Genomic DNA, 57293 nt, shown 5'->3' with positions numbered 1-57293 from the left:
CCTGGCGGGAGTCAGCAGCTTCGGCATCGGCGGCACCAATGCCCATGTGATTGTCGGCGCGGCGCCCGTGGCCGAGCCGGCGGCGGCGCCCGGCATCCCGTGCCTGCTGCTCAGCGCCCGGAGTCGCAGCGCACTGCTGCGCAACATGGCGACGATCAAGGCGTACCTGGACCAGTTCCCACATCGCCTTGAGGCGGTGTTGCGCTACCTGCAATCGGGGCGCCGCCAGCACCGTTGGCGCTACGGCGTGGAGTGTCGAGCGGGGGAACCGTGGGTGGCGGACGAAACGTCGATCCGCGAAGTGCCGCTGTCGACCCGGCGCTGGCCGGCCCATGGCGCGACGCCCGGGGAGATCCTGCAAGCCTGGTACGACGGCGCCCGGATCGACTGGCCGAAACGTTCGGCGCCACCGCCCTGGGACCTCGGGCCATCGGCGTTCGATCTGGAGACCTGCCGGTTCCAACTGTCGACGCCGGACCCGGCCCCGATCCCTGAAACCCCGCCGGAGCCAGCCCGCAAGCCCTTGCCGGAGTGGTTCCACCAGCGCCAGTGGCTGCGGGTGCGCCGCTTGAGCACCACGCCGGCCGATGTGCGCCGCGAGACCCTGGTGGTCTGTGCCAACGAGGCCCTGGACAACACCTTGCTCGATGCACTGGGCGGCGTTTATCGGCGAGTGGTCCAAGTGCGTGCCGGCAATGGCTCGCGGCGCCTGGGGCCGGACCGTTTTGAACTGGACCCGAGTGATCCGCAGGCGCTGCTGCCGCTGCTGGCGGATGTCGTCGAGCCGCAAGTGGCCGAACTGGATTGGCTGCACGCCTTGCCGTTGTCGGTCGGCGGCGCGGTGAACGAACAGAGCCTGGCGGCGGCCCAGTGGGCCTGCCTGGACACCCTGGCGGCCTTGATGCAGGCCTGGGGCGACTCACGCCCGACAAGATTGCGCCTGTGGCTGCTGTCCTGGCAGGCCTGCGCGGTCGAAGGCGAGGTACAGCGACCGGAACTCGGCGCCCTGGCCGGGGCCTGCGAAGTGCTGCCGCAGGAATATCCGCTGCGCTGCCACTGGCTGGACCTGCCCTCGGCACACTGGGCGAGCCAGGCCGACCGGCTGGCGGCGCTGCTCAGCGATCCGGCGGCATTGCCCCGGCGCCTGGCGATTCGCGGCGACTACCTGTGGCAACCGCGGCTGATCGCCAGCCCGGCACCGTCGGCGCCGGAAACTTCGGCCTTGCTGCCCTTGACCGGGACCTTCCTGGTCCTTGGCGGGAGCGGTGGAATCGGCAGCAGCCTCTGCGAACACCTGCTGCAAGCGCCAGGGCGGCGGATGGTGCTGATCTCGCGCCGGGGCGAACTGCCGGCGAACCTGCTGGCCTACCGTGAGCGTATCGACAACCTGCAGGCCGATATCGCCGATCTGGCCCGCTGGCCGGCGGTACTCGAACAGCTCGCCGAGCGTCATGGCGAACTGGCCGGGGTCATTCATGCGGCGGGCGTCGGTGCCGGCGGCCTGGTCCGCCATCGCGATGCGCGGCAGATGGATTCGGCCATGGCCGCCAAGACCCTGGGCATGCTGGCGGTGGAAGCGCTGATCGCGAGGCTGGCTCCGGGCTTTGTCCTGTACTGCTCGTCGATGTCGGCGGTGTTCGGCGGTGCGGGGCATCTGGACTATGCCGCCGCCAGTGGCGTGCTGGATGGCTTTGCCCATTACCGTGCGCAGGCGGGAGGTTGCGTACGCCTGGGCCTCAACTGGGATATCTGGCGCGACCGCGGCATGGCCACGGCCGTCACCTCCAACGACGAAGCCCATCAACGTCACCTGGCGCTCGGCCTGTCGGTCGAAGAGGGCGCCCGGGTGTTCGACCTGGCCCTGGCGATGCAACTGCCGCAGTGCCTGGTGTCGACCACCTCGATCGTGGCGTCGCGGGCCTTTTACCCGCGTCGCCACGGCGCTGGCGCGACCGTGGCCAAGAGTGCCGCCGCCGGCGTCGACCCGGCCGGGCACCTGCGCGCTTGCCTGTGCCAATGGCTCGGCCTGGAAACCTTGCCCGACGATGCCTCGCTGTACGAACTGGGCGCGGACTCGCTGACCTTGCTCGACCTGATCGACGAGGTGCAGTCGGGACTGGGCGTCGGCCTGCAACTGTCGCAGTTCAGCCACAAGGTCAGCCTGCGGGAAGTCCTGGCGCTGATCGATGCCGCCGGGGCTGGGGCTGGGGCCAGCGTCAGCGACTGGGCCGGCGCGGTGCAACTGGATATCTGGAGTCCCGGTGCCGGCCGGGAATGGCTGTGCCTGGTGCATCCGGTCGGGGGCGACGTGCAGGCCTATCGCGAACTGGTGGCGGCATTGCCCGAGACCCTGGGGGTCTGCGTGATCGCCGACCCGGCGTTGCAGCATCTGGGGCTGCCGCCGATCAGTCTCGCGCAACGGGCCGCCTGCTACCTGGAGTCCTTGCAGGCGCGTTTCCCGCGCCAGTCCTTTGGCTGGCGGCTGGCCGGCTGGTCCTTCGGTGCGTGGGTCGCCCAGGCCATGTGCGCGGCGGCGGGGCAGATGGGCCTGGCGCCACCCCGGCTGTATCTGATCGACCCGCCGGCACCGGACGCGGGCGTCGAACTGGCGCGAATGGATGAGCGGCAGATCGAGGCGGTGTTCCAGCGCGAATTCGCCCAACGCTGGCCCGAGGCGGACGCACGGGGGTTGTCCGAGGAAATGCAGGGTTACCTGCAACGGCTGACCACCTGCTGCAAACACAACATGAGCAGCATGGCGACGTTCACGCCGCCGGCCTTGGCGGACACCCCGGCCCGGCTATTTATCGCCAGCCAGGCCAATCCCTACGGCGTCGGCCGGGGCTGGCAGGCCGACGAGTTGCAGCGGGCCTGGCAAGGGTTGCTGCCTCATTTGCTGGAATGGCGGGTGCTGGACACCGATCACTACGGCATCGTCGGCGGACGCTGGGCCCGGCTGATTGCCGAGGCCATCGGCAGCGACGGGCAAGGAGAACGGCATGCACCTTGAAGCACAACCCGACTGGCTGCGGGCGCTGGTCCCGGTGCTGCTCGCCGGACAACCCGCGGACTGGGTGCAACGCTGGTGCAACGACTTGCAGGCGGCGCTGACCCATCTTGGCGGCCCGGTACCGTTTGCGTGGGTCCATGCCTGGCAGGCCGAAGTGGTACTGCCACGGTTGCCTGAAGGCATCGAGAATAGCGATCACGCGAGCGTGGTGGCCCTGCAGCAATTGCATCGGCGCGCCGCCCTCGGAGTCAACGGTCGTCGCGGGGAATGGCTGGCGGCGCTCAAGCCGCTGCTGCCGGCCCTGTATCGACGGGCTTTTCCCTATGCCACGGGTTATGCCCGGGCCCATGCGATGGCCCTGGAGTACGCCACGGCGCCGGCCAACACCGCCATGATCGCCGAGCATTTCGGCGATGCCCGGGGCTACGCCGACTACTACGCCGAACTCAGCACCGAAGCCAACGCGGCGGCTTTCGCCGATGCCAACAGCCGGGCCTACGCCCACTTGGCCGCGGGCATCTTCGCCGATGACGATGCCGCCGGTTATGCCGGGATCTGCGTCGGCGCCACCCGTGTCTGGGCCCTGGCCTGTGCCGGCAGTGGCGAGCAGGACGGCGAGTGCCGGCGGCGGATGTTGCGGGACCTGGCAGAAGGTTTGATAAATTCTTAAAAAAGGTGAGGGAACATGGATCAGTGGGCATTGAAGGCAGTCGAGAAAATCGCCGGCGAACCTCGGGCGCCGTACCAGCACATCACGGTTGATCGCCTGACGCCGATCATCGGTGCGCATATCGGCGGGGTGGATCTGTCCCGGGAGCTGACGCCCGGGCAACTGGCGGAGATTCGCCGGGCCTTTCTGGAGAACCATGTGCTGGTGTTTCGCGACCAGCACCTGAGCGTCGAGCAGCACAAGGCCTTTGGCCGGTTGTTCGGGGAATTGCGGGCCTTGCCGCTGGAAGATATCGATGGCGACGACCCGGAACTGGTGGTGATCCGCGCCACCGCGCAGTCGCGCTTCGTCGCCGGGGAAGCCTGGCATACCGACGGCACCGCCGACCTGGCGCCGTCGCTGGGCTCGATGCTGTATATCAAGGAAACCCCGGCGATCGGCACCGGTGGCGATACCCTGTTCGCCAATATGCACCTGGCCCTGGAAATGCTGTCACCGGTCATGCAGGATTTCCTCCAGGGCCTGACGGCGGTCCATGACGGTGCGATTCCCTGGAAGGGCTACCAGGCGCCCGCCGACCTGCCCAAAAGCGAGCATCCGGTGGTGGTGCGGCATCCGCAGACCGGGCGCAAGACCCTGTTCGTCAATTCCGGGTTCACCTCGCATATCACCCAGTTGTCCGAAGCTGAAAGCCAGGCGCTGCTGAAGCTGCTGTTCGACCTGGTGGCACGGGAGCCGATCCTGACCTGCCGGGTACGCTGGGAGCCCAATACCCTGGTGTTCTGGGACAACCGCTGCACCCAGCACCACGCGGTCTGGGATTATTTCCCGCACTCGCGTTATGGCGAGCGGGTGACCATTCTTGGCGAGCAGCCCCAGGCGTGAGGCTCTCTACGAAAACTACCTGCGCGACGATCATGCTGCGTTAAAAACAGGCTCGCACGAACAAAGTGAGAACGTCCGAAGGACGGCCCGAAGGGCGAGCGAAGCGAGTAATGCTCATGTAGGTCCCTACACTCCGCTTGCTCGCCTGTTTTTGCCTTGCCTGATCGCCGCTCGGCGAGTTTTCGTACGGAGCCTAGAGGCGTTCGAGCAGCGCGTCGACGATCAGCCCGCCAAAGGCGAGGTTGCCATGCAGGGGGTCGTCGATTTCGCAGTAGCGCGGGTGTTGCCAGCCGTCCTCGCCGGTCGCGATGCTGCGCACGTCGATCAGCTCGATGCCCAGCGCCTGGAGCCGGCGAATCAACACCGCCTGCGCCGCCGGGAACACCCGCGCATCGGAAAACTCCGGGACGCGCTGTGGCGGCAGGACGACCAGCACCCTGAGCCCCAGGGCCAGAGCCCGTTCGTAGAACGCCAGGGCATGGCGACTCATGGCGTCGATGATCGACTCGAACAACGCCCCGGACAGAAAGCCCGGATCGAATTCGCCGTGTTCATCCTGGTAGCAGTGCCAGTTCGGGCGACTGGCGAGGAAATGCACGCTCATGCCCAGGGTGCTCACCAGCGGCACCGACAGTTGGCCCAGGTGCGCAACACCCGCCAGTGCCAGGGCCTGGCGATAGCGCTGGTCCATCTCCGGATCGCGAAACCCCAGGTCATCCGCCGAGGCCACGAAGAAGTCGACATTGAAATCCCGCCCGGCCCCCAGCGGTCCGCCGCTGAACGGCAGTGCGCGGGCCTGCGCGGCCTTGCCGATCGGACCGCTGTTGGAGTCACCCAGCAGCAGGAACCTGGGGCTGGGCGTAGTAGTCGAGTACGGCGTCTTCACAAACAAGGTCCTCGCTGGGCAGGTGGGCAATGGCCGTGCCGGGCGCCGCGGCAGACGCCGGTTTCGGCTCGAGCGCGGCAAAAAACTGCTGCATGACGAAGGCCACGCCCTCGGGCGTGACCTCGCGCTGGTTGTCCTGGTAGAAGGCGGCCTTGAACGGCGTGCCGGTGATGATCTCGTAGGACGGGAAATAGTCGACATCGCGCTGCTCTTCACAGAGCTGGCCGGCGACGGCGCGCAGCACCGACTTGGAATAGGTGGTGGCGCTCAGCACATGCTGGCCGGTGGCCGTGGCAGTCAGCGGCACCGGCGAGACCGTCAGCAGCAGACGGATACCCGGATTCACCGAGCGCAGCAGTTCAAGCGCCGTGGTCATTTCGCGGTAGCTGTCGAGAAAGCCGAAATTGCGCAAGGCATGGGCTTGCGGATCGAAGGTGCCGTGCAAGGTGCCGGGGCAGAGCGGGTAGACCAGCGAAGTGTGCCGGTCGACCCAGGCCTCGGTCAGGCCCAGGGTGAAGACAAACACTTTGGCCCGTCGGATCGCCGCCTTGATGGCCGCCAGTGTGGTCCGGCGGGCGTCCCGCAAGGCTTCCAGGCTCGCATAGCCGGCGGGCTCGACGGCGGGGCGCATGGGGTCGAAGAAGCGCCCGTCGCGGCTCCAGACCTGCTCGGGCATCGCCCGGTCCAGCAAGGCCCACTCCAGCCATTGGCGCAACATCGCCGGGGTATAGAGGTTGCCGGTGCGCAGGGAAAACACGCCATAGTGGCGGGCCTTGCACTCGGCCTCCGACAGGCCGGCCGGCGCCGGTTCGCTATCGATCCAGTTCATGGCGCGGGCGACCATTGCCCGGCCGATATGCTGGGCGAAGCAGGAGCCGGCGGTGACGATGGCGTCGTCGCGCTCGATGGCGAATTCCGGCAGCCACAGCTCGCTCATCGACAAGGCCGTCCGTTGCGCGACGGCGCTGCGCCAGAACGAACGTGGCGCCAGCAGTTGGTAAGGATTCATCCCTGGATCACTCCGAGTTCGACCTGACAAAGGGTGAAGACCCGCGCGTCCTGCACGGCATAGGCCACGCGCAAGGGCAGGTCGCGAGGCAGCACGCCGTGCAGCGTGTCGCGGCTGGCGAACAGCAGGTGGCCGGGCCCCGCGGCGACACAGGCCACCTCATGGAAATCGATAAATCGCCGGACCCTGGGATACAGCGCCTTGTAGATCGCTTCCTTGGCGGAAAACATCAGGGTAAAGGCCCCGGCCGCGTCGAGGAGAGATTCGAGCACGGCCATTTCCTCGCGACTGGCAATCTGTCGCTGGACATCCTCGGGTTCCGGCTCGCCCGCCAGGTGCTCGACATCGATGCCGGGCAGGTAGCCCGACTGGCTGTCGCCGACGATCGCCAGGGCATAACCGCCGGCATGGGACAGACTGCCGACCAGCCCTGACGGCCAGATCGGCGCACGGTCGGCGCCGCTGGGAATATCGCTGTAGCGGCCGTGCAGGGCGTGCTCCGCGCGGCGTGCGCAGTAACGCCCGGCCAGATATTCCGCCTGGCGGACGGGCACCGCACTGGCCAGGGCCGGCGGCAGCTCGAGGCGACCGAACCGGCCGGCGTCGTAGGCCAACACGGCGCCCTGGCCGTGTTCGAAGCGGCAGGCGTGCAGTTGCGCGCCCGCGATCACCGGTAGCGGCGGCGCGGCGACATCGATGCACACCAGGCTCATGTCGCGGGCTCCGGCACCGCGACCGGCTGGCCCGCCGCCAGCGCCCGATAACCCAGCAGGCCGATGGGCAGGCAGGCCAGGGCCAGCGCGGAAAACAGCACGACGCCGCCAAAGTGGTTGATCACCAGCGCGCCGAGCAGTGGGGCCAGCGCCGAACCGAGGCCGGCCAGCATGGAGATGCCAATAAAGCTGCCGCGCATGCCCGGTGGCGCGAGGCGGTCGATCAGGGTGGCGAACAGCGGCATCACGATGATCTCGGCCAGGGTCGCGAAACCGATGGCCAACACCCAGCCGTACCACAGGCCTGCGCTGTTGAGGGCGATGATGGCGTGGCCGACCATCAGGCAGGCGAGGGCGAGGACATAGGCGCGCTTGTCCGCCAGGTCGATCAGCCAGCCCATCAGGAACAGGTGGAACACCAGCACCACCGAGGCGTTGGTCACGCTCATCATGGCGATCAGGCCGTTGATGTCCTCGACCTTGAGTTCCAGCAGATAGAAGGTCAGCGATTCATCGATCTGGGCATAGACCAGCACCAGGAAGAAGTTGGCGACGATGATCGTCAGGAACAGCCGGCTGTCGAGGATCGCCCGCAGGACCTGCCGCAAGGGCGGCGACGCCGATTCGGCAGCGGCCAGGTGCGGCGACTGCAGCCGGTAGCGCGCGGCGCCGGCGATGGTCAGCGCCAGCAGGCCGTAGGCACAGGCCGCGATGGGAAACACCGCGTCGCTCTCGCGATTGGCGAACCACATGCCGATCAGCGGCCCGCTGGCGGCCGCGCAATTGACCACGTAATAACGGATATGGAAGAGAAAGGTGCGCTCGTCGTCGCTGGCCACGGTGTCGCTCAGCAGCACTCGCAGCAGCGGTTCGAGAATGCTGTGGGCCACCGCCATGCCGATGATCGCGGCAAAGTAGCTGGTCTGTCCGGGCAGCAGTCCCATCAGCAGGAAGCAGGCGGCGCCGAGAACGCAGCCGAAGACCATCAGGTTGCGGGCGTTGAAGGTATCGCCGAGAAAACCGGCCAGGGGCGACAGGGCGATGGAGACCAGGGCACCCAGGGCCAGTTGTGCGCCGATATCGGTGATCGGCGTACCGAAGCGCTTGTTCATCGCCACGACGATAAAGGGCCAGATCATGAACGAAGCGATGCGCGATACGCCGATGCCGAGCAGCAGCCAGCGGGTCGGAACGGGGAGAGCCCACAAGGCCTTCCATGGGGCGGGTCGCTGGCGCAGATCCATCTGGCTCATATCGAAGCTTGCTCATCCATGAACAGGTACCCGACACCGGGGAATCGGGTCGGGTGGGGCCTGCTCATTGAAGAGGGCTACGAGTCGATATGCAAGCCTTGCGGGCGTTGCCGACGACTTTATTTATGCCCGGGACGAGAACGGCCGTCCTGGCCGTTCGCTCAGTGTGGAGCGCGAGGGATGGTCTTGAGCAGATCGGCGGGGCTGATATGGCCGACCACCGCGCTGCCCGGTTGCGGCAGGTCGAGGATATGCCCCTTGATCTTGCCGACCACATGCATTTCGCAAGGCTTGCAGTCGAACTTCAACGTCAGCACTTCGTCCCCGTGGATCAACTGCATCGGCGCGACCTTGGTGCGCACGCCGGTGACGCCCTTGGCCTGTTTCGGACACAGGTTGAAGGAGAAACGCAGGCAGTGCTTGGTGATCATCACCGGTACTTCGCCGGTTTCCTCGTGGGCCTCGAAGGCGGCGTCGATCAGCTTGACGCCGTGACGGTGGTAGAAGTCGCGGGCCTTCTGGTTGTAGACGTTGGCCAGGAACGACAGGTGCGATTCCGGGTACACCGGCGGCGGACTGGTCTCGGCCTTGCGCCCGCCACGGGGGTGAGCGGCGATCCGCGCGGTGGTCAGGGCTTCGATCACTTCGCGGCGCAAGGTCTTGAGCTGCGAGTTGGGAATGAAGAACGCCTGGGGTGCATCCAGTTCGATGGCCGTGGCGTGGTACTGGGTGGTGCCCAGTTGGCCGAGCAGGTCGTGCAGTTGCTCCAGGGCCTGTTCCGGCTTGTTGGCCACGCCGAACGGACCGTCCAGGGCGACGCTGGCGCTGATGCCTTCCTCGCTGGTGGCGGTCAGCTCCAGGCGGTCCTCGCGCAGGCGGGCCAGCCAGGAAAGACCGACGCGACGCTCGGCGGAGTTCTTCAGCAGGGCCTGCTGCCAGTTGTGGTCGAGGTTGCGGTTCAACGGATGGTTCGGCCGCAGGCTGTGCAGGCCGGCCGGCATTTCGTTGGGTTCGACGCGGTAGCGATAGCGTTTCTCGCCATCCTCTTCGAATTCGCCCCTGGGTTCGGCGATATTGGCGCGGAAACCCACCACTTCGCGCTTGACCAGCACGTTGAGGCCGTCACCGTTGGACAGCGGCTCGAAGGTCACCACCTGCAGGTCACGCTTGCCGGCTTTCTCCACCACGCCGACCGGCAGGCCTGTGAAAGTCGGGGTGTCGAAGGCGCCGATATCGATCTTGCGGTCGCTGACGAAGTAGTCGGTGCTGCCGCGGTGGAAGGTCTTTTCCGGATCCGGCAGGAAGAAATGCGCGGTACGTCCGCTGGAAGCACGGGCCAGGTCCGGGCGGTCATCGAGGATTTCGTCGAGGCGCTGGCGGTAGTAGGCGGTGATGTTCTTCACATAGCCCATGTCCTTGTAGCGGCCCTCGATCTTGAACGAGCGCACGCCGGCATCGACCAGGGCGCGCAGGTTGGCGCTCTGGTTGTTGTCCTTCATCGACAGCAGGTGTTTTTCAAAGGCGACCACGCGACCCTGGTCGTCCTTGAGGGTATAGGGCAGGCGGCAGGCCTGGGAGCAGTCGCCACGGTTGGCGCTGCGGCCATTCTGCGCATGGGAGATATTGCACTGGCCGGAAAACGCCACGCACAACGCGCCGTGGATGAAGAACTCGATGGCCGCGTCGGTCTCGTCGGCAATCGCGCGGATCTCCTGCAGGTTCAGCTCGCGGGCCAGCACCAGTTGGGAAAAGCCGGCCTGGTCGAGAAATTTGGCCCGGGCCAGGGTGCGGATATCGGTCTGGGTGCTGGCATGCAGCTCGATAGGCGGGATATCCAGCTCCATCACCCCCAGGTCCTGGACGATCAGCGCATCGACGCCGGCATCGTGGAGCTGGTGGATCAGCTTGCGGGCCGGCTCCAGCTCGTTGTCGTGCAGGATGGTGTTGATGGTGGTGAAGACCCGGGCGTGGTAACGCCGGGCGAACTCCACCAACTGGGCGATATCGCTCACTTCGTTGCAGGCGTTGTGGCGGGCGCCGAAGCTCGGGCCGCCGATATACACGGCATCGGCGCCGTGCAGGATGGCCTCGCGGGCAATCGCCACATCGCGGGCAGGGCTGAGCAATTCCAGGTGATGCTTGGGTAGGGACATGTTTTTTTAGTCAGGCTTCACGGTCAAGGCGGGCATTGTAGCGGCGAAACGGCCTGGCGGCACTTATTGCTGCCGGGTGGCGGCTGGGAGTAAGCGGACTTGTGGGAGCGGGGGTGTCGGGGCGCCGCGAAGCCGCGAGGCTTTTTGGCGCCCTCAAGGGCCTCTTCGCGGGCAAGCCCGCTCCCACAGAAGACCCTTTCATACACAAGCCTGCTCACACACAGGCCCATTTTCATGCAGACCCGCTCCCACCCATTTGGGTCCAGGTTGTTTCTAGGCCTTTGCGGCCATCGCGGTGACTTCCACTTTCATGCCCTCGACGCCGAGCGCCGCCACGCCAACGGCGGCGCGCACCGGCCAGGGCTTGGCGAAAAAGCGTTTGTAGACCTCGTTGAAAGCCGGTCGGTCAGCGATATCGGTGAGGTAGATGGTCAGGTGCAGGACCCGATCCAGCGAACTGCCGGCCTTTTCCAGTGCGACCTTGAGCGCCTGCAGGGTGCATTCGCTCTGCCGGCTGATATCGCCCAGCTCCAGGCTGCCATCGGCGCGGGTGGGGATCTGGGTGGAGACCAGCAGGCCGCCGAAACCGGCGACGTCGGAGGAGATGGAGTCCGCGTCGGGATCGGGAATGAAGGTGATGTCTTGGTTTGCCATGGGGATCTCTTGTTCGACGGAGTATTCAGCAAGGCCGGCAGTATAAGCCCACGGCGAAATATCGCATCCCCGACGAGCGGCTTTGCACACTGGAAAATAGCGACTTGCATAATGCAAGTCGCTATGAAATATTATGAGTGTAATTTTTATCGCCCGCAGCGGAGGCGATCATGAAAAGAGCCAGCTTTCACCCGATGCCTTGTCCTGTTGCCCGAGCCCTGGAGCAGTTGGGGGATGGCTGGAGCCTGTTGATCCTGCGCGACGCCTTTTATGGGCTGCGCCGTTTCGATGATTTCCTCAACAGCCTGGGCATTGCCACCAACACCCTGACCCGGCGTCTGAACGACCTGGTACTCGGCGGCCTGCTGGAACGGCGCCCTTACCAGGACAAGCCGCCACGTTACGAATACCACCTCACCGAGGCCGGTCGCGATCTGCGGCCGGTGATCCTGACCCTCATGGCCTGGGGGGCGAAGCATGCCAAAGGTTCGCGCAGGGTCTACCTGGCCGATGAGGCCACCGGCCAACCGGTGGACCTGGCACTGATGGATGCCAATACCGGCAAGCGCATCACCCGCGAAGGTCACCGGGTCCATGTCACCGCGGACGCCGACGAGCTGAGCCAGTGGCGCGTGCGAACCGGCCAGGCCCAACCGCTGGACGACACCCTGGTCAGTCCGTTCCCCAATTAATCTGTTTGCAGAGGTCACTCACCATGGACGCTCAAGTCCGCGTTGCACCCGGCCAAGTTACACCCGCTCAAGAAGCGGCCGCCGTCGCTCCAGCCGCCCCGGCCAGCAGGAAAAAGCTCGTGCGCCTGGCCGTGCTCGCCCTGGCCGTCGCCGGCGCGGCGGCCTACGGCAGTCACTGGTGGTTGGCCGGGCGGTTTATCGAAGACACCGACGATGCTTATATCGGTGCCGAGGTCACGGTGATCAGCGCCAAGGTGCCGGGCTATATCACCGAGGTGGCGGTGGTCGACAACCAGTTCGTCAAGGCCGGCGACCTGCTGGCGCGGATCGATGTCCGTGACTATCGCACCGCGCTGGCCAAGGCCGAGGGTGCCGTGGCCGCACAACGGGCGAGCCTGGCCAACCTGGCGGCCACCGAGCAATTGCAGCAGGCGCTGATCAGCCAGGCCGGCTCGCAGATCGATGCCAGCGAGGCCGAAGCCCAGCGGGCCCATGACGATCATGCGCGCTACCAGACCCTGGTGCGCAGCCAGGCGGTTTCCGTCGAAAGCGCCCAGCGCGCCGACGCCACCTGGAAGACCGCCCAGGCCGAACGGTCCCACGCCCAGGCGGGGCTGCTGGCGGCCCGTCGGCAACTGGCGGTGATCGATACCCAGCGGCAACAGGCCCAGGCCATGCTCGAACAGGCCCAGGCCGAACTTGACCAGGCGCGATTGAACCTGGGCTACACCGAGTTGCGCGCCCCAGTGGACGGTTATGTCGGCAACCGCCGGGCCAAGGTCGGGGCTTATGCCGCCGCCGGCAGCCAGCTGATCTCGGTGGTCCCGGCCCATGGCCTGTGGGTCGACGCCAACTTCAAGGAAGACCAGTTGGCCCGCATGCAGGTCGGCCAGGCGGTCAGCGTCAAGGCCGATATCCTGCCGGGCCGGGAATTCCACGGCCATATCGACAGCCTGGCGCCGGCCACCGGCGCACAATTCAGCGTGCTGCCGCCGGAGAACGCCACCGGCAACTTCACCAAGATCGTCCAGCGCGTGCCGGTGCGGATTCGTCTGGATGGCGAGGATGCCGACTTCGGCGCCTTGCGCCCCGGCCTGTCGGTCATGACCGAAGTGAACACCCTCGACAAGCCCGAGCCGATGGCCGCCGTTGCCCAGGCCGGCCGGCCATGAGCAGCGAGCTGCCGACGCTGACCACCCGGCAGAAGGTCGCGGCCTTCGCCTGCATGTGTGTCGGCATGTTCATCGCGCTGATCGACATCCAGATCGTTTCCGCCTCGTTGAAGGACATCGGCGGCGGCCTTTCGGCCGGCGCGGACGACACCGCCTGGGTGCAGACGGCCTACCTGATCGCGGAGATCATCGTCATCCCGCTGTCGGGCTGGCTGTCGCGGGTCATGAGCACCCGCTGGCTGTTCGCCGCGTCCGCCGCGGGCTTCACCCTGACCAGCCTGTTGTGTGCCATGGCCTGGAATATCCAGAGCATGATCGCCTTTCGGGCATTGCAGGGTTTCCTGGGCGGTTCGATGATTCCGCTGGTGTTCACCACAGCCTTTATCTACTTCGGCGGCAAGCAGCGGATCGTCGCCGCCTCGACCATCGGCGCGATCGCGTCGCTGGCCCCGACCCTCGGCCCGGCGGTGGGCGGCCTGATCACCGATATATCCTCCTGGCACTGGCTGTTCTACATCAACCTGGTGCCCGGCCTGTTCGTCACCCTGGCCGTGCCGATGCTGGTCAAGGTCGACAAGCCGAATCCGGCGCTGCTCAAGGGCGCCGACTACATCGGCATCGTGCTGATGGCGGTGTTCCTCGGCTGCCTGGAATACACCCTGGAGGAGGGACCGCGCTGGAACTGGTTCAGTGACAGCACCATCACCACCACCGCCTGGGTGGCCGCGGTGAGCGGGGCGCTGTTCATCTGGCGCTGCCTGGAGATCGAGGAACCGATTGTCGACCTGCGCGCCCTGGGTGACCGCAACTTCGCCCTGGGTTGCCTGTTCTCGTTCATTACCGGCATCGGCATCTTCGCCACCATCTACCTGACGCCGCTGTTTCTCGGCCGGGTGCGCGGCTACGGCGCGTTCGACATCGGCCTGGCGGTGTTTTCCACGGGCATCTTCCAGTTGCTGGCAATTCCGGTGTACGCCTTCCTGGCCAACCGTATCGACTTGCGCTGGATCCTGATGATCGGCCTGGCCCTGTTCGGCCTGTCGATGTGGAACTTCGCGCCGATCACCCATGACTGGGGCGCCAAGGAGCTGTTGCTGCCGCAGGCGATACGCGGGTTTGCCCAACAGCTGACGGTGGCACCTACCGTGACCCTGACCCTGGGCGCCCTGGCGCCGGCCCGGCTGAAACTCGCCTCGGGGCTGTTCAACCTGATGCGCAACCTGGGCGGGGCCATTGGTATCGCGGCCTGTGCCACGGTGCTCAACGACCGCACCAACCTGCATTTCCTGCGCCTGGCGGAACACCTGAACATTCGCAATGAAAGCATGAACCTCTGGCTCGAACAGTTGAGCGACAACGCCCAGGTGCTGGGCCAGAACAGCCTCGATGCCAGCCAGATCGCCTTGCGCCAACTGTGGGCGCTGACCTGGCGCGAAGCGCAGACGCTGACCTACGCCGATGCCTTCCTGGTGATCATGGTCTGCTTTGTCTTCGCGACGGCGCTGGTGCCGCTGATGCGCAAGGTCCAGCCGCCGAAACAGCCATCGGCGGACGCCCATTGAGCCTGGAGGAGGGCGACGGGCCGGCTCAGTCGCCCTTGCGGCAGGTCACATGGATAAACGGCAGGCTGCCAGCGCCTGCCGGCTCGTCGATTTCGCCGAACCCTGCCAGCCCATAGGCACCGAACTCGCGCTCGACCGACGCGGCGTCGTAGAAAAACATCGGCAGTCCGGGCGCTCTTTCGTAGCAGTCCTCTGCCAACAGCCGGCCCTGGCCGTACATCGGCGCCTTCTTCGAGATCACGGTGAAAATCATCTGTCCGCCCGCTGCCAGTTGTCGGTAGCAGTCCCGCAGCAGCTTGGCGCGCCCGGCGGCATCGAGCAGATAGATCAATCCGTAACAGAAGATGCCGTCGTACTGCCGACTGTCGTACGGCATGTCGGTGACCGAGCCCTGGTGAATGGGAATCTGCAGGCCCAGTTGCGAGCGGGCGAGGGCGATGGCCGTATCGGAGATCTCGATGCCGGTGACGGACATGCCCCGGTCAAGAAACACCCCGGCGTTCCGGCCATAGCCGATGCCGGGGATCAACACATCCCTGACGCCGGCGCGCACGAAGCTGTCCCTGGCGAGGAGGGCCGAGGCGGTCGGCTCGAAGCCCCACATCAGCTGGTTTTCGGTAAAGGCGTTTTCCCAGAATTCGGTCATGGCGGTTCGGCTACTTGGCTGGCATTTGACGTAACTTAAATTATTACGTGAGTTTGCGAGCGTCAATCATCTTGCGCTGAGCGGGCCGGCTCTGATGTCGATCAGCCAGGGAACCGGAATCCTGAAAACGCCACGTAACCTGTAGGGGCAGGGTTTGCCAAGCCCACTCACCCCATAGGTCACCAGGCTCAAGATCGGGGTTAAACAAAGGGCATTTTGCCATGATTAAAAAATTTCAAAATATGTCGACTGGACGGTTGATTTAACTCGTACAGACGAGTAGGTTTATTACGAAATGTTGCCTACAAAGCTCTTCAAAACAAGATCCCGCAAAGGATAAAGAGCATGAGCCCTGATGAACTATCCGTACGTCTGCGCCTGAACCGAAAAGACCCGACTGTCGAACGATGTTGTCACATCCGCTGAGTTGAGTTTCTCCCTGTATTAACGCCAATGCCCGAGGCGGGCAGGTATCTGCCTGCGATAAATTTCTGGAGAAAGCCGATGGCATTTAGATGTCATTGAGTGAACAACTTGATGCGTCTCCACGTCCGTACCTGATTTGAAGCTAGCCATTCTGAGTGCGTGAGAATCAACATATCAATATTGGTTGAGGGATCTGCCATGCCTGCTGGAGCCATATTTATATCATTTGATGCTGTTGCGGTATCCGGTATTACAGTCGAAGCCTTGAAACTCGCCAAAACCCTGCTGCGTAACGAAGTGACTTCCTATCTTGATCTTGGTTATGACATCAAGATCGACAAAGGCAACTTCAATAAGCCATACGATTATGAAAAAGGCATCTACCAGGATATCTTCACCCTGGTTCGTGTCGACGCCATCGATAGCGTTCCCCATTACACGGTCGATTTCATAGAACACTCCCACGCCGTGCTGATCGGACAAAAGACCGCGGCTTCCCCGGAGGAAAAACAACGCCTGCTGAGCGCCATTCGCGAGTCGTCACAGGTGCTGGCCCGACGGATTGTCGAGCTCTGGGAGAAGCTGGATATCCGTTATGTGATCGTTGAAAACGCCACCCTCCCGGAAAACATCATCTACACCCAGGCCCTGTACCTGGCCATCGAGGCCTATGGCGACAAGCACGACATGGGCAGTTTTGTCATCTGGCGCGATCATGACCTGATGTGGAGCAGCGAAAAGACCGTGATGAAATACGGTCCGGAGCCTTATCCTCACGCCATCAAGCCGGTGCAGTCGCGCTATATCAGCTACGTCACCCTCAACAACCACCTCAAGCGCAAGCTCGAGGCATGGTGTGACCATGAGGTCGAAGTCCAGGTGCGCAAGAACACCTACGACTTCAGCGGCCAGGGCCGCTACACCAACATCAAGGAGAGCCTGGATATCCGCGACAGCGATATCCTGATTGCCCGCACCACCCGCATCATTCCGCAAAAGCGCCAGGACCGGGACATCTACCTGGTTTACCGGCTGAACCAGTTGTTTGCGCAAAACGGCAGCCGCCGGAAAGTCTATCTCGCGGTGGCGGGCGATCCCGACGAGCACCCCGACTACTTTGCAGCCTTGAATGCAATGGTTCAGGAGTTGCAAATCGAGCCGTTTATCAAGTTTGTCGGTTCGTTGTCCCATGACTATATGCCGTCGAATGACAACACCACGACCATTGAAGACCTGTATTACTCCTGTGACCTGGTTTCCTTTCTCACTTCCTGGGGTTACGACAGTTACGGAAATCCGGTAGGGGAAGCGATCAGCAGCCAGCGCTGCTATATCGCCAGCAACTATGAATATTATCAGGAGGTGTACGGCCAGCATGGATTTGAAGCGCCGATCATGGCGATCTCGGAAGATCGCGATGATTTGCCCGATGACGACTTCATCAATGACGTCTACCGACTGTTAAACAACAAGGCACTGATGGAACAAGTGGCTCGAAAAAACTTTTCCATTGGCCAACGGGTGCTCTCCAACAATGTAATGGGCATGCTTGACTTGAGTTCTTCCGGAGGAATTATGCGTGATGCCGTTTTTGTTTCGGTGGTACTGCCGCTGTATAACGAAAGTGACCGTATCGACAGTGTGCTGGACTCCCTGTTCAATCAGAAAACACAGGGTGAGCTGATTACCCATTCCACCTACGAGCTGATTATTGTCGATAACAATTCGACAGATGACTCCGTGGAAAAGATCAATCGTTTCAAGGCCGACAATCCGTCCCTGGATATCCACGTTATCCAGGAACGCATCCAGGGCGTTTCGTCCGCCAGGAAGCGCGGCATGGATTACGCCTCCGTACGCTCGAAACAACGCGATATCCGCCTGGGTGTCGAAAGCAGGCACTACATCGCTTCCGCCGATGCCGACTGCACCGTCGACCCGTATTGGCTGCACGCCCTGATTACCCGGATGCTGGAGGAAAACGGCGACCTGGGCACCTGCAATTACTATTACAACGAAGCCTCCTTCGACAAACGCCCGAACCTGCTCAACGAAATCCAGAAGACCCTGCGCTGTCGCGAGGTGTCGTTTTCACTGTTTGGCGGTTTCCCGGACGGCAAGGGCTTTGCCGTCGAGCGCACGCTCTACGACAGGGTCGGCGGCATCGAGATTTTCTACCAGCTGGACAATGACCGCTTTGTCGAGCACCTCTCCGACGACTGGGATTTCGGCATCCGGGTGATCGCCTGGGGTGGCAAGCCGGTCTACGCCCACGAATCGCGGATCGAGATCAACAGCCGGCGGGTGGATACCATCCTCGACGAAGTGATCACCGGCAACGCCTACGGCCAGGACGGGATCATCATCATGAAGGATGTGCGTCCGGACGTGGAGGAACAGATCCCGACGCTGCGCGACACCACGCCCGAGCAGTCACGGCAGGCCTGGGAGTACTCGATCAAGGACTACGTGCCCAAGAACATCGTGCTGCCGGCACTGCTCAACCCGCAGATCCTCATGGAAAATCCGGCGGTCCGCGAGTTCTTCGGCGGTCCGGTGGCGGATCGCATGTACCAGCGCATCCATGAGATCAAGCATCAGTCGCGGGTGATCGACTTCAAGCCGATCCACGCCTACAAGACCCCGTCCTATCGCCTGTATTTCGAATTCCGCGAGGAAATCTTCAGTGCCCTGCGGCGCGCCGTTGGCGAGGACATCGGCTTCCCGCCGCCCTTGCCGAAGTGCTTCGACACGGTCAAGCCCGAGGATTTCGAGCGCTTTGTCTACTACTTCGCCGAGGACCGCGAGTCCGGTGCCGCCCACAACTACTTTGCCAATGGAGGGGTATTCTGATGAACAACGAAGCCTTGGGTTCACTCAACGATATCGACCCGAACTATCCGGTACCACGGGTCTACGACTTCCTCGCGCGCCCGGACAACAGCGCCTTCCTGGACTATGTGTTCAACGATCCGTTCGGCTGCCATGTGTTTCCCGGCGATATCGCCGATTATCCGCTGCCGTCCTTTTTCGCCGACATGGACCGTGAAATCGCCGAGGCCAGGCAGATCCACCTGTGGGCCTATATTCCCACCTGTCGCTACCGCTGCCACTTCTGCCAGTACCCGACGGTGATCCTCAATCCCAAGGCCGCCTCGTCCCAGGTGGTGTTCCGCGAACTGGTGGACTACAACATCAAGGAAGCCACGATGTGGCTGCAGAAAGTCCCCAGCCTGGCCCAGGCCGAGGTCGGCGAATTCAATATCTTCGGCGGCACGCCGTCGCTGCTGCCGGAGCCGGAACTGCGCCGCCTGATGGCGTTCTATCACAGCCACTTCAATTTCTCGGCGGCCACCATGCGCTTCGAAGGGGAGCCGGGCACCCTCAACAAACCCTACTTGCACCTGTTGAAGGAACTGGGTTTCACCAAGATCAGCTTCGGCACCCAGTCCTTCAATGACCGCATCATCTCGGCCTGCGGGCGCATGCATTCGGCCGACGAGTGCGAGGAAACCATCCATCACGCCCGGGAAATCGGCCTCGACTGGGTCAGCGTCGACCTGATCTACGGCATGCTCGGCCAGACTGTCGACGATGTGAAATACGACATGGAAAAGACCCTGGAGCTGGAGCTTTCCCATGTGGTCATCGCCAAGCTGCACATGGAAGAGTTCATGAAAAGCCGCACCGGGGTTTCCGGGGAGAAACAGAGCCATTGGCAGCGCAAGGGCCTGATCAGTATCAACGACATGACCTTCCCCGGGCTGGGCAAGCAGTACCAGATGCGCGAACTGGTCGAGCAGTACCTGTCGGCCGGCTACGGCGAACATCCGACCATGTACTTCCACCAGAACCATCGCCAGCCGGAGAAATGGAAGGGGCTGATCACCGACCTCGACAAACAGTACCCGGAGGTCGCGATCGGCCTCGGCGGCAGCTCGAAATGCACCCGCGCCGAAGCCATCAATATCACCGGCTACAACAAATACAAGCAGGCCCTCGACGAGGACCGCCTGCCCATCGACGCCAGCCGTGGCGTCTCGCCGCTGCAGCGGGAAGTCAACGCGTTCAAGATGGCGCTGTCGACGCTGGTCCCGGTGGATGACCAGGTGTTCCGCCAGCGTTTCGAGGGCCGCAGCCTGTTCGAGAACCCGATCATCAGCCTCACGCTCGACACCCTGGTGGAGAAAGGGCTGGTCACCGTCGACGGCGAGCGGGTCAGCCTGACGCCCAACGGCGTGACGCTGGTCGAAGCCGTGATCAATACCCAGTTCGTCACGCCGCAAGCCTGAGGAGGGCCACCGATGGAACAGCAAGCCACTTCATCCGCGCCGGTCTTCAGCCTGTACTACATCGCGATCGATACCGAAGCCGGGGTAACGGCGCAGCAGTTCGAAACCTTCGTGCGTCACAAAGGCGTGCACATTCCCAGCTATCCGGGCTGGAGCTGGACCCTGTTGCGCGGCTTGCGGGGCGAGCGGGCAGGGCAGTACCTGATGCTCTTCGAGATCGCCAGCGCCGAGCAGCGCGATCGCTACCAGGCCGCGGACGGCAACAAGACCGAACTGGCCCGGCAATTCTGGCGCGAGCATCCCGAGGCGGCGGACATCCTTGGCGAATGGAAGCGCTACGGCACCTTCAGTGAACTGCCGACCCTGTACACCGACTACCGGCTGCTGGCGCAGAACAGCAAGAGCACCGTGCCCCATGGCCCGCGTTACCAGGAGCGGGAGGGCGGGGAGCCGGTGGCGCGGGTGATCGGCATCCACAATCTCGCGCTACGCCCGGATGTCCGCGCCGAAACCTTCGAGACATTCATTGCCCGCAACCACCATCGCATCGAGGATTACCCCGACTGGAAATTCCACCTGCTCAAGGGCGAGCGCGGCAATCGCCTGGACCAGTACGTGGTGATGATGGAGATCGCCAGCCTGGCGGCGCTCGATGTGTTCTACCCGGAACCGGATATCGCCACCGATGAGGCGGCGAAATTCGCCCGGGCCCACCGCGACACCAAGCAGATGTACGAGGAATGGAAGCAGCTGGCCTCGTTCTCCGGCTCGCCGCAGATCTACACCGACTATCTGTCGGTGGCGCAAAGCCAGAGGTGACCGGCCTGTGAATACCCATGTACTGCAACCGCAGCGCGTTGCGAACCTGCGTCAGCAACAGGCCACGCGCGGCATCTTTTTCGTGGCCGGGCTGGGCATGGCGTCCTGGGCGCCGCTGATTCCATTCGTCAAATCCCGCCTGGACATCGATGACGGCACCCTGGGCCTGCTGCTGTTCTGCATTGCCGCGGGCTCGATGCTGGTGATGCCGTTTGCCGGCCGGGCCATCGCCAGGCTCGGTTGTCGCACGCTGATCCTGGCCTGCGCGGCCGTGTTCTGCCTGATCCTGCCGTTCATGATGTACGCCACGTCCGCCGTGGCGATTGGCGGCGCCTTGCTGGTCTTTGGCGCGGTGAATGGCCTGCTGGACGTGTCGATGAACGCCCAGGCGGTGATTGTCGAGCGCGACAGCGGGCAGGCGCGAATGTCGGGGTTTCACGGTTTCTACAGCATCGGCAGTGTCGCCGGGGCAGGGGGCGTCAGCCTGTTGTTATGGGCGGGGCTTGGGCCGTTGCAGGCGATTTCGCTGGTCGCGGTGCTGATCGCGCTGGTGGTGACGCAGGCTTCGGCTCATCTGCTGGCCAGGCGCCCCCAGGAAAGCGCCGAGTCCGGCGGCCCGCTGCAGGCGCTCGCGCATCCCGCAATCCTGTTGATTGCGCTGCTGTGCTTTTTCATCTTCATGGTCGAGGGCGCGATGCTGGACTGGTCGGCCGTGTTCCTGCACACCGAACGCAGCATGGAAAAGAGTCATGCCGGTTTTGGCTACACCCTTTACTCCATCGCCGTCGCACTGGGTCGCTTGTACGGCGACCGCCTGGTCAACGCCTGCGGTCGCCAGCGCATGCTGATGCTCGGCAGCGCGTGCGCGGCGGCCGGGTTGCTGCTGATCGTCCTGGTCGACCTGCCGGGCATCGCCCTTGCCGGATTCATCCTGACCGGTATCGGCCTGTCCAATATCGTCCCGATCCTGTTCACCGCAGCCGGTAACCGGCCCGAGGTGCCATCGAGCTTCGCGCTGTCGGCAGTCACCCTGGTCGGCTACACGGGCCTGTTGAGCGGCCCGGCGCTGATCGGCTTTGTCGCCCACCACTCGAGCCTGAGCACGGCGTTCAGCGCGGCGGTGGTGATCATGCTGCTGGTCTGTTGCAGCGCCCGGCGCCTTACCCGCTAAGGCCCTGACGGGGTCGGCCCCACGGCCAGCCCCCTTTGTTCCGTCCCGACGTTATCATTCAATGGAGTGCTTATGAGTCAATTATCCGGTCCGGTTTTCAGCCTGCACTACATCGGCCTGAACCTGAAGAAAGGCGTCACGGCCGCACACTTCGAAAACTTCGTACGCGAACGCGGCGTGGGCATCCCGGCCTATCCGGGTTGGCGCTGGACCTTGCTCAAAGGCTTGCGCGGCGAGAGGGAAAACCAATACCTGATGCTGTTCGAAGCGCCCAGCGCGCAGCAGTACGCCCACTACATCGACCGCAACGGCGACCAGACCGCCCATGCACGGGACTTCTGGCAGGAACATCCGCAGGTGCAGGCCCTGATTGCCGAGTGGAAAACCTTTTCCACCTTCGCCGAGCTGCCGACCATTTTCTCCACCTATTCACTGCTGGCCGAGAATACCAACAGCTCGCTGGCGGAAGGTCCGAACTACCAGGCCGGCGCGGGCCGCAACCCCGTGGCGCGCGTGGTGGGCATCCACAACCTGGCCCTGCGTTCCGGCGTGAGCGCGCAAACCTTCGAGGACTTCATCACCCGCAATATCCATCGCGTGGAAGATTATCCGGGCTGGAAGTTTCATATGCTCAAGGGGCAGGGCGGCAACCGTCTCGACCAGTATGCGGTGATGCTGGAAATCGAAAGCCTGGAGTCGCTGAACTCCTTCCACCCCGAACTGGATGTGTCGACGGACAAGGCCCTGACATTTGTCCGCGAGCACCCGGAGAGCGAGCGCATGTACGAGGAGTGGCGGCAGTTGGCGTCTTTCTCCGGAGCGCCGCAGGTCTATACCGATTACATTACTATCGCCGGCAGTGGCAGCTGACCCAAGCGTGTGGCCACATCCGCCAAGCCCTGGATGTGGCCTTGTCGAAAACGCTGGCATCGAATTTTCTGGAGCAGCGTTTGAAAAACAGATTGGAAGGCTTGCGTATTTTTGTGGTCGCGGCGGATTCGGCCAACTTTCGCGAGGCCGCGACAAAGCTGGGGGTATCGCCCCAGGTGGTCACCCGGGTCATTCGCGAGTTCGAGGACGAGTTGGGCGAACTGCTGTTTCATCGCAGCACGCGCGGTGTTCAACTCAGTACCTTTGGCGTGCAGTTGGTCGAGCGTGCGCGAATGGCGGTGAGCGGGGTGGATGCCTTGTATCACCGTTCGGATCTGCAGGCCGCTTCCGATCACCACGGAGTGGTGCGCCTGGCGGCCCCCGGCTCCCTGGGCCGCCAGTTCGTGGTCGATGCACTGGCCCCGCTGCTGCGCGAACATCCCGGCCTGGTCCTTGATTTGCGGCTGTCCGACGTGATCGCCGACGTGGTCGAGGAACAGATCGATGTGGGTATTCGCATAGGTCCGATGCGCGATAGCCGCTTTGTCGCGCGCGAAGTGGCCAAGGCCTTTCTGTATGTGGTCGGCTCCCCCGAACTGGTGTCTCGCGTCGGCTTGCCGAAGGCGGTCGACGACCTCCAGCACAAACCGCTCACCCTGATGATCGACGGCAATACCGGACGCCCGTGGCCCTGGAAGTTCAGCGAAAACCGCCAGTTCATTGCCCCGGCGCCGGCGTTTATCACCAACGATCCGGAAAGCGAATGCCAGGCCGTGCTCTCGGGACTGGGCTTTGGCCAGATCGCCGGCCACCTGGCATTGCCTCATATCCGCGCCGGGCGGCTGGTCACGGCCCTGGAGTCCGCCGCACCGAAGCCGATCAGCCTGTATGTCTACCGCTCGCAGCAATCTCCGGTTCCGGCCAGGGTCAGGCTGGTCTACAACAGGCTCCTTGAGGCTCTGGGGACCGAAGCTGATCTGATGTAGGGGCCGCGACGGCATTCCTGAAAGTGGAATTCTCAACTCGGGAGGCGTTCATTGTTACCCCTGGGCGGCGATTCCATACTCGTTGACGTCGATAACTGACGTTCAACCCAAGGAATATCCATGCCTTCCGTACTCATGATTCTTTCCAGCGCAACCACCTGGAGCCAGTTGAATGGCCTCCAGCGTCCCACCGGTTTCTGGGGCGAGGAATTCATCACGCCTCATCGCCTGCTCAGCGCGGCCGGGGCCAACATCAGCCTCGCCACGCCGGGCGGTGCCCCAGCCGTGGTGGACGAGCTGAGTCTCTCCCTCGACGTGAACGGCGGTGATGCGGCCAAGGTCGCCGAACTGACGGACTATCTGCACAGGCACGCCCAGCTTCTGCGTGCGCCGAAACGCCTGGAAGACATCGACCTTGCCGACTACGATGCCATTCTCGTGCCTGGCGGCCACGGTCCCATGCAGGACCTGGCAGTGAATGAAGCGGCCGGTCGCCTGCTGACCGCGGCACTTGCCGATCCGCGCAAGGTTGTCGGGGCGCTGTGCCATGGCTGCGCGGCATTCCTGGCCGCCGGCGACGCCCGGTCCTGGCCATTCAAGGGGCGCAAGCTCACCGGCTTCAGCAATACCGAGGAAACCCAGACCGGCCTGGCCGCCAATGCTCCCTGGCTGCTGGAAGATCGCCTGGTAGCCGCCGGCGCACAGTACCAGGCCGGCGCCCCCTGGACTTCCTACGTTGTCGTCGATGGCAACCTGATCACCGGCCAGAACCCGGCCTCGGCGCAAGGCACGACCCAGGCCTTCCTGGAAGAGATTGCCAAGCGCCGGTAATCATCGGCTACCCATGCGGTTGCACCTGTACCGACAACAGCGGGTCCTCCCCGCTGTTGTCGCGCTTGAGCCATTCGGCGGGTGGCGCGCCGACCACGCTGACAAAGGTCCTGGAGAACGAGGCTTGCGAGCTGTAGCCGACCGACGCGGCGATCACCTTGATCTGTACCCCTTCGCGCAACAGCTCCTGGGCGACCTTCATCCGCCAGGCAGTGACATAACCCATTGGCGAGACGCCCATGATCCGGGTGAAGCACGCCGAGAATTTCGACCGCGACATATTCGCCAGCGCCGCCAGTTGCCCGACGGTCCAGGGCGCTTCGGGTTCCTGGTGAATCCGATTGAACACCGCGCCAAGACGCCCATCCTGCAAGGCATAGAGCAAGCCGCTGGAAATCTTCTGCTCCTTGACCGCTCGCCGCACCAACAACACGAAAATGAATTCGAGCAACAGATTGAGGGCCTTGGTCCTGCCAGGGGCCTGCTCCTCGAATTCGCCGAGCAGCGTAGCGATCACCGGAGCCAGGTTTTCCAGGCTGCTGATGGGAAATACCAGCGTTTCCTTGAGCCCGAGCGGGAAGGGCTGCAACGAATTGCGCCCGAACCGGAACGAGGCGCAGATCAACTCCGCCCCTTGCGCCGAGCTTGAGCGCAACTGGTAACGGCAACTGCTCGGACAGAACAGCACGCTGGGCTCGGTAATCGATAGCTTCGGCAGCCCGGGCTGCACCAGGTCGATATGGCCCTTGCTGATGACATGGATAAACGCCATGCCCGGCGGCTTGTCGAGCACCAGGGTGCCGTCCACCTGTCCGGAAAAGAACAGCCGGCCCTGGAGATGCGTGCGCTCGAAGAACTCGGAGAGGATATCCATGATGGAGACGACCGGGTAAAGACTCTGCACGTCCTGGCAAAAGCCCGGGCATGCGCGGCCATAGGATGAAGTTCTCGCCGTTGGCAGACAATCACCCTAACGGGTGCCACGGCGCGACGAGTAAATCCCTATAGTCGAACGGAGTCCAGCGCCATGAACAACCCTTCACCCCAGAGCACCTCACCGTATGCCGACCCGACCGACCCGGCCTTGCCCGATCCCGGCATGCGGCTCGACCTTCGCCGCGCGGCCCTGGTGGTCATCGATCCACAGATCGATTTCCTCAGCCCCGAAGGCGTCAGCTGGCCGGTGTTCGGCAAGAGCATTGTCGAGCACGACACCGTCAAGCATATCGGCCAGTTGTTCGGCGCGGCCAAGGCTGCCGGCATCACCGTTGCCGTATCCCCGCACTATTACTATCCGTGCGACCACGACTGGCATTTCGGCGGGCCGCTGGAAAAGGTCATGCACAGCATCGGCATGTTCGACCGCAAGGGACCGCTGACACTCGACGGCTTCGAGAACTCCGGTGCCGACTTCATGCCCGAGTACAAGCCCTACATTCTCGACGGCAAGACCCTTATCGCCTCACCGCATAAAGTCTACGGCCCGGAAACCAACGACCTGGCACTGCAACTGCGCAAGCATGGCGTCTCGCAGGTCATCCTGGCCGGCATGGCGGCGAACCTGTGCGTTGAATCGCACCTGCGGGAACTGCTCGAACTCGGTTTCGAAGTGGCCGTGGTCCGTGACGCCACCGCCGGACCGACCACACCGGAAGGCGATGGCTACCTGGCGGCATTGATCAACTACCGCTATATCGCCAATGCCCTGTGGAGCACGGAGCAGGCGCTTGGGTATCTGCGGGGAAGCCGTTTGGATTGAGGAAGGCGAAACGGTGGGTTCGACGCCATCAGCCCGTCATCTGACAGGATGCTGCGCGGCATTGCATACGCTCAGAAAGGCACTGCCCATCGCCGTCATTCGCACATCGCTGTAGGCCAACTGCTGAGTTCCCACATGGGCTACGGCTTGCGCGTAGTCGAAGCTGATCAACTGTTCCAGCGTATCGACTTCGGCGGGTTCCCTGATCTCGTTTTTGCCCTGGGCGATTTCATTCAGGAGACTGCAGAAAGCGGTGTCTTGTTTGCTCACGGTCAAGCCTCTTCCCGGTTGTATTACGCTGAGCCACGCCTGCGCGCCGGCTTCCCTGGAGAGAGGTTAGACAGGCTCCCGCGAACGTGCCAGCGGCCCCCTGGAAAGCATCACTCCTGGTGATAGCGCCCGATAACGCCGCCCTCGGCCTGACGGGTATAGGCTGAGCCTCCAATGACCGTCCATTGATGAGCACGCTATGCCACTGATTGCGTATGAAGATCTTCAGGCTCAAGACATCCCCACCTGCCTCGGTCGCTTGCGGGTACGCAGTGCCGGGCAGGGCGAGGCGATCGTGTTCTGGTCCAGCCTGCTGATGAGCGGCCGTATGTGGATGGCCCAGGTGCACCACTTCAGCCAGAGCCATCGGGTCATCCTGATCGACCCGCCGGGCCACGGTGACAGTGAAAAGCTGACGCGGGCCTTCACCTTCGCGGAATGCGCGCAGAGCGTTGTCCAGGTGCTCGACGGCCTGGGCATCGCGAAAGCCCATTTCGTCGGCAACTCGTGGGGTGGCATGATCGGAGGCACGCTTGCGGCAATGCACCCCGGCAGAGTCGGTGCCGTTATATTGATGAACTGCACCGCATCAGCGGCGGGCTGGCGGCATCGCCTGGAGTTTCCGTTGCTGGCTCGGGTGATCCGGCTGCTGGGCGGATTTCGCGGCGTCATGGTCGGCGTTGCAACGCGGGCGTTTGTCGGCCCTACCAGTGAGAAGCAACGGCCGCAGGTCATCAGCCAGATCCACCAGGCATTGAGTCAATGCGATGTCGACTCGATCGCCTGGGCAGTCGCCAGCGTGGTTCCCGATCGACCGGATCAGCGCACACTCATGGCAGCCGTCACATCGCCGGTTCTGGTGGTGGCGGGGAGAGAAGATCGTACATTCGCCGTCAGCGAAACCCGAGCCATGGCACAAGCCATTCCGGGCGCTGAATTTGTCGTGATTGAACGAACCGCGCACCTGGCGGCGCTGGAGAATCCGACCGAGGTCAATCCGCTGATCGATCGATTCCTGAAGGGCGCCAAACTGGCGGCAGGGATGCCCGGCTGACGAACAGGAAGCGGACCGGCGATAGCGCAGCCGTGTCCGCCGGGTGCAATGCTTTAGACGACTTCGTCGATCAGCGAGGTTTTTTTCGGGGTTTCCACTACCGGTGGAGTCACCGGATTCTTCAATTGGTCCCGCAGCTTTTGCAGTGCTTCTTTCTGGGCATCGGTCAAAGGTGGCGGCGGGGTGCTGGAAGGGGGGAGCGTAATCGGCGACCGATTGCCGTCAGTGTTCAGGATGGGCAGGGGGCTGTTGGTGATTTGCATGTCACTGCTTCCATGAGTGAGGGTTGAATCCAGGCTATCGACTGTTTTCCGACGAGCTTTAGAGCTTATGCTCCAATCCGTTGAAAACAGCGCCCAATCAACTGAGCACCGTGCGGACCTCACGCAGGATTTCTTCGGCCAGCTCCGGATCGTCTACCGCGCGGGCCAGGATGATGGCCCCCACCATGCTGGAAACCTGGTGAATGGCCTGGCGACGGGCATGGCGCTTTTTCGCCTTGGCGAAGGGCAGCGTCATACTCTCGAGAACACGCTTGATATGGCGAGTGAAGGTAGGACGAACCAACGGCTCTTTGGCAATTTCCGATCCCAGAGCGGCCATCAGGCAACCATTGCCCATGTCGTCGCGATGCGCCTCGCTCAGATACTCCTGGATGTAATGCTGCATCAGCTCAGTCGACTCTTGCGCTGCTTGCAGCGGGGCAAGGGTTCTGGCTGAGGCGTCACACAAACTCTTCGCGATCAGGTCGTCCTTTGACTCGAAGTGGTTATAGAACGCGCCATGGGTCAGCCCCGTGGCCTTCATGATTTCACTGAGGCTGACACCAGAAAACCCCCGTTCGCGAAACAGGATCGATGCCTGCTGCAAAATCCTCCGGTGCTTTTCTGCTGTTTCTTCAGCGGGGTAGCGCATGGTGGTCCCGTAGATCCAATAAAGACTGAAGGGAAGAGTGTACCCATCGGGATGAGTCAGCGGAAGCATGACGACCATCATGCCAGAGTCCATGAGCGTGTCGGGCTGGAACAGCCGGATGGCCGTCCCAGCCCGATTTCCGGTGTCGGTGTCAGCTCAACACATCACGATGTTCCGCGATGAATTCAGCAGGGGTCTGCAGGGGACCACCGATGATCTGCGTGCCGATGTCATTCAGGCCTTCCAGACGTTTCTCCTGCTGGTCGACTTTCACTGCGGTGAAGTGGGTCACGTAGGCCGGATCGGCGTCCAGGCCCAGGGTTTTGACAAACTCTTGCGGTGAAACCTGCTGGAAACGCACCTCTTTACCCAGGGTGTCCGCCAGGACGCCGGCCAGCTCCTTATGGCTGTACTCGATGGGCCCGTTCAGCACGTAGGCCTTGTTCGCATGAGGCTCGGGATTGGTCAGGACGCCGGCAATGATTTTGGCGATATCGCGGGTGGCGATAGGCGCAAAGCGGCTGTCCGCGTCGAACGGGGTCAGGTACACGCCGGCGCGGATCAGTGGCGCAATGTAGAGCATCCACTGGGCAAAAAACGTGACACGCAGGTGGGTGGTCGGCACGCCGGACCAACTGAAGACCTGCTCCGACAGCCAGTGATTGAGGGTCGTCTGGCTGCGGGCATCAGGGCGCGATTGCTTGTGGGACATGTTGGCGATGATCTTCACGCCTTCTTCCTTCGCGGCTTGGGCGAAGATGGCAGCCGCTTCCACCAGGCCATTGCCCAGGGGGTAGACGAAGTAGGCACCGTCGACACCTTTCATGGCCGGGCGCAGGTCCTTCAGTTTCAGCGCATCGCCAACAAAGATGGTTGCACCCAGATCCCTCAGTTTCTGCGAGCGCTCATCTTCACGATGAACAAAGGCATTCACGCGATGGCCGTTTTCAAGCAGATATTTGACCGTGGGAGCACCGGTGGCGCCAGTGGCACCTGTTACCAGATAGGTGTTCATGAATTTCTCCTGAAGCATCAGACAAAAAGGGGGGGCGGAAATCTGTCAACGCATCCATGATGGCCATCATGTTATGTAGCGATGAAGCATGACGATCATAATGCTTCGAGACAAAGCATGATGGTCATCATGTTTGATGTCAATCCCTCGATGCGAACAGTCCTGAGTCAGGCCCAACTGCACAGGGTTGACTACCAGCCTACTAGAAGGTAGGTTTGCTGAATGAACAATCGATCCAGCACCTATCATGAAATCCTCCACTGCGCCCGGACGCTGATCATTACCGGCGGCTACAGTGGTTTCAGCTACGCGGACATCTCCGAATCCGTGGGAATCCGCAAGGCCAGCATCCACCATCATTTCGCCACGAAAGTGGACCTGGTCCTCGCGCTGGTGGCGCAGTATCGCGAAGAGGCCGAAGCCGGCATCGCCGCGCTGGAACGGCATTTCCCCAATCCCGTGGACCAGTTGCGTGCCTATAACGATTATTGGCTGGGCTGCATCGACGATGCGGCGAAGGGCTTTTGCGTGTGCGCCTTGCTGGCAAGCCAGATGCCGGTCCTGCCCCAGGAAGTGGCACTGGCGGTGAGGGCTCATTTTCGCTCGCTTTCTGCCTGGCTGACGTCCGTCATGGAGCGCGGAGCCAAGCAGGGCACCCTGGCGCTGTCCTGCGACGCCCGCGCCGAAGCCGAGACCTTCATGGCCACGGTGCATGGCGCCATGCTGTCCGCTCGTGCCTATGGCGATCCCAAGATGTTCGGGGCAATCACCCGGCCCCTTATCGAAAGGCTAGTCATCACGCAGTAAAGAGGAGGGCGCCGGGCACCGCCCGTTCGTCCACTGACGGCTTGCAAAACAACCTACCAACTAGTAGGTTGTTTTAGATGGAGAGGCACAGCGACCAACAGGCCGGCGTCTCCGAACCGACTGTTCCATGATGAGAGCCGTACGCGGCAAAAATTTTTCACCGAAAAACCTACCAACTAGTTGGTAGTCAACTTAAGCAACGGATTTCGCCATCAGCGCGGTCCGAGTATTCAGAAGGAGTCAATGTCCCATGCCTCATCCCATTTCTGTCCTGGGCGCCTGCCATACCGCCATCAGCCTGGTGCCATTGGTCGCAGGGCTCTACAGCTATGTCCGCTACCAGAAAATCGACCCCTCCACCCGCTCCGCCAAGGTGTACCTCATCGGCCTGGCCGTGTCGGTAGTGACATCGTTCGGCCTATCCAGCACCGGCGGTTTCAATGCCGGCCATGCCCTGGGCATCCTGGCGCTGCTGGCGATATCCGGTGCCCTGGTGATTCCACGGATACGCCTGCTGGGACGTGCGCGGCCCTATCTGTCGCAGTTTGGGTTCACGTTCAGTTTCTTTCTGCTGCTGGTCCCGGGGATCAATGAGACGCTGACCCGCTTGCCTGCCGCTCACCCGCTGGCGGATGGCCCTCAATCCCCCCTGGTGCAGGGCGCATTGGCGGCGTGGCTGGGCATTTTTGTCGTGGGTGCCGCGCTGCAGTTCTGGTGGATTCGTTCCCAGCGCGGGAAGATGCAGGCGGCCTGAGGTGGGCGAGGGCGGCGGTGTTCGTCACACCGCCGCAGTTTCACGCGCCTGTTGGGGGGCGGTGAGCCGATGGCTGGATATTGGGCCCCAAGGCCCATGTAATTTTTGAAATCTCCTCCGCCAGGGTATTAGGCAGTTCCACCCAATCGAAGGCGTCCCGCAAGCCGGGTGGGTTTTGCTGACTCCGCCCAAGAGAGTCGTCAGAAAGTAATTGCCTGGCAGGCCCTGGACTCAGAAACGGAAAGCCTGTCGACCAATCAGCTTCCACTCACCGTGCTGTTTTTTCCAGATCTGGAAGTTTTCGATTTCGGTGGGCACCAGCACGCCGCTGTTGATGGCCTGAGCCGAGAAATGGTTGCGCACCAGGGCCACGTCACCATTCATGGTGATGGTCTGGTTGAGCATCTTCAGTTCCTTGAAACCGCTTCTGCCGGTCTCGATGTCGGCGATAAATTCCTGCTTATCCTGGATCTTTCCGCTGGAGTGTCCATAGGTCAGCTTGTCATCCGCCAGCGCTTGCAGCTTGGGAATGTCCTTGTGCCACATGGCCTGGGTCAACTGGTCCACGGCTGCCGCCACATCTTTTTCGCCTGGCGCCGACGCGGCCGCCGCGTAACCGCTCAAGAGACACAAAAAACCAATAACCAGCTTGACGTTCTTCATCATGTTTCCTTGTTGTTGTGGGTGTTCGGATAGGAGGAAGGGCTGGACACCGAAGTGTCGTAGGTTGTCGTACAACGATTTGGCGATTATCAAAACATCCTCCGACCCTTGTCAACACTCGGAAATGCAAAAGCTGCCGGCCTGTAAAGGCGATTCAGAGTCTTCAGGAGATTGATCCGAGGGCCGGACGAGGACCGCATTTTTTGTCGGCCATCACAAATGCAGCCTCTTTTGATTTGTTGTACGATGACGTATAAGTAATGATTCCAAACCCAAAAATAATAAAGTGACGCCATGAATCTGAACGAACCCATCAACGCGCAACGCGTCAGCCAGACCGTCGGCAGATACCGCTGGACCATCTGCGCCCTGTTGTTCTTTGCCACCACCATCAATTACCTCGACCGCCAGGTGCTGAGCCTGCTGGCACCGGACCTGTCCAGGCAATTCGGCTGGAGCAATACCGACTACGCCAATATCGCCGCTGTCTTCCAGTTCGTGTACGCGATTTCCATGCTGTTCGCCGGTCGTGTGGTCGACAAGATCGGCTCCAAGGCAGGTTTCATCGTGGCGATTTGCATCTGGTCGAGCGGGGCGGTGATGCATGCCGTTTCCGTACCGGTGGGCGAGGGGATCGCCGCTATCTGTACCGCGTTCGGTGTGGCCGCCATCCCGGTCTCGATCGCCGGCTTCATGCTGGCGCGCGCTGTACTGGCGATCGGCGAGTCGGGCAATTTCCCGACCGCGATCAAGGTCACCGCCGAATACTTCCCGAAGAAAGAGCGCTCCCTGGCCACCGGGATCTTCAACTCCGGCGCCAATATCGGCGCGATCCTGGCGCCGATCTGCGTGCCCTTGATCGCCGGCCTGTGGGGTTGGGAAGCCGCCTTTATCGTGATCGGCATGCTGGGCTTCATCTGGATGGCCTTCTGGATCGCGCTGTACAAGAAACCGGAGCTGCAAAAACGCCTGTCCGCAGAGGAGCTGAGCTACATCCGCATGGATCAGGAGGTGCCGGTGGTTGCCAGCGCACAACCATCGGCGCCCGTCGGCAAGGTCTCGTGGTTCCAGTTGCTGAAGTACCGCCAGACCTGGGCCTTCGCCTTTGGCAAATTCATGACCGATGGCGTGTGGTGGTTTTTCCTGTTCTGGCTGCCGACCTATCTGTCGGAGCAATACGGCATGAAGGGCGCGGCCATTGTGATGCCGTTGACGGTGCTGTACAGCATGACCATGGTGGGCAGTATTGGCGGTGGCTGGTTCCCCAGCTATTTCATGGCACGGGGCGATGCGCCTTATGACGGGAGGATGAAAGCCATGCTGGTGATCGCGCTCTTTCCGCTGGTGGTGCTGCTGGCGCAGCCGTTCGGCCACATCAGTTTCTGGGTGCCGGTGGTGCTGATCGGCATCGGCGCCTCGGCGCATCAGGCCTGGTCGGCGAATATCTTCACCACTGTCTCGGACATGTTTCCGAAAAAAGCCGTTGGCTCCGTGGTTGGCATCGGCGGCATGGCGGGTGGCTTTGGCGGGGTCGTGCTGACCAAGATCGGCGGCTGGGTGTTCGACCACTACAAGCTGGTTGGCGATATCCGCACCGGCTACATGATCATGTTTGCCGCCTGCGCACTGGCCTACCTGGTGGCCTGGAGCGTGATGAAGACACTGGTGCCGCGGCACAAGGAAATCACCGACTTGTAGGTGACCGCCTCATCCCTCGGGCAGCAGGCGGACCCGCGATAAAGAAGCGCTGCCCGCCTGCCGCAAAGGCGGGCGGGCCTGAACCGGTCACGCCTGCAATTGGCATACGCGGCGGCAGCGAGCTACAGTGGCATTTCCTGGCTAGCGTGGTATGCCCTGCCTGATGGAAGCGGGTATTACAGACATGGAGGTGCGTATTGCAAGTGCAAGCTGAGCGGCTGGAAATCCTCGTCGTGGATGACCAGGAGGAAAACCTGGCGGAGATGCAGGAGCTGCTGGAAGAGCTCGACCGGATAGTGCACTGCGCCGACTCCGGGGCCAAGGCGCTGGCGTGCATGACCACCGGCAAAATCGGCCTGGTGCTGATGGATGTGCAGATGCCCGGCATGGATGGCTTCGCGGTCGCACGCAGAATGCGTGACGATCCCACTACCCGATTCACGCCGATCATCTTCATCTCGGGCCTGCGCCAGACCGATGATGTGCTCAACCAGGGTTACGCCGCCGGCGCCGTGGACTTCATGACCAAGCCGGTGCACCCGACGATGCTGCTGCACAAGGCTCGGGTGCTGCTCGAACACGATCACTACCGGCGCGGGCTGTTGCAGACCACGCAACAACTGGAACAGGAGCGCTCTTTCAACGCGTCGATCCTGAACAATACCGCCGAAGGCATCCTGGTGGTGGGCAGCGATGGCCGCATCCGTTTTGCCAATCCGGCGATCACCCGCATGCTCGGTTGTTCCGAGAGTGAACTGCAGGGCAGCGAGTTGATCGCCTGGGTTGAATCGCCCCATGAGGACACCTGGCAAGACTCGGTATGGCTGGAGTACTTTCACAGTGGCGAAACCCTTCGCCTGCATGACGCCAACCTGCGCAACCGCGAAGGCCAGACGATCCCGGTGGCCTTGTCCTGCTCGCCACTGCTTGAAGAGCAGGACGCCATGACGCTGCTGGCCCTGGACATGTCATCGGTGCGCGAGCTGCATCGCCAGCTCGAAATCATGACGATCACCGATGCCCTGACCGGGCTGCTCAACCGTAGGGGATTCCTGCAGGCGCTGCAGGCCGCCATCGCCCGCAACCAGCGCACCGGCAGGATGAGCGCGTTGCTGTACCTGGACCTGGACGGCTTCAAGCAGATCAACGACAAGTTCGGCCATGACCGCGGCGATGAGGCCCTGCGCTGGGTCAGCGGCCAGTTGAAAGGGTGCCTGAGGCCTTACGACCGACTGGCCAGGATTGGCGGCGATGAGTTCACCATCATTATCGAAGGCATCGACAGCCCGGATGACGCGGCCGCGGTGGCCGACAAGTTGATAGCGCAGGTGGGTGCCGACCATGAGAACTTCCTCCTGGGAGCCAGTATCGGCATCGCCTGCTTGCCCACCAGTGGGACGACGGTGGAAGAGCTGATGCGTGCGGCTGATGGGGCGATGTATGAGGCCAAGCATCGCGGGAAGGGGCAGTATCGGTTTGCGGCGGGTCAGCAGGGTGTTGCCGCAGGTCGTAATTGACTAAACCTTGGTGGTGCCGCGCAGTCACTCTTGCAAGGAGAGCGACAAGAACAACGCTGCAGTTCTGGTGGATTCGTTCCCAGCGCGGCAAGGAGCAGTCGGACTGAGGAGGGTGAGGGTGCCCATGTTCGGCGCTCACTGCGCCGGGTCTGAAGCGGACTTGTTTTCCTCCGCAACCAGTGCCTCGATGCTGTAATCCTTCAATGGAATAACCTTGGGCCGACCATTTTCATAAATGGCCAGCCTGGTGCCTGAAGCCGTTATCAGAAAACCCGACGCGATCACTTTTTCCCCCTCCTTGACCACATAACAATGCATTTTCGCCTGTTCTGAGAGGTCGCATCCCTTGGAAAATATCTCCCGTTCACGCTTCAGGGTTTGATCGGCACCGTAATTGCCGATGATCGCGGGCAAGATAATGATAGGAAGGATGATGAGCGGTATCAGCATCAATACCGTCGTGACTGCCGTGGAAAGCACAACAAGGCCACTGGTAAGGGCCACATAACGGTTCCGAGTATATCGCTCGACCGCCAACTGTACCCGAGTACTGGACTGGAGTTTTTTGATGATCACCAGCTCAAGACTGAACCCCAGGATAATGCCAATGATAGTGAGCCAGACCCACGGATTGCGCACGAACCCGCCCCAACTCCTGAGCGTCTCGATCAGAGCCACATAGGCATAAACGAAATAGTCCCGGGCTTCAACCTCGAACAGTCCAGGAGGCACGTTCAGGCCACGCAGGTAATCCTGCCAGTAAATCAGCCCGGTGACGTAGGGCGCCGCATAGCCGATGAAGCCAAGAAAAGGCAACGCGAGTACCCAGGGAAATCGCGCAGCGGTTTTGGCGGCAAAGACAGGTGCAGTTGCGTCGATCTTTTCTTCAGCGCTCATTGGAGTCCTTTCGCTACGATCCATGGATTCATGGGTGTTCCTTGGCAGTGGAGCAATCATATTCGAGCATGGCTGCCGAGTTAAATGGCTTTTTGACATCACTCGCTCGTACGGTCACAGTTCGGTTGCACCGACTGCATTCCCATGCCTATCATTCACTGTCGTTGCAAATTCAACGACCGGGCTTGGTCGCCCGATCACCTCAATGCGCACAAGCGCCACCATCCGAATGCGGGCGTTTTTTTTCGCCCCGAATTTCGTGTTATGGCGGCTGTGCGCGGGACACCTTCGGGTGTGCTGGGAGTCATTGAGGCCCGGTCGACCAACCTGCGTACAGCTGCCACCCCCTTTGCTTGGTCGCAGAACGTGGCAGCTCCAGACCTCAATGGAGTTTCACATGACCTACCAGCCTCTTACCCCGACCTGCACCAATCACCATATCCTGCTGATCAACTCCCGTGCGTCCGTGCTGGATCTGCATGCCTACGGCAGTGAGCGACTGCGGGCAGGCAAGGACATGATCGACAGCTTGTCCTGCATGAACCTGAGCAAGATTGATGACGAAGACCTGACCCACTTTATCCAGGGCGCAGCACTGTTGCTGCGTGATGGGTACGATATTTGGAAGGTGATTGAAGTTAGGGCGTTGGAGGCGGATCGGGAGGGGTATTCGTCGGTTGATGTCGCCTGAAAAGAGCCGTTTGGGGGAGGGGAGAGTATGTTTTCAACAGAAATCGCGGTTATCCCAATTGAGTGGGCGATGCCAGATGTTCATAGGCAGCTCATGAGGTCGAGATTACCGGCTCAGTGTTCCGAAATGAACGCAATTGTTCATAGATTGATGTTCATGGACCTAGGCTCTGTATGAAAACCTTTGAAATTCTGCCAACACCCCAGCCTGCTTGAGTTTCCGTAGAGTTCTGGCCTTTTCAGCGCAGGACTCTGCCATGCCCAAACAGCGATACGAAATTTCCGACGTCGACTGGGAGTTAGTCGCGGATCTCTTCAACACACCCCGCCGCACGGGGCGCCCACGAGCCGATGATCGAGTGATGCTCAATGGCGTGTTCTGGGTGCTTTGCTCCGGCGCGACCTGGCGAGACATGCCCGAGCGATACGGCCCTTGGTCCACGGTTTATCAGCGATTTCGGGATTGGCGGAATCAGGGCATCTTCAACAAGATGCTCAAGCGGATGCACGTCAAACTCAACTCGCAGGGGCTGATCGATCTGGACACGTGGTGTATCGACTCGACAGCAGTCAAAGCTACGTGGGCCGCCTCTGGAGCAGGCAAAAAAGGGGGGCGCAAGAGCCGGCGGATCACGCACTTGGAAGAAGTCGGGCAGGGTTAACGACGAAAATTCATATGGTCTGCGACGCCCGAGGTGTGCCACTGCATTTCACTCTATCTGGCGGACAAGCTAGCGATATCTCTCATGCGCAACCATTGCTCGATGGTGTCCAGGTCCCCACCGGCTGGGGTAGACCTCGCAAGCGATGCCGCAAGCTCGTGGCAGACCTGCGGCGATACTGCGATCGCTATCGCATGCAGCCAGTCATTCCTTATCGAGTCATGAAGCGGAAACCGAAGCCCGGCTTACCGCGGTTATTCGACAAACTCAAGTATCGAGAGCGGAACGTCATTGAGCGTCTGTTTGGCTGGCTGAAGGAGCACCGCCGCCTGGCGACCCGTTACTGCAAGCTTGCAACAAGTTATGCAGCGATGGTCACATTGGCCTGCTGGCGGCGGTGTTTACGACACCTCATTTCGTACAGAACCTAGGCCACAGGGCCGTATTCAAAAAATCAGGAAGCCCCTGGCATGAAGCCAGGAATGTAGAAATCAGCGCAGGTCATGGACAGCACTGCAACGTGTGTAGTGCTTATGGGGGAATTCGTGCGCACCTTGGAATACGCTCAGCCCACAGAGCAGATGAAGCTGACAGATGTCATGGATCTGGACAGTGCTGCATCCATAGAAATTAACCGCTTCCTGACCCGAGAATTGTCCCTGGTCATACAGGATAGGGCGGAGCTGGCTTCTCGGTTTTTACTTGATAGAGATAAGCCTTGGCTGGTTTGCCAGCTGTGCGGGGCCGCTCTTTTGCTGGTGCGTACACAGCATCGTTTCTTCCACTTCCGCCATCACCCGACCATAGAAGGGCTCATTCCGTGCGACATTTCCACCAAGGGAGCGCTCAGCCCAGCTCAGATCACCGCGATCAAGTACAACGCGCAGAAAGAGAGCCAAGCGCACATCCGGCTTAAAGGGATCATTCGCGACAGCTTGATTGCAGATCTCCCCAGGTTGAGAAAGTATGGAAAGGTCAAGCAGTCGCCGACCGAGCCACCTGGCGCAAGCCCGATGTCCAAGTCGCTAGAGGCAATGAGCGGATTGCGTTTGAAGTTCAGCTCTCTACCACGTTTCTGACCGAGATCGTCGGGCGTCGGGAGTTTTACCGAGCTAATGGCGGGTCGATGATCTGGGTATTCCAGAGTTTTGATCCTGGCGCAACCAAGACTGCCGAGGAGGACATTTTCTTCCTGAACAATCTGAACGTCTTCATCGTCAACGATCAGTCGCTAGCGCGATCCAAAGCCTCTGGACGCATGGCATTTGATTGCTGGTACGCAGTCCCCCATCTAACCGGTCGCACCATAGTCAACGAGTGGAAGAGAGCAGAAGTGTTTCTGGACGAACTGACGTTCAGTCCGGAGAAGCAGCTTGTGTTCTATAACGACTACCAAGCACAAAGGGAGGTATTGGAAAGCACGGTAAACACAGACGTGCTGCGCCGCGACTTCCACGCCTTCTGGACGGAGTTTGGCAGAGAGGACACGCCACAGTCCCGGGAACGCTGGGTCGACCTACGCGAGCGTATGGCAATTGCATACCCGGATATCAAGCTTCCGAACTTCCATTGGACAGATCCATTCCAAGGGGCTGTCTCCATTGTGCTGAGCGCGCGTTATGGTCGCCCGATCGGATATCGATTCGAGCGTCTCCTAAACGTCAGCAACCAGGCCTTCGATTCCTACAAACCTTTTTTGCTTCAGTTCGGGTGGACGCTGGAAATCTTTGAACAGAACGAGTTATTGGCCGAACAAGACAAGAAGGGGACTTGGGCGAAGCGACGCCGGATCATCCGCGCTGCACTGCAAAATCGGGATGATGCTTATCGGCCCGATCGGCAATACAATCGCCTGTTCGCATTCTTGGTGCCTGAGCTCAAGGAGCGCCTGATCAACATGCCTGAATGGTGAGGGCGGGGCTTCCCGCTCCGAACTCATGCCAGCGATGAGAAAGGAGCCGACCGGCTCCTTAAAGCAAGTCTCACGCCATCGCAGCAAATATCCCATGCTTTACGACCAACCTTTCCCAAAATCCGGAAGGCTTGGTAGCTCATGGGCTTCGCGCCAAGCTTTGTCAAACAGCTGCGAGCGGGTTTTCGAATACAGAGTGGACGAATGAAAGCCTACTGCTGATTCAAGCTTTCCAGCCTTTCCAAAATCGCTGCTGGAGACCCAGACAGTCTCGGGAGCGACTAACACGACTCTGGCCCCTATGTGAGGGTGTAACGCGACCCGGAGCCAAGGCCTAGCTGCTTTCAGGGATCTGGCCGCTTCAATGCAGTCAGAATGCGCCACTATCCAGATATTCTGAGGACGCTTATCCAGAATGGTTGTTATGTAGTCAATATCCGCCAGGCCTCGGGTCACGATCAGTATCTCGCCTGTGGCCCTGCCAAGTTGACTCAAACGAGTAGCCCAGGTAGACGCACCAATTGACATTTTTGCGTCCGAGCAAGCAAATGCAAAACCACCGTTATCATCGCTAAAAGCCATTTCTTTTCGTGCTCGCTGTTCGGTGCCCAATCGTGGCATGAAAGACCTGCGTGGTCGACCGAGGGAGCGATAACGCAGTCGAGAGAAACCAGACCAGGTCGCTTGATTAATGTCAGCTGTAAATTCAGGTTACGCTGGGGGCATCTCCCGTCAGACCTGATCATTGCAGCTGCGTTCTGTCGCGCCTAGCGATCATGATCCCATTACCGATGCGGTCACTTCTGCACCCACACCTAGGTGTATGCCGTCCGTGCGAAACCGGTCGGATCGGCGCCGGCCCCGAAGGCGTGTCGCTTAGGATGATTCGATTTCACACCACTGAAATGTTTACCAGTACCCAGGTGGTCTACACCTTTGCGGATGCAGATTCCAACCAAAGGCATGGTACAACCCAGACTGGGTTTAATCGCGCGAAAAAAAATGCGTATACAACCGAATATGAATCACTTCATAGGCAGCGATGAGACATGACCACTATCTACATTGATGAAAGCGGCCACAGTGGGGACATGGTAAAAAGCGGCAATGCTTACGACTTCCAAGGCCAGCCCTACTTTGCATTGGCGGGCGTTGGCCTTGAGGACGGAGATGATTGGGAGTGCCGTATCAATGAACTGAGAAGCCGCCATCGCATACCTGACGGTGAACTCAAATCCAAGTCATTGACCGCTAAGCCTAGATTCTCGGCTGAAGTCATCCACGCCTTGCTAGACCGACAGGCCCCGATCTTTGTCGAGGTGGTCGATAAGCGATTTTTTATCTGTACCTGCATCACCTCGTTCCAACTCTTACCACCGTGTCTTGGCTACCCCGAAACCCTGGAGTTTCACTTCATTAGGAACACAGTGGCGGACTTCCTGTATTTTCACGCTTCAGAGCGGGTGCTGGATGCGTTCGTCGCCTCGTGCCTGACCCCAGGTGACGCAGCCCTTTGCGCATCATTCGCTGTGCTACAGGACATGGTGGCAAATCCTGGCCTTACTGGATCGGCAATACAAATTGCGCAAGGCATTGCCCACATTGTGCAGGAGGCAGAAGCCGAGTACCGCAAACGAAGTAATGAAGGCGCGGGGGCCTGGTCAAGATTTCTTCCACCTCCAGACCTCAACAAGCATGCGAAGCAGGTCTGGATGCTGCCAAATCTGACATCATTTTCGAACATCTATGCTCGGATGAATAACTACTTCGGCCGCCGACTGTCGGGTATTCGATTGGTGCACGATCAGCAATTGGAAGTGGAGAACATCCTGCTCCAGGGCAAGCTTCTAGCGGAAAATCTAAGCCCCACCATGGATCTGCCTTACACGCCGCATTCTGACTATCGGTTCGAGGAAGAGGCCAGCATTGAATTTGCGCAGTCGCACGAGGTAGTTGGGGTGCAACTGGCTGATATTGTTGCCGGCACAGTGATGCGTTTCTTTCGTGATACAGACCTCGGTGCGCCAGTATCGAGTGACCTGCGTGAGGCCGTGATGCGACTCATCGATGAGGGTGATGAGCGGACAGGTTACGGCCTCAATCAAGTCGTCGCGACTGCCCGTGTTCACCATGCTAAATGATATTTTCAGTCAAGATGTCCTCCGCGCTGAAGCAGGGATCGCCTAATCCATCGGGGCTTCAAGGTAGTGAAGCATTCAATGCTCTTTCGAAAACGAAGGCGTCACCCTGTAAGCGATGATCCAGTCCTCCAAGCATATTCCGAAGCTCCTGCCGGTAGGTAACCGTTGTGGGCAAACTGGCCCCGTCGATTACAGCGGTGAGGAATGACGATGCAACGGCCGCAATCTTCGGATCGCCCTGGAGTGTTACATGGCTGCGAATAGCGATTGCCAACAACTGCCTTTTGAACGACGCCGACAGCTTTTCACTAGTGATGATGCCCTGCACCATCGAGCCAAGCACCTTCGTGGCCTCTTTGGAGATGTAATAGCGATCAAAATGATCGGCTGAAAGGGTTGCCTGCGGGATTTCTGAATCATCCATGCACGCACACTGCTCAGCCCAATCCGTGGCGATGCTGACTAGGCGAGACAGGAGGTAATGAAAAGGCGTTGGCCATTCCAGGTAGGTTTCTTCGTCGGGTAGCCCAGCCATTTGCTTGAGGATCTCTTTGGCGAACCCATCAAAGTAGTGCAGCCACATATGGTCTTGCAGACCCTGATGGATGCCTTCATGCACCATGATCTCAAAAAGCGTGATGCCCGAATTGATCGGGCAGCGAAATCGACCAGTCTCATAGTAAGAGCCCAGCGGTTCGTTGAGCTTTTCGACCAGTTGTCTATCTTCATCCAATCGGCGGCGTACAGAGTCACCAATGGCAGAATCCAAGCCGATCTTCACCGCCGTGGCTGCATTAGCGAAGAAAAAGCGAAGAAGCCGATTGCTCTCCGGCAGGTACAAGCGGCTTCCGCCATTCAGGTTTTGATTGTTTTTCAGTTCGACGTAGAGTCGGCTTCCTGGCGAGTGGAGGAGGGCATCAATGTAACGTGCAATGAAGTCGGAGCGTATTGCCTCGTCCGCTTCAAGGAGCTTGAGGCAAAAATGCGGGTGGGCCTGCGCCAAGTGATGGGTTAGCTCAGGTGAGGTGACAAGATTCAACAGGATTTCCCGGGCTTGCGTACTAGCCTCGTCCCGAGCCACGCGCCAAGACTTAACTTTTTGCAACACATCACGCCAGTACTTGCGCCCGCCGGATTGGCATTGAGGGGATTCCCCGTTCAGTAGCGCTGCCATGTCGATCTTGTACGTGTCGAGGTGATTAATCCAGCGGACTAGCCAAGATTGCTGTCGTGTCAGGGCGATGAGCTTCGGCAGTTGGGGCTCGACCAACAGTACCAGCTCATCGTAGCGCTTGGTGAGATGCAAATTCTCGATCAACTCACGAAAAACGTGGACTCTACTTCGGACGAGCTTAGGAAACCGGGTTCGCCAGAAGAAGTAAAGAGCAACCGAAAGCAGCAACAGATAAACCGCGCTTGAGCTGTCGAGGCCCCACTTCCAAGGCCCCAGGCTGTAGTACAGCCCAAGTTCCCTCAGTGCAGGGGCGAACACCAAGTAATGGATCAGCAGAAAGACCGAGGCTCCAATAATCCAATCTCCCCAGATCGTGCAGAAGCGAAGTCGAAGCCTGTTCGTTGGGGAAATTAACGCCCATACGGCAGCGATAACGCCCAGGATGGTGAGCAAACTGGTGGTGTCAATTTGAGTTGGAGCCGTCATAGCTTGGTTATTTCTCGTCCATTTTTTAGCTGACTAGATTACATGTGCTTAGCGAAAAACTCACAGACATACATGGGGGCAAGCAATTTTTGCCCTAGAGCACAGCGCGACTGGCCGGCGTTACCTTCCAGAGGAGGCCAGGAACGAGATGTCGCGTAGCTCGATGGCTTGCGCCTAGTAGTACCGTATCTAGAGCAAGGTACTCAGGGTGATTACGTGCTTCGCGGTGGTCGATCAAAAAGAAAAGGGGAGATGGCCTAGGTCAGGTTCAGGAGCGGTAGGGCATCCAGGGTCGGTCGACGGTTCAGTGTACGGATGGCGACGGCGCAGTATCGATCTAGCTTGCCTAAGCTCGCTGCCGGCTAGAAAATACTGACTCAGCGATCATTCACAGCGACCGCATAAGGAGTTTACTCGTGAGCACTTTGCCTCCTGATCAATACGCCCGTTATTTGGAAGTGCTCGATGCAGCAAAGAGTTTTTTTGGTGGCAATCTTGATGCAGCCCTGCGCTGGATGTCACGCCCAGTTAAAGCATTTGGTGGAAAGGCTCCTGCCAGCATGGTCACCACCAGCGTGGAAGCTAAGACTGTCATCGAGTTCATCAGGCGCCTAGAGCATGGGTTTGTGGCCTGAGTGACTGCCAGGACTGCGATGTGGCCGCTGGGCCGATCCAGCGGCCCATGAATGGCAAGCTCCGGTGCCCAGGCTCGGGCCGGGGCAGGTTAATCCTTACTGGGTCAGCCCCCAGCCGTTCTCCGGCTGCACTCAACACTTCAAACGACAGCTAATTCAATATAGGGATATTACATGACCGATAGCAACGAAAAACTAACAGAAGCAATCCGCCAACTAAATTTTAAAAAACTCAAGAAAATCCTTGATCCTCTGCCGGCCACAGAGGAAACCTTCATGAAGTTTGCTCTTCTGTCGTACCATGCCGATACCATTGTACGAAGAAGGCCAGGCGACGATGGATTAAAGAGAGACAAATATCTTGACGATCTTGGAGAGTACTACGAGGGGCGTGGCATAGCCTCAGCGAAAGACTTAATAGAAAAGATGCGCGTAGAGCTTCTAAAAATTGATGCTGGCTATGTGCACATTCACTCCGTTGTCCCTCAAATGGCTTCCGCACAATTTTCTCCGGAACAGCGAATTTCAGGGATGTTTGCTGCATTAAATAACGTGATCAGGACAGCGCTTCAGGATGTTGATACGAAGGCTGAAGCGAGCGCAGGCGTGATGGGGCCAGATCGCAATTTGAAGGACGCAAACGGCAACTCCTACGACCTCCATGCTCTTATACACGGATTATCGATCGCCGGTGGCGACGTGCTGATGCTAGAAGCCTATGGGAACAAATGGTTCGATGATAAAAAACGAATGGTGCTACCTGCATTGGTGCCTGTATCTGAAAGCATCATTAAAGCGGTGGACGCGAACGTATTTAATGCCCACACATGGCGTCTTTGGAAAGATATTGATGAGCGCATCCGCTATCTAGGCGGAAAATTGGAGCAATACTCTCAAGACCTTCCTGCATGGTGCAAAGATATCAAATCGCGCGCACCAGAAGTAAATACAGTCTTCGCATTCCAACCAAAGATCTCAGCAGAGCAGTTTGATGTTTTGGCGAACGAGCGATTCGACACGATCGTCCAACAAAATATTTTAAAGCTATTTATAGAGACCAATGCTGCCCAGGCATTCAAGAGTCCCCGAGAGAATGAACCACTTCCTCCCCAAGGGTATGTATCCTTTGATGAGGCATTTTCTGCATTTGCCTTGAGCCATTTCACAAAAATCGAAAAACTCAACAGTCTTGCAGGAGGCTTATTACTGTCGGAAAGGCTACGAGGATACGCGGTACTGAGGTTACTAATCGTTGAGCTAGAAAAAGAGCAAAATACCTATTTCCCAATAGTTCCCCTTGATCGCTTAACCCAACAGCTTCAGCGTTACGGGCTAACCTCTCAAGTCGCAATGATATTCATCGACAAAGCCACATTTGGCATTGGGAGCAAAGACCTTTACGACCAACCACTGATCAAGACACTCGACGGAAATTATCTCTTATTTGGATGCTCGTTATTTCTTTCCGACCTTACTAAAACAATGCTTTCTGCTTTATCCATTGAAGGAGTGGGCTTCGAAGAAAAAGGTAAAGCTTTTGAGCGGGCGACAATTAGAATGTTACGCGACCATGGATTCGAGGCGCGCACACTCAAGGTTAGGCGCGGAGAAAATAATGAACACGAATTTGATTACGATGTAGCATTCACTTGGGAAGAATACGTTTTCTTTATTGAATGCAAAAATCGCAGCATTCCAATGAGCAATCCTATTCTAATCCACCGTTTTAACGAAGAGATGGATGAGCATGTCAAGCAGGTCGAGCGCCTTCGAAGAGGATTGAATGACTACCCTGACATCTTAACTAAAGACTTCCCAGAAGCCGTAGGGAAGAAGCCAATATTCAGCATACTAAACGCCTTACCTTACTCGATGGGTGAAGTTGAAGGCATATACGTTATTGATGACTCCATTCTGAGCAGGTTCTTCTCATCGCCTACTCTCGGAGTGACTGTTGGGCGGTTGGACGGCAAGGGCCCCCAAGCCCGAGAAGATCTCAAGCGTATCTGGGAAGGATCCTCACCAAAAGTATCCGACTTCATTAAATATTTGTCCGCCCCTCCTCAGATAAAAATTGCTCAACAGTACTATGAGGTCACTGGGAGGATAGAGCGGCTTTCGGTGGAGGCAGCAGCTGCGATCTACAACTTTAGAAGGAAAGACCTGGACGGAGAGGCGCTGTCGGATATCCTGAGAAAATTAGATTAGATAGCCATAGGATTGTATTAACCCGGCAATTAAATACATCGCTCGCCATCATATGAAACCCCTAGAAATTCATATGATTATAAAATATAGCTCCGCAATATTTGTTGCCCTTTCAAATTGCCAGGTTAATAAACAGGCAAGTGCCGAGCATGTTCGCTTATGCTCGGCACAGATCTGCGCTTCGGGAATGGCATACGCTCCTTCTTGTTCTTATCATTCTGGGTCTTTCCAAGATAAGAATGGAGCAACGGGCGTGAATAGGCCTTGGTTGCGGATCCGACCAGGGTAGGGCTCGATTTGCTCAGGATGAGTGGAACGAACACTTCTTAGCCGCTGTGCAGCAAGCCGCTCGCTCGGCGCAGACGAAAACCCTGCCTGGAAGCCCACAGCGCTCAAAGTCCAGGGGCTTGCGCACGAGCAGCTAGGCCAGTACCCCGAAGCAGTCCAGGCCTATGAGGAGGCGCTGGCTTTGAATCCAAAAATTGGCGTTAAACGTAGGCTGGCTTCAGTGGTTAAGCGGTTCAAGGCAGAGTAGCCGTGTGCAGCCTGTAATTCCGCTGCGCTCGATGAAGCGCAAGCCCAAGCCCGGCTTACCCAGGCTGTTTGACCGCCCGAAATACCGGCAACGCAACATCATTCCGGTCAAAAACTAAAGAGGCATCCAATTCAGGTCATAGATTTACTGAGCTATTAGAGGGCCTAAGAGTAAGCGGCCAGCGAACACACCTTCAGAAATCCGGAATTAAGGGCGATGGTGTCCGCCTATTTTTAAGCGGACGCGATCACCCTTATCGCCAGGATTTCCATGCGTCAACGAAGCTCCTATCCCAAACCCTTCAAGGCCCAGGTCGTGCAGGAATGCCTGAAACCCGGTGCCTCAGTTTCCAACGTTGCCATCAGCCACGGCATCAATGCCAACGTGATTCGCAAGTGGCTCCCGATTTACCGTGATAAACCCGTCGCGCCACTTACGGAATGAGCTACTCCATGAGCGCCTACGCGGGCCAGTGTAGGCGGCCACTTCGTGTCCATAGTAGCGACGTTGGCATTACTGCCTGGCCAGCAGCTCGCTCTCGATGATTTCAAAGCTCATCGCAACGACACGAATCGCCAGCTCATAGCCTTTCCATAGGTTCGCCCGATCATTCGGGAGGTCACCGTAGCGCGCAGAGACCTCTGGGTAGATCGAGAGTTCTGCCTCGGTGAAGCCTGGGTTTGGCTTGACCTTCAGGAGCTCCGTCCTCAGCGGTACAAGCCGGTGGCTGAACTGCTTCTGAAGCGTCGCGTCTGTATGCCCCAACTTTAGGATGAGAATAGCCTTGATGGATATCTCCACAGCTAGACGTGAATCCTCCAGGGCCTTCGCACTGGGAGGAGAGCTAAGAAGTGCCGCAGTTGCGCTGGAGAGCTGCCGGGAGGCTGCCATCACGAACTGGCCTACAGCTGATGGGTTAGCCTCATCGAGGCGCCTGATGTTCTCCTCCATCACAAAGACGCCATAGGCGTTGCTGAAGTGCTGTAGGTAGGCTTCAAGCGAGTCAGTGGAGCTGGCCAGGCGCTGAACCAGATAAGGAGGTACGTTCCTGAACTGCTCCAGAGGGAAGATCTGTGGACGGCCATAGACCAGAGGCATTGTGACTTCTACGAAGGCCATGTCCCAGTAGAACGCGGCCCTGCCGAAAGGCTGGCGGACGTGTAACCCATAGGTGGTGTTCCGACTGAACCACTCGCCTATGACTTTGGTTGCCTCACCGCCGAATGCCAGGCTTTGCTGAGACTCAATGCACCACCTGCGCAAGGCCTCGATCGGGCGACGCTCAGGGATCAATCCCTCCTTGGCCAATGTCTCGTTGATTCCTTCAAGCCATGACTCCGTTGGCAGCTTTATCCCTGACACGGCTAGTCCCTCACTCAGATCAAGATGTGAGCGGAATAATCGCACAGGCGCTCGCCATTCTGTCTCAAATTTGCATAGACTCTGGCCACCGAAAAGACGGGAGAAAGCAGGCTCCGCCATCGAGCGACGATCCGAATGAATTGTGCGCAGTCTTCAGAATCCGAGGCTGGCCACTTCACTGTGATCAATTGTCCGGCCATTGGTAACTTGATGATCACTGATGCTTCGGCGGGCCGTTTAGGTGCTGCCTTCAACGGGACAAATGCCGGCGAAGGTGTTGCAGGCTGGTCTCTATAGAGCCGCAGCCATTTGGGGATAACATTGACGTTGATCCCATGTTTGATGGCGAGGATGCCGGCCTGACTTTCGCAAAGAGAGTTGGGCGTATGCTTACGATCCATCAGCGCATCGCCAGATGGGGCGCCATGTTCTGCGGTTAGTCAGCCCTGATCAGGGTTCTGGCTGATAGAGGAAATCCATGTCTTCTGCCCGGAAATTCCACTTTTCAGCAGTTTCTCGGGCGGCTCCGGCGCTGACTAATACCTCGTTGGCTGGAGGAAATAGGCTCGCATAGTGATGAGCGAAATGCCCTATCAACATCAGGATCACCTGCAGATTTCCCGACCCAAGCATGTACTGATCAGCGAGGTAAATCGCTTGGCTACTCTGCATTGCACCGATGAAATCGCTGTGTGCATGGCCGCTGAGGAAAGGGTAGTAGGAGGTGAAGTAGGTTTTGTGTAGCCCTGCGTCCATGGCCAGATCGTTCCAATGCCATCCTACATCCCAACTTCCTTTGCGGAGGCGATCTTGCTGCGCGGCTGTGTATCCTTGGTAGTGCGACGAGCCATGAATAGCAGGCCAAAGTACTGCTGCGTACGATTCAGCGTTCTCGCGGGCCTCCCGCGTATCACCAGTGGTCGCAGCCATCTTGCTTCGCTTCTTCCAGCCGCAGTACTCCCAAACGTTATGTCTGAACGCTCGCAACGACTCATTGCTGCCGCTGAGAAGCCAAGTCATCACCAGATAGTTTTCGAGCGCAGAGCGCGTCAGCACTGCCATTGATGAATGATCGATGAAACTGTAAGGCGGGATGGTCTCGTTACGAAATGGCGAGGGCTCTAAAAGGGTACGCACCGAGCACATGTGCCGAAAAAGCTTCTTGGCTAAATCATGCTGACTGAACATCCACGTCGGGGTGTCGGCTGTCGGGTCGTACTTCTCTGCCTGGGCTGTGATCATCTCTGCCATCAGTCCAATCAAGACTTCGAACTCCCTTTCCAGCTCTTCCGCTCGATGGTACTGCATTCGCGTTTCCCTGAAATGCTCCAAAGCACATGAGTTTAGGCTAGACATGATCTACCGCGAAACTCAATCTGCGGGATTCGAAAGGTAAGGATCTTCGCATTCTCCGACTATCTATCGGACTCAGCCCCGCATCCCCCAAAGCAAATAAATATTCACCCGCTCTGCTGACATCTGGAATGATGGCGACACTGGAAATGGATGCGCCAGGTTGCAGGCATTCCTGAACGACCTGGGCTTTTAACTGTTTCGGATGAGAGCTTCGTTGGCGCATTGAAATCCTGGCGATAAGGACGATCGCGTCCGCTTAAAAATACGCGGATATCATCGCCCTTAAAGCTGGAGTTCGGAAAGTGAGTTCGCCGGACGCTTACGCCCGTTTACCGCTTCGCAGCGATCCGGCAAACAACCAGTTGGAGCGCCCGTGGCCGTGTTTAGTACTCGATCTGATTGTTGTCGATGGATGTGTAATCGATTGCTTTGGCCATGGCTGATCCGTTGGGCACTAGATCGCGCCGAGCCAACATCCAGTCATACAGTGTTTTGATAATTTGCATCATCACGTGATTCAGGTCGTGATGGGCTGGAGCGACAGTCATCTGCATGAGTTTGAAATAGCAGGTGAGAAATACGGGATGCCCGATCCTGATGGCTGGGGGCCGCCGGTGAATCCAGAAGCTCGCAAGACATTGGTCAAAGCGCTGTTCGGTAAAAAGACGTTTGACTACCTCTACGACTTTGGTGACAGCTGGGATCACCGAATCAAAGTCGAGAAAAGGCTACCTGCGCTCACAGCCCCTCAACTGCCGTATTGCATTGAAGGTGCCAATGCTTGCCCACCGGAAGACGTGGGTGGGGTGCCGGGATATGAGGAGTTTCGAGAGGTCATGGCAGACCCTGGGCATCCGGAACACGACGACATGGTGGGCTGGTACGGCGAAATATTTGAGCCGGCGGCATTTAACTGCGAGCGTGTGAATCAGTGGCTTAAGAGGATCAAGGTTTGAGTTGCAAGATGGTGTAGCTCGGACGCTTACGAACGTTCGGCGGTCTACTAGAATGGTTGTTGGCGCTGATCGCAGTGAAGTAACCGGCGGGCTGGAGAGATTGGGATTCTGGTTTTCAGTTCTGCAGGATTTGGACGCCGGAACCCCTGAAAGCTCGAAAGGTGCGAAGGAAGGGAATGCAAGGCCTTGATTTGGGATGATTCTGGTAATTCAAGGCAAATCCCGGTTTTCAGGTACAGGTGACAATTCAAGGACTCGCCATCATAATACACAATTTAACATAATATACATTATGCGTAGTCACAGATACCCACACACCAGCCACCCCAGGCAGGATTTCAAGCCTGGTCACCCCTTATGGACAACCATGCTGCGCCCAGCCTCAATGTGCTGTTCATTCGCCCGAGCTTGAACTGGATGCATCTTCATCCGACCCCGAGTCATCGTCATCGAAATCCTGCTCGATCGCATTGTCTGGTTTTTCCCACACCGGGAGTCGGCTCTGCACGGTGCTACGGTTGGTGCAAGACGAACCCAGGTCGGTCAGCGTCCAGCGCAACCGTCCGTTCTTTCCCTGGTTCCCGGTCATGACGCTGAGTGTGTCATTCACGGCCTGATCCACAGGAACTACCGTGATCTCAACCTTGCCAGCCCATCTCCAGTTGATCTGACCGATGGCGACCCAGATTCCACCTTTGGGGCGATACATCAGGAACATCGAGTAAAGTTCGTCCGCGCTGGCGGTGGTGAAATATGGCTCCCTCGTTATCCCGCCAGCATGAAACTGTCCACGACGGCCCAGCTTCGACCCTGGGGAGTCTTCGGTCTCCAGATTGATCTGGCCGGCGACTGCCGGTTGTTCGCCATAATCCGTACCACCGCATGTGTGCCTGTAACAAAGCGCCTGGTCCAACGCGGGCTTGTCGTATTCGTAGATTTCGCTTTCACCTGTCGCAGTATTGTTCTTCCGCCGGTTGGCTTCGAATGTCTGCAACATTTTGATTTCCCCATCGAAAGCAACCGGGGCGCCACCAAAGTTAATCCTGGCTTTGAACGCTATGCCGGGCTTCCCGATGCCGCTTCCAAGTTCGAACTGAAGCGTATCCTCGTCTCTGTCGTCAGCTCTTCCTCCCACTGAACTCACGCTCAGCGTGGTTGAGCCGATGATGGCCCGCATTCTCACATCGGGCTCATGAATCCAGTAGACCAGGGACACCGTTTCAGTCTGGCCGGCGACACGAACATACAAGGTGACGGCCACGCGTCCGCTGTTGCTCCAGTAGAACGACAGCGTCTCTCCACCTGGCTGTGGCGCGCTTTCATGGTCTGCCGGCACGACGGCGGCGTCGTTCCTGGTCTGTCCATAGTCCTTTACGCATACCGGAGAGCCCGCTCTGTCCTGGGGTGAAAAGACAACTTGTACCCGGGAAACGACACCTGCCGTCGAGGAAAATGTCAGGCACTCACCAGCGCCAATCTTTGCATGCTGAACTTCACTGATCGCGATTGCCTGCGAGTCACGCATAATGGACAGAGTCATGGGCACTTCCCTATAGCCACCAGCAAGATGAAAACATCATTCGCGGGATATGAGGCTAGTAGCGAGTGAGTGCCATTTCAAACAGACTTGCCAGATAACTCAACTAAATGCCTATTTAGTTGAGTTATCTTTGCGACTACCGGGTACCACCCGTTTATTTTGAGTAGGCAACCAATGTATCGGCCAACTCAAGCGGCCGACCATCATCAGAATGTAATTGCAATGGCGCGACTGGACGTCCCCGGACACGGTCCACCAGCGTGGCGACCGGCCCTTCCCCCTCGGCGAAAAGGTTGCGCTCGCCCCACTGCCTCAGGGCAACCATCACATGAAAGAGGTCGCGCCCCAGGGCCGTCAGTACGTACTCCTGATAATTGCCGCCATCTGGCGCGGGAACGGCCTCGAGAATCTCGCGCGCCACCAGCGCCTTGAGCCTGATGGAAAGGATGTTCTTCGGGATCGAAAGGCTTTTTTGAAACTCGTTGAAACGCGTGGAGCCTTCGAACGCATCGCGCAGGATCAGCAGCGTCCACCAATCACCAATCGTATCGAGGGCCCTGGCTATGGCACAGGGCGAGTCTTCAAGACTTTTTCGCTTCACGGATCAACCTAAATAGAGTCGGACAATCAACGGGTTATCCATCAACTGCCGTTAGAAATAGGTTTCACAATAAAACCAGCGTATCGATTGTGCAAGCTGGACGCCAGGCGTGCCCTGCTTCAGCGATAAACCGGCGCCCCACAGGGCGCGCCGGTTGCACCGCCGTCGATCACCAGTTCCTGGCCTGTGACGTTCGAGGAAGCGCTGCCGGCCAGAAAAAGAACGCCTCGGGCAACCTCCTCCGCCTCCCCCAACCTCCCCAGCGGGATCTTGCGCAGCAGCCGCGCCTCCAGAACAGCCATGCTCTCCGGGGTACTCGCGACCGCATCCCAGATGGGCGTCCGGGCAGCCCCCGGAGTGACCTGGTTGACGCGTATGCCCCGTGGCGCAAGCTCGGAAGCCAGCACGCGCGTCATCGATCGGACGGCACCTTTGGTTGCGGCGTACGCGGCGAAGCCGACCGCGCCGGCCTTGGCATGTACAGACCCGTTCAGGATGATCGAGGCGCCTGGATTGAGATACTCGGCAGCCGCCTGCACGGTAAAGAACACGCTGGTCAGGTTGCTCTGCATCATCGCTTCAAACGCCTCGATGGTGGTCTTGCCCAGCGTCGAGGTTCCCGAGATACCCGCATTGGCGAACACCACGTCCAGCCGGCCAAACGTGTCGACAGCAGACTGGACCGCGCGCTCGATGGCGGCAATGTCGGTCACGTCGAGATTGATCGCCATCGCCTGCGGTCCGAGCTCCTCGAGCGCCGCCTCAAGGGTCAGTGGATTGCGCCCGGTGATAACCACCCTGGCGCCTTCGCTGACGAAAAGACGCGCGGTCGCCAGGCCGATGCCACTGTTGCCACCGGTAATGAATGCCGTCTTGCCTTTCAGCTCCATGGGTATCTACCTCTCACTTCGATTGTTCAAGCCTGGCAATGAACGCCCGGCCAAAGCTTTCGTCGGAAAAAGGCTGCTGGCCGGTGACCAGTTCTCTGTCCACCACGACCTTGCTCTTCCACGCCTCGCCTGTTTCCACCCGTGCCCCGGCCTTGGCCAGCGCATCGGCGGCATAAAAGCGCACGCTGCCGCCCAGCTGTTTACCGGCACCTTCAATCTGCTGTTCTTCTGCAGTCGAAAAGGCGGTAAGCCGATAGCCCGAGTACGACCAACCCTTTATCAGTTTCGCTTGATGGGTGGTGTCACCGTCGATGATCGCCTGTTGGAACGCTTCGGGGTCAGGCAGCGCAGAGAGCAGCGCTACCGGGCCATGGCAGATGATCCCGGTGGGTTTCTGTTCCTCATGGAAAGCCATCAGGATATGACCGAGCGTCTTGTCCCTGGAAAGATCCTCCATCGGCGCATGGCCACCGGGAATGAATACCCCGGCAAATCCGTCCACTCCCTCCTTGAGGACCGTGCTCAGCTTCTGCGGGTGTCCAAGCCCTTGCTGGGACCTGACCAGCGTCAGTGCTTCCTGACGTTTCGTCTCGTCGCCCGCAAAGAACATCGGATTATTGGAGTTTTCATCCATTACCGGTGTCTTGCCGTCAGGACTGGCAAAGACAGGCACATAACCGTGATCGATAAGTTGCTTGAGCGGTACCGCCAGTTCATTCAGGAAGTAGCCGGTTTTATAGCGGCCACCCTCGCGCAGGGACAGATGATCGGCGCCCGACATCACCACCAGCACCTTTCGCGGGGCTGCCGGCTCGGCATGCAGGGACGCGGAGACAGAGAGGAATACGCCGAGCACGGCGCTGACTGTTTTCACGATGTTCATCAAGGACTCCAGGAGATTCGGTTCAGACGGGAATGTTTTTGGCTTGTGCCTTGTTGCAGGGAGGGATTAATCCTTGCGGTCCATGCGGCCGACGAGAAAAACCATCAGCACGGCGAGCGCGAGGATCAGGGCGCCAATCCACATGGAGCTGTGCAAGCTGATGTTGTTGACTGCTGCACCCCCGATCAGCGATCCCAGCGCAATGGAGAACTGAAAGACGCTGGTATTGACCGCCTGCGCCGCCTCGGCATCATTGCGAGTGGCGTTGTACAACCAGAGCTGGGTGCCGACAGGAGCCATGCCCCAGGAGATGGCCCAGATACACAGGCTGATGGTGACCACGAGCGCATTCGTGGCGAACAGCGACATGCTCACCAGTGAAACCAGGAAGATCACCACGGTCGCTACAACGGTCAGGTGCAGGTTCCTGCCTGCGAAAAAACCGCCCAGGAAATTGCCGAGCACCGTGGCGACGCCATACACGAACAGCAATGTATTGAGCAGACCGTTATCTACCCGGGTGACTTGCTCGAGGTAGGGCGTGACGAAGGTATAGCCGGAGTATTGACCTGCAACGATGAAGATCACGGTGAGGAAAATAGCCCTGACCTTCGGTGACTTCAGCAGGCCGAAAAAGCTGCTTATTTTTACGCCATGGTCGATCAGGATCTTCGGCAATGCCATCAACTGAATCAGCAGGACGACCACGGCAAGGACACTGGCCGCCATGAACGCGATGCGCCAGTCATAGTGCGCGCCGATGTACGAGCCTGCCGGGACGCTGACCACCGAGCCGATGGAGATGCCGGCAAACACGGTCGACGATGCCGAATGCACTTTCTCCTCCGCGACCAGGCGTGCGGCAGCGGTGACGGAAATGGCCCAGAAACCGCCGACACCGATACCGAGGACAACACGCGCAAGCAGCAGTACCGCGAAACTCGTGGCCATGGCGGCCATGACACTGGAGATGATCAGCAGGACGGTAAACCCCAGGAGGACCAGGCGCCGGTCTGCCTTGCCAATCGACATGGCAGTGATCGGCGCCGCCAGGAAGCCCAATAGCGCCGTGGCCGTGACCGCCAGACCGGCACTGCCCTCGGAAATGCCCAGGTCACGACTGATGCCCGGCAACAACCCCACCGGCAGAAACTCCGTGACGACCAGGGCAAATGCACCCAGTGCAATTGCAAGCACACCGAACCACGAATGGTTCGTTGCATGCGCATTTTCCATTGTTCTAGAAACCATGAGTCATACCCGTGCAAATAGTCCCTGGCTATTCGCGAGGCAAAGCCGCCCCGCTCCCCAGCCAGGGAAAAAACGATTGATTCAGCGGTGCGCAGGCGCGCCCAGGGGACTGCCCGTGGCGCCGCCGTCGACAACGATTTCAGCTGCCACGACATTGGAAGAGTCATCGCTGGCGAGGAACAGGACGACGCTGGCAACCTCCTCCGCTTCGCCAATCCGCCCCAGGGGAATGGTTTTGGAGAGCTCTTTTTCCAGGGCTTCCATTTCGCTGGCATTGGAGGCCAACGGCGACCACACCGGCGTGCGGGCGGCGCCCGGAGTGACCTGGTTGACGCGAATGCCACGTGGCGCGAACTCAGAGGCCAGCACCCGGGTCATGGAACGTACCGCCCCCTTGGTCGCGGCGTAGGCCGACCATTGCGGCCAGCCCATCACGGCGTGAACCGAACCATTGAGGATGATCGATGCCTTGTCGTTCAGGAAAGGTTCGGCGGACTGGACAGTAAAAAACACGCCGGTGAGGTTGGTCTGGATAATCTGGTTGAACTGTTCCAGCGTCGTTTTGCCGACCGGTGTCGTCCCCCCTACTCCAGCATTCGCAAAGACGATATCCAGGTTGCCAAACACCGCCACCGCCTCTTTCACGGCGCGGTCGATGGATTCGACATCGGTGAGGTCGGCGTTGATCGCCAGCAGATTGTCACCCAGCTCAGCACGCGCCCTGTCCAGAGTCTCCTGATTACGGCCGGTGATGGCGACGTTGGCGCCCTCCTCGATGAACAGCCTGGCGGTAGCCAGACCGATACCGCTGTTGCCGCCGGTGATAAATGCCGTTCTGCCCTTCAATTTCATGGTGTCTCCAGGTTCTATAAAAAGACCATAAGGCATCATCACTATGCACATTCCCTTGCGCGAAAACGTGCCCTATGGCGCTGAGTGGCTGATCGATTACGCAGCTATTGGCTAAAAATGAGCCAACGACGCTTTGCCAGGTTTCTTTATGAAACCTGGCAATGTTTTATCAGTATAGGTTCTATAATGCAACCACTCATGCAACCCTGGATCAGGGGTTCATTTCCCCCTAAACACCCCGGTGCCACACCGGCAACCGGACCCGCTTGCATTACAACTTTGTCATTCTCCTGTTCGTCGTCTGTTTGAGTTGCCTTGTTACCTTGAACCCACTGCCAGACAACAGGCAGCCCACTTCAGACAGAGAGATATCGCCATGAAACTGTTCCTGCTCGGATTCGCCGCCCTCCTCGCCACCGGTTCGGCCTTCGCCGGTACCACCGACGCTGCCCCGGTCATTCATGACAAGACCGGCTTCTATGTCGACCTGGACGTGGCGAAAGTCATCTCCACCACGGACCTCTCGGACCAGTGCGGCGTGATTCCGGCGCGTCTCGATTACCTCGATCATCAAGGTCGGGAACATGTGCTGGACTATCAGGTGCAAGGTCACTGCTCGAACGAAAACTGATTGGCCGCCTGATGAATATCAGAGAGCAGTCGAGGCGCAATCGAACCGATGATCGGGCTACACTTGCGCCACCTGCTCAAGGCCATCCGGTCCGCCTTTCACGGATCGGGCACCCGCAAAGAACCTAGGTAATCCCCATGAACATCCTTGTAGTGGAAGACGAGCCCAAGGCGGGCAACTACTTGCTCAATGGCCTGCAAGAGCAAGGGTATTCCGTCAGCCTGGCCCGCGATGGCGTCGATGGGCTGCACCAGGCCCTGGAAACGTCCTTCGATGTCATCGTGCTGGATGTGATGATGCCGAAGATGCACGGCTGGGAAGTCCTGCGCCGCCTGCGCAAGGAAGCCGACACGCCGGTGCTGTTCCTGACCGCGCGGGATGATATCGCCGACCGTATCAAGGGCCTGGAACTGGGGGCTGATGACTATCTGATCAAGCCGTTTTCCTTCGCCGAACTGGTCGCACGCCTGCGTACCCTG

At 59.5% G+C, this 57293-nt stretch carries 54 protein-coding genes and 3 pseudogenes (2 of these 57 only partly in view); 32 read left to right on the top strand and 25 right to left on the bottom strand.

Features of this window, described 5'->3' with window-relative positions; genetic code table 11:
- The 3 genes in view from HX881_RS02365 to HX881_RS02355 are tightly spaced (at most 15 nt apart) and all read left to right on the top strand, a layout consistent with a single transcriptional unit that may run on beyond the window.
- On the top strand, nucleotides 1-3010 hold the final stretch of the coding sequence (locus HX881_RS02365; RefSeq protein ID WP_177082541.1) for a hybrid non-ribosomal peptide synthetase/type I polyketide synthase. The gene continues 6149 nt to the left of window position 1, outside the view; the window shows 3010 of its 9159 coding nt (coding positions 6150-9159); its start codon lies off the left edge, out of view; it ends in the stop codon at nucleotides 3008-3010.
- Complete coding sequence (locus tag HX881_RS02360; RefSeq protein WP_177082530.1) at nucleotides 3000-3680, top strand: hypothetical protein; 681 nt, start codon at nucleotides 3000-3002, stop codon at nucleotides 3678-3680. Before HX881_RS02365 ends, HX881_RS02360 begins: the two co-directional genes overlap by 11 nt.
- 15 nt (nucleotides 3681-3695) lie before the next feature.
- Nucleotides 3696-4565 carry a TauD/TfdA dioxygenase family protein gene (locus HX881_RS02355; protein ID WP_177082528.1) on the top strand — a complete coding sequence of 290 codons (870 nt, stop codon included), beginning with the start codon at nucleotides 3696-3698 and terminating at the stop codon, nucleotides 4563-4565.
- Nucleotides 4566-4758: 193 nt separating this feature from the next.
- On the opposite strand, the gene HX881_RS02350 is transcribed toward HX881_RS02355, so the two are convergent.
- The 6 genes from HX881_RS02350 to HX881_RS02325 all read right to left on the bottom strand — a co-directional run bounded on the left by HX881_RS02350 (nucleotide 4759) and on the right by HX881_RS02325 (nucleotide 11233).
- Nucleotides 4759-5451 carry a hypothetical protein gene (locus HX881_RS02350; protein WP_017128383.1) on the bottom strand — a complete coding sequence of 231 codons (693 nt, stop codon included), beginning with the start codon at nucleotides 5449-5451 and terminating at the stop codon, nucleotides 4759-4761.
- Nucleotides 5396-6460, bottom strand: coding sequence for a GSCFA domain-containing protein (locus HX881_RS02345; protein ID WP_177082520.1), 1065 nt, complete (start codon nucleotides 6458-6460; stop codon nucleotides 5396-5398). Before HX881_RS02345 ends, HX881_RS02350 begins: the two co-directional genes overlap by 56 nt.
- Complete coding sequence (locus HX881_RS02340; RefSeq protein WP_177082518.1) at nucleotides 6457-7173, bottom strand: 4'-phosphopantetheinyl transferase family protein; 717 nt, start codon at nucleotides 7171-7173, stop codon at nucleotides 6457-6459. The genes HX881_RS02345 and HX881_RS02340 overlap by 4 nt, the downstream gene beginning before the upstream one ends.
- Nucleotides 7170-8426, bottom strand: a complete 1257-nt coding sequence (locus HX881_RS02335) for an MFS transporter (protein WP_177082516.1) — start codon at nucleotides 8424-8426, stop codon at nucleotides 7170-7172. Before HX881_RS02335 ends, HX881_RS02340 begins: the two co-directional genes overlap by 4 nt.
- 161 nt (nucleotides 8427-8587) lie before the next feature.
- Nucleotides 8588-10579: a peptidase U32 family protein gene (locus HX881_RS02330; protein WP_177082514.1), complete on the bottom strand. Its 1992-nt coding sequence runs from the start codon at nucleotides 10577-10579 to the stop codon at nucleotides 8588-8590.
- Nucleotides 10580-10852: 273 nt separating this feature from the next.
- A complete protein-coding gene (locus HX881_RS02325) occupies nucleotides 10853-11233 on the bottom strand; it encodes a RidA family protein (protein WP_103032853.1) in 381 nt (126 codons plus the stop codon).
- 170 nt (nucleotides 11234-11403) lie between these two features.
- Here HX881_RS02325 and HX881_RS02320 point away from each other — a divergent pair, with 170 nt between their 5' ends.
- Genes HX881_RS02320 through HX881_RS02310 form a run of 3 tightly spaced genes read left to right on the top strand, consistent with a single transcriptional unit; the run spans nucleotide 11404 to nucleotide 14659 of the window.
- Nucleotides 11404-11925: a winged helix-turn-helix transcriptional regulator gene (locus HX881_RS02320; protein ID WP_042936397.1), complete on the top strand. Its 522-nt coding sequence runs from the start codon at nucleotides 11404-11406 to the stop codon at nucleotides 11923-11925.
- Nucleotides 11926-11948: 23 nt separating this feature from the next.
- Nucleotides 11949-13097, top strand: a complete 1149-nt coding sequence (locus HX881_RS02315) for an HlyD family secretion protein (protein WP_177082512.1) — start codon at nucleotides 11949-11951, stop codon at nucleotides 13095-13097.
- Nucleotides 13094-14659 carry a DHA2 family efflux MFS transporter permease subunit gene (locus HX881_RS02310; protein ID WP_017128375.1) on the top strand — a complete coding sequence of 522 codons (1566 nt, stop codon included), beginning with the start codon at nucleotides 13094-13096 and terminating at the stop codon, nucleotides 14657-14659. The genes HX881_RS02315 and HX881_RS02310 overlap by 4 nt, the downstream gene beginning before the upstream one ends.
- A gap of 25 nt (nucleotides 14660-14684) precedes the next feature.
- Here the strand turns inward: HX881_RS02310 and HX881_RS02305 are convergent, their stop codons facing one another.
- A complete protein-coding gene (locus HX881_RS02305) occupies nucleotides 14685-15305 on the bottom strand; it encodes a class I SAM-dependent methyltransferase (protein WP_177082510.1) in 621 nt (206 codons plus the stop codon).
- A 690-nt stretch (nucleotides 15306-15995) separates the two neighbouring features.
- Here HX881_RS02305 and HX881_RS02300 point away from each other — a divergent pair.
- The 7 genes from HX881_RS02300 (at nucleotide 15996) to HX881_RS02270 (ending at nucleotide 24700) form a co-directional block, all read left to right on the top strand.
- Nucleotides 15996-18584 carry a glycosyltransferase gene (locus tag HX881_RS02300; RefSeq protein ID WP_246356429.1) on the top strand — a complete coding sequence of 863 codons (2589 nt, stop codon included), beginning with the start codon at nucleotides 15996-15998 and terminating at the stop codon, nucleotides 18582-18584.
- The gene (locus tag HX881_RS02295) at nucleotides 18584-20023 is read left to right on the top strand and encodes a radical SAM protein (RefSeq protein WP_177082506.1); all 1440 of its coding nucleotides are present in this window, start codon (nucleotides 18584-18586) and stop codon (nucleotides 20021-20023) included. Before HX881_RS02300 ends, HX881_RS02295 begins: the two co-directional genes overlap by 1 nt.
- Before the next feature lie 12 nt (nucleotides 20024-20035).
- Nucleotides 20036-20842, top strand: coding sequence for a hypothetical protein (locus HX881_RS02290; RefSeq protein WP_177082504.1), 807 nt, complete (start codon nucleotides 20036-20038; stop codon nucleotides 20840-20842).
- A 7-nt stretch (nucleotides 20843-20849) separates the two neighbouring features.
- Nucleotides 20850-22013: an MFS transporter gene (locus HX881_RS02285; RefSeq protein ID WP_177082502.1), complete on the top strand. Its 1164-nt coding sequence runs from the start codon at nucleotides 20850-20852 to the stop codon at nucleotides 22011-22013.
- A 72-nt stretch (nucleotides 22014-22085) separates the two neighbouring features.
- Nucleotides 22086-22883 (top strand): hypothetical protein, encoded by a 798-nt coding sequence (locus HX881_RS02280; RefSeq protein ID WP_177082500.1) that lies wholly within the window; start codon nucleotides 22086-22088, stop codon nucleotides 22881-22883.
- Nucleotides 22884-22963: 80 nt separating this feature from the next.
- The gene (locus tag HX881_RS02275) at nucleotides 22964-23869 is read left to right on the top strand and encodes a LysR family transcriptional regulator (RefSeq protein ID WP_177082498.1); all 906 of its coding nucleotides are present in this window, start codon (nucleotides 22964-22966) and stop codon (nucleotides 23867-23869) included.
- Nucleotides 23870-23989: 120 nt separating this feature from the next.
- A complete protein-coding gene (locus HX881_RS02270) occupies nucleotides 23990-24700 on the top strand; it encodes a type 1 glutamine amidotransferase domain-containing protein (protein ID WP_177082496.1) in 711 nt (236 codons plus the stop codon).
- 7 nt (nucleotides 24701-24707) lie between these two features.
- Here HX881_RS02270 and HX881_RS02265 read toward each other — a convergent pair whose 3' ends face one another.
- On the bottom strand, nucleotides 24708-25574 hold the full coding sequence (locus tag HX881_RS02265) for an AraC family transcriptional regulator (RefSeq protein ID WP_177082495.1): 867 nt from the start codon (nucleotides 25572-25574) through the stop codon (nucleotides 24708-24710).
- Nucleotides 25575-25727: 153 nt separating this feature from the next.
- Between HX881_RS02265 and HX881_RS02260 the strand changes: the two genes are divergently transcribed.
- Nucleotides 25728-26459: a cysteine hydrolase family protein gene (locus HX881_RS02260; RefSeq protein ID WP_177082493.1), complete on the top strand. Its 732-nt coding sequence runs from the start codon at nucleotides 25728-25730 to the stop codon at nucleotides 26457-26459.
- 36 nt (nucleotides 26460-26495) lie between these two features.
- Here HX881_RS02260 and HX881_RS02255 read toward each other — a convergent pair whose 3' ends face one another.
- A complete protein-coding gene (locus HX881_RS02255; protein WP_146049187.1) occupies nucleotides 26496-26729 on the bottom strand; it encodes a hypothetical protein in 234 nt (77 codons plus the stop codon).
- 199 nt (nucleotides 26730-26928) lie between these two features.
- On the opposite strand from HX881_RS02255, the gene HX881_RS02250 reads away from it, so the two are divergent.
- Nucleotides 26929-27783, top strand: a complete 855-nt coding sequence (locus HX881_RS02250; protein ID WP_177082491.1) for an alpha/beta fold hydrolase — start codon at nucleotides 26929-26931, stop codon at nucleotides 27781-27783.
- Nucleotides 27784-27836: 53 nt separating this feature from the next.
- Here HX881_RS02250 and HX881_RS02245 read toward each other — a convergent pair whose 3' ends face one another.
- The 3 genes from HX881_RS02245 to HX881_RS02235 form a co-directional block, all read right to left on the bottom strand.
- Nucleotides 27837-28046 (bottom strand): hypothetical protein, encoded by a 210-nt coding sequence (locus tag HX881_RS02245; RefSeq protein ID WP_017128363.1) that lies wholly within the window; start codon nucleotides 28044-28046, stop codon nucleotides 27837-27839.
- A gap of 97 nt (nucleotides 28047-28143) precedes the next feature.
- The gene (locus HX881_RS02240; protein WP_246356428.1) at nucleotides 28144-28779 is read right to left on the bottom strand and encodes a TetR/AcrR family transcriptional regulator; all 636 of its coding nucleotides are present in this window, start codon (nucleotides 28777-28779) and stop codon (nucleotides 28144-28146) included.
- Between the two features lie 70 nt (nucleotides 28780-28849).
- Nucleotides 28850-29713, bottom strand: a complete 864-nt coding sequence (locus HX881_RS02235) for an NmrA family NAD(P)-binding protein (protein WP_177082489.1) — start codon at nucleotides 29711-29713, stop codon at nucleotides 28850-28852.
- A gap of 222 nt (nucleotides 29714-29935) precedes the next feature.
- Here HX881_RS02235 and HX881_RS02230 point away from each other — a divergent pair, with 222 nt between their 5' ends.
- Both HX881_RS02230 and HX881_RS02225 read left to right on the top strand, forming a co-directional pair.
- Nucleotides 29936-30520, top strand: a complete 585-nt coding sequence (locus tag HX881_RS02230; protein WP_017128360.1) for a TetR/AcrR family transcriptional regulator — start codon at nucleotides 29936-29938, stop codon at nucleotides 30518-30520.
- A gap of 250 nt (nucleotides 30521-30770) precedes the next feature.
- A complete protein-coding gene (locus tag HX881_RS02225; RefSeq protein WP_177082487.1) occupies nucleotides 30771-31274 on the top strand; it encodes a hypothetical protein in 504 nt (167 codons plus the stop codon).
- 231 nt (nucleotides 31275-31505) lie between these two features.
- On the opposite strand, the gene HX881_RS02220 is transcribed toward HX881_RS02225, so the two are convergent.
- Nucleotides 31506-31937 (bottom strand): nuclear transport factor 2 family protein, encoded by a 432-nt coding sequence (locus HX881_RS02220; RefSeq protein WP_017128358.1) that lies wholly within the window; start codon nucleotides 31935-31937, stop codon nucleotides 31506-31508.
- 294 nt (nucleotides 31938-32231) lie between these two features.
- Between HX881_RS02220 and HX881_RS02215 the strand changes: the two genes are divergently transcribed.
- Both HX881_RS02215 and HX881_RS02210 read left to right on the top strand, forming a co-directional pair.
- Complete coding sequence (locus HX881_RS02215; RefSeq protein WP_177082485.1) at nucleotides 32232-33635, top strand: MFS transporter; 1404 nt, start codon at nucleotides 32232-32234, stop codon at nucleotides 33633-33635.
- Between the two features lie 203 nt (nucleotides 33636-33838).
- Nucleotides 33839-35152, top strand: coding sequence for a diguanylate cyclase domain-containing protein (locus HX881_RS02210; protein WP_343054677.1), 1314 nt, complete (start codon nucleotides 33839-33841; stop codon nucleotides 35150-35152).
- 135 nt (nucleotides 35153-35287) lie between these two features.
- Here HX881_RS02210 and HX881_RS02205 read toward each other — a convergent pair whose 3' ends face one another.
- A complete protein-coding gene (locus tag HX881_RS02205) occupies nucleotides 35288-36049 on the bottom strand; it encodes a hypothetical protein (RefSeq protein WP_177082477.1) in 762 nt (253 codons plus the stop codon).
- 397 nt (nucleotides 36050-36446) lie between these two features.
- On the opposite strand from HX881_RS02205, the gene HX881_RS02200 reads away from it, so the two are divergent.
- The 5 genes from HX881_RS02200 (at nucleotide 36447) to HX881_RS02185 (ending at nucleotide 41454) form a co-directional block, all read left to right on the top strand.
- On the top strand, nucleotides 36447-36740 hold the full coding sequence (locus tag HX881_RS02200; RefSeq protein ID WP_177082475.1) for a hypothetical protein: 294 nt from the start codon (nucleotides 36447-36449) through the stop codon (nucleotides 36738-36740).
- Between the two features lie 256 nt (nucleotides 36741-36996).
- Nucleotides 36997-37832, top strand: a protein-coding gene (locus HX881_RS02195; protein WP_425503433.1) for an IS5 family transposase whose coding sequence is annotated in 2 segments (ribosomal slippage) — nucleotides 36997-37341 and nucleotides 37344-37832 — 834 coding nt in all. Because the reading frame shifts where the segments join, the coding sequence is not laid out codon by codon here.
- Nucleotides 37833-37946: 114 nt separating this feature from the next.
- The gene (locus HX881_RS32710) at nucleotides 37947-38480 is read left to right on the top strand and encodes a DUF7830 domain-containing protein (RefSeq protein WP_246356427.1); all 534 of its coding nucleotides are present in this window, start codon (nucleotides 37947-37949) and stop codon (nucleotides 38478-38480) included.
- Nucleotides 38444-39313, top strand: coding sequence for a DUF6035 family protein (locus HX881_RS32705; RefSeq protein ID WP_484573273.1), 870 nt, complete (start codon nucleotides 38444-38446; stop codon nucleotides 39311-39313). The genes HX881_RS32710 and HX881_RS32705 overlap by 37 nt, the downstream gene beginning before the upstream one ends.
- A 1049-nt stretch (nucleotides 39314-40362) precedes the next feature.
- The gene (locus HX881_RS02185) at nucleotides 40363-41454 is read left to right on the top strand and encodes a DUF3800 domain-containing protein (RefSeq protein WP_177082471.1); all 1092 of its coding nucleotides are present in this window, start codon (nucleotides 40363-40365) and stop codon (nucleotides 41452-41454) included.
- 58 nt (nucleotides 41455-41512) lie between these two features.
- Here HX881_RS02185 and HX881_RS02180 read toward each other — a convergent pair whose 3' ends face one another.
- A complete protein-coding gene (locus tag HX881_RS02180; RefSeq protein WP_177082469.1) occupies nucleotides 41513-43114 on the bottom strand; it encodes a hypothetical protein in 1602 nt (533 codons plus the stop codon).
- A 416-nt stretch (nucleotides 43115-43530) separates the two neighbouring features.
- On the opposite strand from HX881_RS02180, the gene HX881_RS02175 reads away from it, so the two are divergent.
- The 5 genes and pseudogenes from HX881_RS02175 (at nucleotide 43531) to HX881_RS02155 (ending at nucleotide 46936) form a co-directional block, all read left to right on the top strand.
- Complete coding sequence (locus HX881_RS02175) at nucleotides 43531-43749, top strand: antitoxin Xre/MbcA/ParS toxin-binding domain-containing protein (RefSeq protein ID WP_177082467.1); 219 nt, start codon at nucleotides 43531-43533, stop codon at nucleotides 43747-43749.
- A gap of 174 nt (nucleotides 43750-43923) precedes the next feature.
- On the top strand, nucleotides 43924-45957 hold the full coding sequence (locus HX881_RS02170; protein WP_177082465.1) for a hypothetical protein: 2034 nt from the start codon (nucleotides 43924-43926) through the stop codon (nucleotides 45955-45957).
- Nucleotides 45958-46267: 310 nt separating this feature from the next.
- A complete protein-coding gene (locus HX881_RS33050; protein ID WP_177082463.1) occupies nucleotides 46268-46492 on the top strand; it encodes a tetratricopeptide repeat protein in 225 nt (74 codons plus the stop codon).
- A gap of 1 nt (nucleotide 46493) precedes the next feature.
- A pseudogene (locus HX881_RS02160) lies at nucleotides 46494-46595 on the top strand (IS5/IS1182 family transposase); the annotation flags it as partial.
- A gap of 167 nt (nucleotides 46596-46762) precedes the next feature.
- Nucleotides 46763-46936: a transposase gene (locus HX881_RS02155; protein WP_177082461.1), complete on the top strand. Its 174-nt coding sequence runs from the start codon at nucleotides 46763-46765 to the stop codon at nucleotides 46934-46936.
- Between the two features lie 69 nt (nucleotides 46937-47005).
- Here the strand turns inward: HX881_RS02155 and HX881_RS02150 are convergent, their stop codons facing one another.
- The 4 genes and pseudogenes from HX881_RS02150 to HX881_RS02135 all read right to left on the bottom strand — a co-directional run.
- Entirely contained in the window at nucleotides 47006-47854 is an 849-nt protein-coding gene (locus HX881_RS02150) for a hypothetical protein (protein ID WP_177082459.1), read from the bottom strand.
- 14 nt (nucleotides 47855-47868) lie between these two features.
- Entirely contained in the window at nucleotides 47869-48255 is a 387-nt protein-coding gene (locus HX881_RS02145; protein ID WP_177082457.1) for a hypothetical protein, read from the bottom strand.
- Nucleotides 48256-48304: 49 nt separating this feature from the next.
- Entirely contained in the window at nucleotides 48305-49162 is an 858-nt protein-coding gene (locus tag HX881_RS02140; protein WP_177082455.1) for a DUF5677 domain-containing protein, read from the bottom strand.
- 370 nt (nucleotides 49163-49532) lie between these two features.
- Nucleotides 49533-49710: pseudogene (locus HX881_RS02135) on the bottom strand (IS66 family transposase); the annotation flags it as partial.
- A gap of 6 nt (nucleotides 49711-49716) precedes the next feature.
- Here HX881_RS02135 and HX881_RS02130 point away from each other — a divergent pair.
- Nucleotides 49717-50166, top strand: a pseudogene (locus HX881_RS02130) (plasmid pRiA4b ORF-3 family protein); the annotation flags it as partial.
- Nucleotides 50167-50560: 394 nt separating this feature from the next.
- Here the strand turns inward: HX881_RS02130 and HX881_RS02125 are convergent.
- The 6 genes from HX881_RS02125 to HX881_RS02100 all read right to left on the bottom strand — a co-directional run bounded on the left by HX881_RS02125 (nucleotide 50561) and on the right by HX881_RS02100 (nucleotide 56183).
- Nucleotides 50561-51706, bottom strand: a complete 1146-nt coding sequence (locus HX881_RS02125) for a hypothetical protein (RefSeq protein ID WP_177082453.1) — start codon at nucleotides 51704-51706, stop codon at nucleotides 50561-50563.
- A gap of 154 nt (nucleotides 51707-51860) precedes the next feature.
- Nucleotides 51861-52307 carry a winged helix-turn-helix transcriptional regulator gene (locus HX881_RS02120; protein WP_177082452.1) on the bottom strand — a complete coding sequence of 149 codons (447 nt, stop codon included), beginning with the start codon at nucleotides 52305-52307 and terminating at the stop codon, nucleotides 51861-51863.
- Between the two features lie 119 nt (nucleotides 52308-52426).
- Nucleotides 52427-53197, bottom strand: coding sequence for an SDR family NAD(P)-dependent oxidoreductase (locus HX881_RS02115; protein WP_177082450.1), 771 nt, complete (start codon nucleotides 53195-53197; stop codon nucleotides 52427-52429).
- A 13-nt stretch (nucleotides 53198-53210) separates the two neighbouring features.
- Nucleotides 53211-54080, bottom strand: coding sequence for a type 1 glutamine amidotransferase domain-containing protein (locus HX881_RS02110; RefSeq protein ID WP_177082448.1), 870 nt, complete (start codon nucleotides 54078-54080; stop codon nucleotides 53211-53213).
- A 66-nt stretch (nucleotides 54081-54146) separates the two neighbouring features.
- Nucleotides 54147-55277, bottom strand: a complete 1131-nt coding sequence (locus HX881_RS02105) for an MFS transporter (protein WP_343054623.1) — start codon at nucleotides 55275-55277, stop codon at nucleotides 54147-54149.
- Between the two features lie 135 nt (nucleotides 55278-55412).
- Nucleotides 55413-56183, bottom strand: coding sequence for an SDR family oxidoreductase (locus HX881_RS02100; protein WP_177082444.1), 771 nt, complete (start codon nucleotides 56181-56183; stop codon nucleotides 55413-55415).
- A 376-nt stretch (nucleotides 56184-56559) separates the two neighbouring features.
- Here HX881_RS02100 and HX881_RS02095 point away from each other — a divergent pair, with 376 nt between their 5' ends.
- Both HX881_RS02095 and HX881_RS02090 read left to right on the top strand, forming a co-directional pair.
- Nucleotides 56560-56814: a DUF2790 domain-containing protein gene (locus HX881_RS02095; protein ID WP_017126450.1), complete on the top strand. Its 255-nt coding sequence runs from the start codon at nucleotides 56560-56562 to the stop codon at nucleotides 56812-56814.
- 137 nt (nucleotides 56815-56951) lie between these two features.
- A protein-coding gene (locus HX881_RS02090; protein WP_177082442.1) for a heavy metal response regulator transcription factor crosses the window boundary here: on the top strand, nucleotides 56952-57293 show its 5' portion. It continues 330 nt past the right edge of the window; only the first 342 of its 672 coding nucleotides appear in the window; the start codon lies at nucleotides 56952-56954; its stop codon lies off the right edge, out of view.

Source organism: Pseudomonas gingeri (genome assembly GCF_013386115.1).
GTDB lineage: Bacteria > Pseudomonadota > Gammaproteobacteria > Pseudomonadales > Pseudomonadaceae > Aquipseudomonas > Aquipseudomonas gingeri.
Note: the sequence above shows the minus strand (reverse complement) of the source record. Positions and strands in the feature narration are given on the sequence as shown.

Bases quoted from the DNA above. Each gene is read 5' to 3' on its own strand.
- HX881_RS02140 (WP_177082455.1), bottom strand. From the start codon at position 49,162: ATGCAGTACCATCGAGCGGAAGAGCTGGAAAGGGAGTTCGAAGTCTTG.
- HX881_RS02155 (WP_177082461.1), top strand. From the start codon at position 46,763: ATGCGTCAACGAAGCTCCTATCCCAAACCCTTCAAGGCCCAGGTCGTG.
- HX881_RS02280 (WP_177082500.1), top strand. From the start codon at position 22,086: ATGAGTCAATTATCCGGTCCGGTTTTCAGCCTGCACTACATCGGCCTG.
- HX881_RS02355 (WP_177082528.1), top strand. From the start codon at position 3,696: ATGGATCAGTGGGCATTGAAGGCAGTCGAGAAAATCGCCGGCGAACCT.
- HX881_RS02220 (WP_017128358.1), bottom strand. From the start codon at position 31,937: ATGAAGAACGTCAAGCTGGTTATTGGTTTTTTGTGTCTCTTGAGCGGT.
- HX881_RS02345 (WP_177082520.1), bottom strand. From the start codon at position 6,460: ATGAATCCTTACCAACTGCTGGCGCCACGTTCGTTCTGGCGCAGCGCC.
- HX881_RS02270 (WP_177082496.1), top strand. From the start codon at position 23,990: ATGCCTTCCGTACTCATGATTCTTTCCAGCGCAACCACCTGGAGCCAG.
- HX881_RS02290 (WP_177082504.1), top strand. From the start codon at position 20,036: ATGGAACAGCAAGCCACTTCATCCGCGCCGGTCTTCAGCCTGTACTAC.
- HX881_RS02125 (WP_177082453.1), bottom strand. From the start codon at position 51,706: ATGACTCTGTCCATTATGCGTGACTCGCAGGCAATCGCGATCAGTGAA.
- HX881_RS02260 (WP_177082493.1), top strand. From the start codon at position 25,728: ATGAACAACCCTTCACCCCAGAGCACCTCACCGTATGCCGACCCGACC.
- HX881_RS02305 (WP_177082510.1), bottom strand. From the start codon at position 15,305: ATGACCGAATTCTGGGAAAACGCCTTTACCGAAAACCAGCTGATGTGG.
- HX881_RS02215 (WP_177082485.1), top strand. From the start codon at position 32,232: ATGAATCTGAACGAACCCATCAACGCGCAACGCGTCAGCCAGACCGTC.
- HX881_RS02310 (WP_017128375.1), top strand. From the start codon at position 13,094: ATGAGCAGCGAGCTGCCGACGCTGACCACCCGGCAGAAGGTCGCGGCC.
- HX881_RS02340 (WP_177082518.1), bottom strand. From the start codon at position 7,173: ATGAGCCTGGTGTGCATCGATGTCGCCGCGCCGCCGCTACCGGTGATC.
- HX881_RS02250 (WP_177082491.1), top strand. From the start codon at position 26,929: ATGCCACTGATTGCGTATGAAGATCTTCAGGCTCAAGACATCCCCACC.
- HX881_RS02245 (WP_017128363.1), bottom strand. From the start codon at position 28,046: ATGCAAATCACCAACAGCCCCCTGCCCATCCTGAACACTGACGGCAAT.
- HX881_RS02265 (WP_177082495.1), bottom strand. From the start codon at position 25,574: ATGGATATCCTCTCCGAGTTCTTCGAGCGCACGCATCTCCAGGGCCGG.
- HX881_RS02185 (WP_177082471.1), top strand. From the start codon at position 40,363: ATGACCACTATCTACATTGATGAAAGCGGCCACAGTGGGGACATGGTA.
- HX881_RS02335 (WP_177082516.1), bottom strand. From the start codon at position 8,426: ATGAGCCAGATGGATCTGCGCCAGCGACCCGCCCCATGGAAGGCCTTG.
- HX881_RS02115 (WP_177082450.1), bottom strand. From the start codon at position 53,197: ATGGAGCTGAAAGGCAAGACGGCATTCATTACCGGTGGCAACAGTGGC.
- HX881_RS02235 (WP_177082489.1), bottom strand. From the start codon at position 29,713: ATGAACACCTATCTGGTAACAGGTGCCACTGGCGCCACCGGTGCTCCC.
- HX881_RS02170 (WP_177082465.1), top strand. From the start codon at position 43,924: ATGACCGATAGCAACGAAAAACTAACAGAAGCAATCCGCCAACTAAAT.
- HX881_RS02315 (WP_177082512.1), top strand. From the start codon at position 11,949: ATGGACGCTCAAGTCCGCGTTGCACCCGGCCAAGTTACACCCGCTCAA.
- HX881_RS02145 (WP_177082457.1), bottom strand. From the start codon at position 48,255: ATGGATCGTAAGCATACGCCCAACTCTCTTTGCGAAAGTCAGGCCGGC.
- HX881_RS02225 (WP_177082487.1), top strand. From the start codon at position 30,771: ATGCCTCATCCCATTTCTGTCCTGGGCGCCTGCCATACCGCCATCAGC.
- HX881_RS02320 (WP_042936397.1), top strand. From the start codon at position 11,404: ATGAAAAGAGCCAGCTTTCACCCGATGCCTTGTCCTGTTGCCCGAGCC.
- HX881_RS02110 (WP_177082448.1), bottom strand. From the start codon at position 54,080: ATGAACATCGTGAAAACAGTCAGCGCCGTGCTCGGCGTATTCCTCTCT.
- HX881_RS02295 (WP_177082506.1), top strand. From the start codon at position 18,584: ATGAACAACGAAGCCTTGGGTTCACTCAACGATATCGACCCGAACTAT.
- HX881_RS02230 (WP_017128360.1), top strand. From the start codon at position 29,936: ATGAACAATCGATCCAGCACCTATCATGAAATCCTCCACTGCGCCCGG.
- HX881_RS02240 (WP_246356428.1), bottom strand. From the start codon at position 28,779: ATGATGGTCGTCATGCTTCCGCTGACTCATCCCGATGGGTACACTCTT.
- HX881_RS02095 (WP_017126450.1), top strand. From the start codon at position 56,560: ATGAAACTGTTCCTGCTCGGATTCGCCGCCCTCCTCGCCACCGGTTCG.
- HX881_RS02360 (WP_177082530.1), top strand. From the start codon at position 3,000: ATGCACCTTGAAGCACAACCCGACTGGCTGCGGGCGCTGGTCCCGGTG.
- HX881_RS02180 (WP_177082469.1), bottom strand. From the start codon at position 43,114: ATGACGGCTCCAACTCAAATTGACACCACCAGTTTGCTCACCATCCTG.
- HX881_RS02205 (WP_177082477.1), bottom strand. From the start codon at position 36,049: ATGAGCGCTGAAGAAAAGATCGACGCAACTGCACCTGTCTTTGCCGCC.
- HX881_RS02200 (WP_177082475.1), top strand. From the start codon at position 36,447: ATGACCTACCAGCCTCTTACCCCGACCTGCACCAATCACCATATCCTG.
- HX881_RS02325 (WP_103032853.1), bottom strand. From the start codon at position 11,233: ATGGCAAACCAAGACATCACCTTCATTCCCGATCCCGACGCGGACTCC.
- HX881_RS02100 (WP_177082444.1), bottom strand. From the start codon at position 56,183: ATGAAATTGAAGGGCAGAACGGCATTTATCACCGGCGGCAACAGCGGT.
- HX881_RS02330 (WP_177082514.1), bottom strand. From the start codon at position 10,579: ATGTCCCTACCCAAGCATCACCTGGAATTGCTCAGCCCTGCCCGCGAT.